Raw genomic sequence first — 57,671 nt, 5'->3', positions numbered from 1 at the left:
GGATTGGATAAATTAATCGCTTTAATTTATCCCCTTCCGAAAAAGATTCATAAGGCCTGATCTCGATATCTTTACCTGTGTACTTGTCAAAATAAACCGCACTCGACTGGTTTGGGATACTGAATTCTAAGTTTTCTTTTAATACCAAAATGCTGTTAATAGTATCGGCCGGCATTCTGATTTGTATGTTGCCTTTGTATGGAAATATACTGTCCGTTTTTCGATATAAAGTTTGAAAAAAAGCAGTTTTGTCTGATTTGGGATCAATTTTGGTTGGGTTTTCGACTTTAGGTGATGGTCTTTCTGTCGTACCGTTTACGATGAAGTACATTCCGTTTTCAAACCATTTAAAAGACCATGTCAACCCTGTTAAAGCAATAATTAGTAAGAACAGAAAGGTATAAAACCCAAAAGTCGAATGAAAATCCCAATTGACTCTTTTAAAAGAAGCTTTCCATTTCACAGTCAGACGCTGTTTAAGGTGTTTAGCTTTTTTAGGCCACCACAAAACAAGGCCGGAAATCAGCATGAATACGAATATTAAACAGGAACATCCTGTAATGATTTCGCCAATGTCATGCATTAGTAAATGCCTGTGTATATTTAAAACTATAGAGAAAAAACGACTTTCTTGTGCAACATTTCCAAGTACTTTTCCGGTGTAAGGATCTACTGAGAAAATCTGGCTATCTCCTTCGCTGTCTTTTCCTATGATTGTCATAGTACGTTTAGGATCGTTATAGACTACGATTCGGTTTATTTTTTCGATAGCATAATTCTTTTTAATGGCTACTATACAATCATCAATTCTTTTTTTGCTGCTGCCAGCAGTAGATACAGTATAAAACTCGGGATTAATAAACTGATCAATTTCTTTTTCAAAAACCAAAAGGCTTCCTGTCAAAGCCACTGTAAATAGTATTAAACCTGAAGCAAGCCCCAGCCAAAGGTGTAACTGACCAATTTTTTTCTTTATTTTTTTCTTCATGAACTATTTGAATTATTACTGCAAATCTATACTTATTTAGACTAAATTTTAAATATTTTGTTATGAATCTAAATAAATCAAGATATTTACTTGTTAAACAACTATTAATTTTTACTTTTGCGCAGTTTTTATTTAGAATGAATAAAGACAGATACTAACCAAATTTAAAAATCAATGAAATATCTTAGTTTAAGAACATCACAATTTTTATTTATTATTAGCTTTTTATTTATAGTCACTTCATCTTTCGCACAACAAAATCACGGAAAGATTAAGGGACAAATCACAACTTCTGATGGACAACCTGCGGGTGATGTCAACATCATTCTTAAAAATTCAAAATATGGGACTTTTACTAATGACGATGGAAGTTTTGAAATAAACAGGGTAAAAGCTAATGCTTATACATTACAGATATCTTTTGCAGGTTATGAAACTTCTGAACAGGAAGTTATTGTTGAAGAAAATAAAACAGCAACAGTTAATCTACAGTTAAAAGTTTCTAACAAAGAATTGCAGGAAGTTGTCATTAGTGGCAGAAAAAGTTTATTATCGAAAAAAACAGAAACAGTGGCGAGAATGCCGCTAAAAAACCTTGAAAACCCGCAGGTATATAATGTAATTCATAAAGAGCTTTTTCAGGAGCAGGTAGCAATTGATATCACAACTGCAATGCGAAATGCACCAGGAGTAGTGCCGCTTAATTATCCTTCAGGAGGTTTTGCACTTATTTTTAGAGGTTTTACTGTTGGTATTAATGCAAGAAACGGAATGGAAACGTTGTCAGGGCGTTCTTCAGTAGGTATTGCAAATATTGAACGCATTGAAATATTAAAAGGCCCTTCAGGAACTTTATTTGGTTCTTCGGCATCTTCTTTTGGTGGTGTAGTCAATTTAGTTACTAAAAAACCTTTTGAAACTACAGCTACCGAGGTAGGATATACTGCCGGAAGTTATGGTACACATCAGCTTACTGCAGATGTTAATACACCGCTTACCAAAGATAAAAAAGTGCTTTTCAGACTTAACGTAGGGGTAAATAAAGCAAAAAGTTTCCTTGATTATGGGTATTCCAATACTTTATCTTTTACTCCAAGTCTTACTTTTAAAGCTACGGATAAACTTACTTTTAATATTGATGCGGAGTTATATAATGCTAAAAGTACTAAACCTTTATATCCGGGAGCATCTGCAACATCTGGAATAACAAACCCGGAGGATATTAAATTAGATTATAAAAAATCGTTGGTACATGATGATGCCGATGCTAAATCAACTTCTTCAAAAGCTTTCGTTCAGTCAGATTATCAAATTTCAGAGAACTGGAAATCTACGACCTTATTTTCTTATGTGAGTGAAAATGTAGAATACAGTTATCAGGTTTTGCCAACCTGGACTTCCCCAACTACAGCTACTATTCGTGCTACTTTATTTGGACCTATATCCAGTAATTATACCAATATTCAGGAAAATATTAATGGAGAATTCAAAACGGGTATTTTGAGTCATAAAATTGTTGCCGGAGTGAATTATAGAAACTATTCAGATACTTTTTCATCTACGCCAACGCCAACAGCTCCATTTAGAACTATTGATGTGACAACTAATTTTATTCCGGTTAGAAAAAAAGATATTGATGCAGTATTGTTAGCTCCTGTTATACGTGCCGGAAGAGATGAAAATACCTATAGTGCCTATGCTTCTTATGTGTTTGGAATTAGCGACAGACTTTTCCTTATGGAAAGTTTACGTTTTGACAGATTTGAACGCAAACAAAGCGGTACAGTAGCGGGGTATAATCAAACATCATTATCACCTAAATTAGGATTGGTATTTCAGGTAGTAAAAGATCAGGTTTCTCTATTCGGAAATTATATGAATGGCTTCCAGAATATTGCTCCCGTAAATCAGCCTGATGGTTCACAATTTGTGCCGGATCCTCTTTATGCTAATCAGTGGGAGTCAGGGATAAAAGCTGAATTATTCAATAAAAAATTAAGTACAACAGTTAGTTATTATGAAATTACTAATGATAATGCGTTAATAAGACAAGCTGATTTAGTTTATCAGCAGGATGGAAGACAAGTTAGTAAAGGGGTTGAATTTGAATTTCTGGCTAATCCTGTTCCAGGTTTAGATATTACAGCAGGTTATGCGTATAATGATAACCGCATCGAAAGAACAAGTGACGCTAACAAAGCTATTGAAGGAAATAAAACGGCAGATGCTCCTGAACATGTTATAAATTTCTGGGCTTCTTATAAACTTCAGAATAAGTTAAAGGGTTTAGGTGCAGGAGTTGGAGCAAATTATGTAGATGAAAGTTATATGAGTACAGCGAATACCTTTTACATTCCGTCTTATACCATTTGTAGTGCTACAGTATTTTACGAGCAGCCAACATGGAGAGTAGGAGTTAAGGTTGATAACTTAACTAATGAAAAATACTGGAGTACATGGGCAGCACCACAGGCACCAACAACTATTTTGGGAAGTTTAACTTTTAAATTCTAATTGTTTTATCCCCAATAAAAAAGACCTCTATTTGTAAGGATAGAGGTCTTTTTGTTTTAGGATTTATAGTTTTACACAGCTATTTCAGATTCGAGAGATTCTTTAATAACAGGATAATTTACTTTTCCGTTAGCGGTAAGCGGTACAATATCTAAGTAAATTACTTTTAATGAGCTAGAATGAAGACTCAGTTTTGCTTTTAAAACATTTACAATTACTTCCTTATTTACGGTTTCATCTGTGTATAATACAGCTAAATGTTTGTCATGAATATTAAGGCAAATAAACGTTTGTCCTCCAAGAGTGTTTTTTAGGAGCAATTCTATTTCGTCCAGATTGATGCGGGTACCAAATAGCTTTACGATTCTTTTTAAGCGGCCTGTAATATAATAATAGCCTTCAGAATCTACTCTTGCCTGATCACCTGTATGCAGTTTTTCTTCCTGGTCATAAAATTGAAGATCAGCTCTTCTTTCGGCATAACCGCCAAAAATATTTGGACCGTAATAAATAAGTTCAGAAGTTTCATTATCAATTTCAAAACGCCCATTTTTAATAGCGCGTCCGATAGAAGTTGCTTTTCTCAACAAGTCTTTTGGAGGTAAAAAAGCCATACGTCCGCTGGCTTCAGTCTGACCGTATTGTGCAAAGAATTGTTTGTCAAATCTTTCATTATATTCTGAAATGATTTCGATGAGTTTATGGCTTAACATTCCGCCGCCATGTGTAAAATAACGTAATGAAGGATGATCTTTTCTAAAGAAACCGATGCTATGAAGCATTTCGTAAAAATAAGGAACACCTCCCAATGTAGCATACCCATAATGCTTCAAATCTGACCAGAATTCTTTTTGAAAAACATCTTTGTCCGTACATACAATTTGATGTGCTTTCATACAATTGGTATTAAAAATTGACATTCCGTAAACCGAATGAACCGGAACATTCAAAGGCACTACATCATCACTTTTAATTGGCAGATATTCCAAAATAGATTTGGCATTTTGTACGAGGTTTTCAACAGAAAGTCTCACGAATTTGGGAGATCCCGTTGTCCCGGAAGTACTCAGGAGCAATTTAATTTTAGGATGAATCGGATAAATCGAATTTTCATTGCGTCTGAAAAGCGTAATGCTGTCAGAAGTATTTATGGCAGTATAACCTTCAATACTATTTCGTGAAGGGTCATAAATGTAATAAGGTGTATATTTGGCTTCTAAATTTTCCTTAAAATCGGTATTGGTTCCCTGTCCGAGTAGTGCAATTGTAAATCGGCTTTGATAAAAATTTAATAAAGTCTCTATGGCCGGTAACTGATTGTCATTATATATAAAAACAACAGATCTCAAGTCCTCAATTTCGAGAGACTGATGCATTTCTTTTATTGATTTAGAAGCACCCGAAGCAGCATCCGTAAAGATTAAATTTTCGTTTTTTGAGATTAATTCATATAATTCCATGTTTCTAATGTTGGTTGCTAATTAATTTCAAATCCGTGTTTTTTAAGAAGGTTTTTTATTTTTTCAACGCTTCCCATATCCAGAATATCTTCCATGTCTATTGAAATGTTATAGGTTCTTTCCAGTTCCTCAACTAATACCAGATGGCTCATCGAATCCCATTCGGCTATTCCCTGATATTCTAACTGATCGTTTATGGTTTCAACCGGTATTTCAAAAGCTCTTGAAAATACGCTGTGTAATTGTTCTGTTGTATTCATAATTTTTTAATTGATTTTTAAAATTCATTAAACTTTGGTAGTTTTCCATTTTCCTTTTCGAAAGATTATAATACAGGCTACTGCTAGTACGATTTCTGAAAGCAGTATAGCTGTAAAAACGCCGTTGGTACCCAAATCAAAAGCAATTCCCAAAAGATAGGCTAGTGGAATCTGTACGATGTAAAACATCAAAATATAAAGGCAGGTAACTACTTTTACTTCTCCGGCAGCATTAAGTGCCCTTGAAATAACCATGGTGTAGCCCAATAAAACGTATGCCATAGAAATAAGATGGATATACATTGTACTTTGAGAAATCACTTCCGGTATATCAGTAAAGATTTTTACCACGGGAACTGCCAGGAATATCCAGCACACGGCAATAAACACCAGAAATCCCATATTCAGCATTCCGGCTCTCCAAACCGATTTTTCTGCGCGTTCGGGCTGTCTGGCGCCCAGATTTTGTCCGGTTAATATTCCGGCAGCATTGCCAAGTCCCCAGGCAGGCATTGTAGCAATTGAAGTTACTCTTTGTGCCAATATGTATCCGGCCAGGGCGTTTTCTCCAAAATGAGACATAATTTTTATCATGAATACCCAGCTGGAAGCAGGAATAATAAACTGAACGGTCCCGCTAAAAGCCAATTTGAGAATTCTTTTGAAAATCTCTAAATGGAATACCAATTGTGCCAAACCGATTTTCATTACGGTTTTGCCCCTGATCAGGTACCACGTCTGATAAAGGACTCCGATCAATCGGGCGATTAAGGTTGCGATTCCGACTCCGAGCAGACCAAAAGCAGGAATAACGCCCCATCCGAAGATAAAAATAGGACATAAAATGATATTCAGTGCATTCGATACCCATAACACCCGCATGGCTGTAGAAGCATCACCGGCTCCACGAAATATTCCGTTGATTACGATTCTCAGAATTAAAAATCCGCTGGAAGCAAACATGACTACTCCATAACTATATCCTTCCTGAACCATGGCAGGGGAGAGTCCCATAAGACTCATTATTTCTGCAGTCCACACAGAGCAGACGATACTAATAATTACGGCTATTGGTGTTGTGATGTAAATAACCTGCATAGCAGTTTGTCCTGCTGCTTTAAACTTTTTCTCTCCGATTCTTCTGGAAATCATAGCCGAAGCTGCAATTCCCAATCCTATAGAAACAGAATAGCAAAAAGTAATAAAAGTAGTAGTGGCACCAGCAATAGAAATGGCATTGGTTCCTAATCTGCTGACAAAAAACAAGTTCGAACAGACAAATAATGATTCCATCAGTAATTCAGCAACCATTGGGACAGACAATAAAATAATCGTTCTGTTGATACTGCCTGAGGTAAAATTACTTTCCTTTCCGGAAATGGAATGCCTTAAAAGGCTAAAAAAGGAACGTGTTTTCAATAGGGCTTCTTTCATGAATTTTCTTTTGAAGTTGCCAATTCAGATGTGACCAGCTGATACAACGGATTAGGTATAAAACCGCTTTTTTTCATATGAGGAAAACCGGAAGTTTCTTCATAACCATTAAACAAACGTCGGCTGTTAAAAATGAGGCGTTTAAATTCAGGAATCAGCAAGTCATATTTTTCAAACATACCCTGTAGTTCCGGATGCTCTTCCTGATACTCTGTAATGATTTCGTAAACACAATTCCAAAATGAAACTTCAGAATAGTCTGCCGTTGTGATTAAAACATCGCTCAGGTATCTGAAAAAAGCATCAAAAACCGCTATCAGAATAACCAACGGAGCATTTTCAGGATTTGGAGAAGCATTGAACATATTATCAATGAATTCCTGAGGCAGTTTTTTCTTCCCTTCTTCATTAATTAAAATATCGCCCACAAAGTCCTGCAAAGCAATACGTGTAGGAACATAATCTTTTAGAATAAGGATTACATTCTGTCCGTGTGGATCAATGCATAATGAATGCTGGTAATAAATCTGCAATACCGGTTTAAGATAAGCAGTGAAATAAGCTTTTAACCAAGCTTCTGTAGAAAGTCCTGATTTTTCAATCAGTTCCTGAATAAGGCTTTTTCCCTGATTATCTACGTATAACAATGCTGCCATCGTCATCAGATTTTCTCCCGGCTTTAAAAAGTTAACCGGACTTTCTCTCCACATCGCACCCAAAAACTCATTGTACTGATAAGGTGGATTTACAATTTTGCTGTAACTCGAATGTGTGTAACTTACCGAAACGACTTCGCCTAAGAGCACAACACCCATGTTTTGCAAATGGAGATCTTTTTCAAGTATATCTTTAATCCAGCCTGTTAATTTTGGAGCGATTGATAATTGCCTGGCACATAATCCTCTGATATGGCTAGTGTTTAATATTGACATTGATGTTTTTACGTAATATCTGTGCGGCTGACTTTGATTGAAAAAGGTACGAATGCTTTGCTGAGGACTGTACAAATCATCTGAAAGTCCCAGGGGAATCAGGAATTTAGCTGCGATATCATGGGCAAACTGCATCACAAGTTTGTTCTGCCATTGCCAGGAATGTACCGGAATAAAAATATAATCGTCCGGATTTACTTCTGCCTGACTCAACAGAGTCCTAAACGAAGCTATTTTTTCTTTTCCAAGTTCATCTTCAAAAAACCGCTGTTGATCCATACTGTCTAATAAGCGAAATGTAGCACGACTTTTATGGGCTGCAATCCATACCAAATGGGTATTTTGTCCCGATTCCGGTGTGAAGTTTTGATAATCCTGCGAATCAAAGCCAATGCGGCCTTTATTTACAATTACCCACGGATGTCCATCAAGACTGTGTTCAATAGTTTGAAAATCAGCATCAGCAAGTTCTGAAGCAGATAAACGCTTGTTAAACTGGATATAAGCGTCGGCGTATAAAGTATGCAGCAATTCTTCTGCATAGTGAGCCAGTGTAAAAGAATTTATGCCAAAAGTTTCCTGAAGTTCTATAAAGAAATTAGGAACATCAATTACATTTGATTCCTTTCCGTCTTCGTTTCTTTGAATACTTTCTTTGACAATATGCCAATAATTAATAAATCTTTGGTAACCTGAAAAAGTATAATAAAGTTTTTGCTTATCGGTTGCCAGTTTAAAATGCGTAAGGCCGTCTTCTTCTGTCCTTATGATTTCAGGTTTTGCCAAATCTTCGCGCATTAATTCTGAAATACTTTTAGCGAGCAGGTTTCGATTTACTTTATTCCAAATGTTTCCGTTAAGATGTTGTGCATCTTTGAATGTGTTATCAGAAGTACTCATCTTAGTTTGTTTTTATTAATGCTTCAATATCCAGCGATTCATTTATTAATTCCATAGCTTTGGTTCCTGAAGAATCTGTTGATTTCATTACACCAAATTCCTGGAAAGCAATCCGTTTTTCAACTTTATATACTTCACGGTCGGCTATCTGATTGATAATACATGAATTTCGGTAAGGTCCCATACCTAGATCCGGAGTCGAAAGCCCGTGTGTGTGCAGTTCCGCATTCTGGACGAAGATTTCGTTGCCATCCTTATCAATCGTATAATTGCGATTGACATTGAATAAGCCGTTTTCAAGACGGTTAATTTTGTTTTCGATTCCTTTAATGATTTCTGGTTCTTTGTAAGTATAACCAGTCGCAAGAATAATGCAGTCACTTTCGTCCTGATATGGTTTTTCAAGTTCAGTGTGAATGAAATCCATTTGGTAAGAACCGTCTGAATCTTCGTTTACGGCAGTAAGACGCAGATTAGAGCGTAATTCTACATTCAGAGACTTATTTTCTAAGCTCATTTCATACAGGCTGTCGAAAATTTCATTAATCAGTTCCTGATCAATGCCTTTGTAAAGTCCGTGTTGTCTGGCAAGAAGCTGTTTGCGTTTTTCATAAGTCAGACTATGAAAATGATCTACATATTCAGGAGAAGTCAGTTCCAGAGTCAGTTTCGATTTATTATCCAACGGAAAGAAGTGAGAGGAACGGGTAAACCATTTCAGTTTTAAACCATTTTCAGTTTCCGGCAGAAGGTCTTTAAAAACTTCTGCAGCACTTTGTCCCGAACCTATAATTGTAACCGAATTGTTATTTTGTATTCTTGATTTAGCGTACAAATACTTTGATGCATGAATTACATTTGGCAATTCCTGTTTTTCAATAAAGTCAGGAACATAAGGAGAAGTACCTGTGCCTAAAACAATTTTTTTTGCATAATAAGTTGAGGTAATGCAGGTTTCTGTATTCATGACGATTACTTTGTATAAACCATCTGCATAATCTAAAGAAACTACTTTGTGTGAGAATTTTAAATTATTAAGTTTAGAAACTACCCATTTGCAATATTCATTGTATTCCCTTCTGAAAATAAAGAAGTTTTCACGTATGTAAAACTTATACAAACGCCCGGTTTCTTTGATGAAATTTAGGAATGTGTATTTACTTGTAGGGTCAGCCATCGTAACCAGATCGCCTAAAAAAGGAACCTGAAGGTTTGCATTGTTTAACATTAATCCCGGATGCCAGTCAAAACTGGCTGACTGATCAAAAAAAAGTGATGAAAGTTCGTCTACCGGCTCCATAAGGGCGGCAAGACCAAGGTTAAAAGGACCAATCCCGATACCTATGACCGAGTATATTTTTTCTGTGCTCATTGTTATTTTTTTTATTGATTAAACCTGTGGTGCTGAAACCGGGCTGTTCTGAAAGTTTTTGGCAGCCGGAAATTTTTCCCAATACCATTCTCTGTAGCAATAATTGAGGTTGGCTTTTTTATGCGGCATTTCAATTACTTTTTCAATTTTGAATCCAACATGTGCTTTATTCAGCATTGATGCTATTGAATCTACAGCGCCTTCGCCCACCATTTTGCCGACTTTTGATTCCGCAAAAACAAAATCCATCATTGATTGTGTTACGGCAGAAGTGAATTTTAGTTTGGAATCTGTTGGCGCGATAAACAGATGCGTTCCATAATCAGATGGGAGGGAGTCATAATAACCTCCAACAATGTCACGGTTCGCCCAATATACTTCCATGTTGAAGGTAGGTTCGCCATTAACTTGGCCGATATAACTGTGTGAAATATCTCCGGGAAGGAGCGTTCGGTAAAACAATTCCAACTCTTTAACAGGCCAGTTCATTTTCCAGATTTTTAAAGCATGTTCACGATGAAACCATTCGTGAAGCATTTCCAAATCACGTTCAGGATTAACAGGACGCAATGTTATGGTTACATTTTCCTTTTCGAAGTATCGGCTAAAAACCACATCTTCTCCTTTAGGCTTTATTAGTTTTTGAGAAAAAAAGGATTTGTTTAAAGGATTTGGATAATTTAAATATACCGCCGGATTGGTTCTTGGTGCACTTGCTTCATCCATATTGTTGAGGCTTGTCAGTAGGTTGCATTTTGCATACAATTGAATACTGTTTATAAAATGAGAAGCCAGACCTGTGGTATCCGTTGCTTCTTCTGTTTTGAACGCTTCATATATAATGTTCAGAAGAGATGATTCATTGGCCAGTTTGTTTTTGCCTAAAACATTTACGATTCCAAAAAGGTGATTCACTAAAAAATAATAGCCCCAAAGGTTAATAATTCGGCTTTCGGCTATAAAATTTCGGCTTTCGTCACCAAAACCTGTAATTAGATTCTGTAATTCCTCCGCTTTTCCCTGACGAAAGAAATAGCCCTGATTGTCCCTGAAATACATTTTAGACGGAAAAAGATTGTCATCAAATTCAATAAGGATGTTTTGCTGATGGAATTCTGCTCCAAATCCGTATTTATTGAATATGCCAACTAACGGATGTAAAGTAATTTTAAGATATTGCTTAAACCATTCGATGGCTGTTTGATTAACTTCTTTATCCAGTCTTTTTGCCGATTCGTTAATGATATTTAGTATTCTGGCTGATTCACCAAGCACACCATCCTGACATAAAGAGGCAACCATACTTATATTTTTTCGGGCATTTGCCCCATGGAAAGGATTTTGGCGTACACTGGTGCTAAAGCCATCAATGACCTTATCTTCATAAACCACCGCAATAAAAGCCGGATCGCAAATGAGCTGTACTTCAGGATACTCTTTTTCAATTCCTTTTCCCCATTCTGTTTTCATGAGTTTGCCGGCATCATAACCACGGTTTAATTCATGAATATAATTGACACGATATGAGTTGGTGATTTTTACATGAAGTGAAAATTTATACATCCATTCACTTTCGGCATTGTATACCGTACGAACTGATGAGGTAGCCGTATACGATGGTCCGAATTGTCCCAGACTGAAAAGCAGCTTTTTTGACTGCATTTCTTTCACTTCAGCCTGATTTAATAAATACTCAGCTTCCCATGGATGTGTTGGAACTACTTTCCATTCGGGATATAAAGTCAGTAATTCTTTAGTGCTGTTATCTGCATATTTTGAAATTTCATTTCTGAGATAATCCGTCATCAGATACTCTTCAGCACTTTTTTCGAGCACATTATCCGGGTGGATAAGGAAAAAATGCAAAGGAAATTGTCCCGCCGTTTCCGGAGAATATTTTTTCAGTTCTTCATGAGTAAAACCTTCCCTGCTTTTAGGAAGAGGATGCACACTATGTCCTAAAATCAGTGATTGTTCTGATTCAATAAACGATTGCTCAGGATTATTGGCTACAAGATTATTCTCTTTGTATTGAGCGAGATAAAAAGCCAGATTATCAATACTGTTTTGCATGCGTTTTTGAGTAGGAAGCGAATCCAGTTCAGGATATTCTTTTTTAGCAAATGCAGCAACAAATTCTACAAAATCCAAAGGACTGATTTCTTTGATTTGATCAGAAGCAGTATTGCGTGCAATAACTGGAAATCCAAAAGAATGAACTCCGCTTTCTGAGAAATAAGTCAAAGGCGCAAAAACTTCCTGGCCGATATCAGTAAAATCAAAACGCAGAAATGATTTATGATTGATGGTCTGCATATAATCAGCCAAAGCCGGATCGTATTTCGGAATACCTTCATAACGGCTCCAGTTCCTGAATTCCCTGCAATAACAATTCAGCAGGGATTTAAAATTAACCTGCTCTGCCAGCTGTTGAAAATTAGTTGAGTTGTTGGTATTCATTTCCGGTTTTTTTAATGAGGTTAAGAATGTTTTTGATGTCATTAAGCGTAGTCAAAGGATTGAAAATGGTGAATTTGAGATAGAAATTTCCATTTACTTTTGTGCTGGCAACCAAAACTTCTCCACTAAAAAATAATTTTTCTTTGATGTACTGATTGATGTTACAATAATTAGCCGGATCAAGCCCATTGATGTAGCGGAAGACCAATACGCCCATATCAGAATGGCATAAAAGCTCAAAATTTTCATTATTTTCTAAGTAATTTGCCGTTTGCTGAGCTGTTTCTATGATGGTGTCCGTGTATTGCCCAAGCTTTTCTTTACCCATATAACGAAGCGTAAACCAAAGTTTAAGCGCATCAAAGCGACGGGTACTCTGAATAATGGATTTGTTGATTTGCGCCGGAAGTGCGTCATAATCCTGCTCTTTTGGGTTCAGATAATCGGCGTGGTGCTTGATAATGTTAAGATGGAGTTTGTTTTTTACGATGAATGCACTGCTGCTAATCGGCTGAAAGAAAGATTTATGGTAGTCGATGCTTACCGAATCTGCAAGTTCAATTCCGTTTAAGAGATATCTGTATTTTTCTGTCAGCAATAATCCGCATCCATAAGCGGCGTCAACATGAAGCCATAAATTGTGACGGTTGGCAATATGGGCTATTTCAGTTAATGGATCGACATTTCCAAAATCTGTAGTTCCCGCTGTGGCTGTAATAGCAATCGGAATATTGCCTTTTTCTATTTCTGCAGCAATTGCTTTATCAAGCTGCTTAGGATCCATTCGGTATCTCGAATCTACACCAACGTGAACAATAGACTGTTCACCAAGACCTAAAATCCATGCATTTTTATGATTGCTAAAATGTGCTTTATCCGAAACAAAAATTCTAAACTTACTCGCATCAGGCGGAAGGCCGTCAAGTTTGATGTTCCATTTTTGATATTCAAGAGAAAAATAATCTCTTGCCAGTAATAATCCCATTAAATTACTTTGGGAACCTCCGGCAGTAAAAATACCATCCGCATTTTCAGAATAACCAATTTGTTTGCTGGTCCAGTCGATTAATTTTCGTTCGATAAAAGTACCTCCGGCGCTCTGATCATAAGTATCCTGAGATGAATTTATGGCGCTGATCAATACTTCGGCTGCCAGTGCCGGAATTACCACAGGGCAATTTAAATGCGCAATATATTCAGGTAAATGATAGGCTGTAGCATGTTTTACATACAGTTCATCTGCTTCATTAAGCAGGCTTTCATAATCTGGAAGGGGAGTGTCTAAATCTACATTTTCTACTTTCGCTTTCATTTCATCAGGTCTGATTCCGCTGAAAGGTTTTCGGTTGTTTTGTAGAAAGTCCGAAACACGGTTTTGCGCTAATTGTATGGCTTCAGCATATTCAGTATTAGCATTTTGATGAAAAATATCTTTAAAATAATCCTGGTCAGGAATAAGCACTGAATTTTTTGGTGCCTCATTATTCAATAGCATGTTGTTCATAATGGATTTTATTTACGGTTTGTTAATATTTATTGCAGATAAATCACTTTTTTTGATAAAGGAGTTCTCTTTTTTTTTGATATTTTTAAATCATCAGCATAATATCCCAGATATAGAAGTCCTAAAGACTTTTCGTTTTCAGCAAGACCGAATTCACTCACGTAATCAATAGCCACATTTTTAGTACTCCAGTAACTTCCAATAGTATTAGCAGTACACGTTAACGCCATATTTTGTACAGCTGATGATACAGCGGCAATTTCTTCCCATTCAGGAAGATTGATTTTAGTGTTTCGAACCAGAATTATTCCAATCATGCAAACAGCGTTCAAAGGATAGTTCCGCAGATAATCCAGTTTTTTTACTAATGCATCGGGTGCGAGTTCTTTTGCATAAGAGTCTTTGTAATAATCGGCCATGTATTCGCCATATTCTTCAAGATATTTTCCTCTTAAAACAATAAATCTCCAGGGTTCAGTCATTTTGTGATTGGGTGCCCACGTAGCGTTTATTAGAATTTCATCGAGCAGGTCATCAGGCAATTCCCCTTTGACAAATTGATCACCAAAAATGCTTCTTCTGTTCCGAATGTTTTCTGAAATTTTCTTTGGTTTATCAGAATAATCTGAGGCTCTGGTTTTACTGGGATTGTCTTTAATTTTCATGTTTTTTTTAAATTTTTCTAAGAAAATTATTGTTATTTAGATTAATTAAAAATATATTTGTAAGTAAATCTTATTTAGACTAAGTAAAAACAAATGTATAAATTAAAATGAATAAAAAAAATAAATATGAAAAATTTTATACGAATGCCCGTACATAAACAAATTGTTGTTTCAAATTTAATTTTATATAATGCTTATTTTTAGTGCATTGTGTTTAATTTTTCAATTGTATTTTAATAACCTAAAAACGGATTAATAATGAAATCACAATCAATTCTTTCTGTTGAAAGACCTACTAATGAACCATTGTCTTTTGATATTCCTACAAAGCCTTTAATAATAGAGATAACACCTCAGGAGAGAAATATTTTATCAAATGTGGGAAGCCTTTTGGTGAAAGCATTTAGCAATTACGAAAACCCTGAATATATATCGTCTCTTCATCTCCATGCTTTTCAATTATTGCCCGAACGAATTACCCGAATTTTGAGTCGGTTTGGAACCGATTTTTCAGCTGAACAATATGGTGCGATTGTCTTTAAAGGGCTTTTAGAAGTCGATCAGGAAGATTTGGGACCTACGCCTCCAAACTGGCAGGGAGCAGATTTCGGAAAGTTAAATAAATATGGTTTTATCTGTTCGTTGCTTCATGGTGCAGTACCTTCAAAACCTGTTCAGTATTATGCACAGAGAAAAGGCGGAGGTCTTTTGCATGCCGTAATTCCAGATGAAAATATGGCTATGACGCAGACAGGATCCGGCTCTAAAACCGATTTATTTGTACATACTGAAGATGCTTTTTTGTCACATCAGGCCGATTTTTTAAGTTTTCTTTATCTGAGAAATGAAGAAAGAGTGCCATCAACATTATATTCTATTCGTTCACATGGAGAGGTTAATGCTGTAATGGAAAAGTTATTTGAACCTATTTATCAGTGTCCCAAAGATGCTAATTATGAAGATGAAGACACTTCAGATTCAGGACCGTTAGCGTGTGTTTTGTATGGAAACAGAGAACTTCCTTTTATTCGTTTTGATGCTGCTGAGCAAATCTTTAATGAAAATGCGGGACAGACATCCGAAGCCCTTAACAACTTAATGGATTTTTGGGATGAAGCCAAAACACTAATCAACAGTGATTATATCCCAAATTCCGGAGATCTTATTTTTGTAAACAATCATTTGTGTGCACATGGGCGAAGTGCTTTTATTGCCGGTCAACGTATAGAAAATGGCGAAATTATAAAATGTGAACGCAGGCAGATGCTCAGGATGATGAGTAAAACAAGTCTAATACATATCAGATCTGTTACAAAGACCAATGATCCTTATTTTATTATGGAAGAACATTTAGGGAAGGTATTTAATTTTGATTAAATTTTAAACTTAAGTATTTAAAAACATCAGTCCAGTTTAATAAGCGCTTTTCAGAATTATACTATTTAATATCAAAACAATGATAATCAATTATTTGTTGTTATAAAAGAAAACGATAATTATGTAAGAAATTGAGTAGTCCATCATTTAAATTTGAAAAACAACTTTAAAATTATATTATGGAAACGCTATTCAAATCAAAGATTATATTTCTGCTTATTATAATTGGTATTGTATTCTCCTGTAAAAATAACCAGGATGGGTACAGTGATGAAATTGATACTGAAAAGTCTACTATTGATTCTGCCGGAGCAACCTCAGATACCATCAATGCAAATAATTCTAACGGAGATAATTCGACAGGAAGTAATGCCCCTAAACCAAGCCCGGGAACAAATTCTGCTGCAAGTAATGCAGGTGAGGGCAGTGGCCCGGGCGAAAGTGCTAATGATGCTTCTACATACACAAGTTCTTCAGGACTACAACGGGATAGTGTTGATTCTAAAAGGAAAAGTAATAAAAGTAAATGATGTGAAGTTAGATTCTTTACATTTTAAAAGCCTGTAAAATGAATTTTTTACAGGCTTTTATAATGTATGTTACGTATGAAAAAAGCTGACTATAATACTTTAATCAAAGTTCGGTAATAAGAGCTGATAAAATCTCTTCAATGGAGAAATATGCACCGCAGACAAATTCATCAGCAGCCCCATAATACATTATTAGTTTGTCTCCTTCAACTACGTGGCCATTTGTAAATACAACATATCCAAAAAATCCACTCAGTTCATAATTTTCCTGAGGCATCATGATAGGTTCTAAAGTCCTTGCAATTACTTTTGAAGGATCATTTAAATCCATTAAAAAAGCACCCAGACAATATTTATGCTCAGCATTTGCTCCATGATATATTTCGAGCCAGCCTTTATCTGTTTTGATCGGCGCTGCACCTGCACCAACTCTGGCACTGTCCCAAAGTCCTTTTCTGGTTCCAACAAGAAATTGATGGTTTCCCCAATGTACTCCGTCTGGAGATTCGGCTAACCAAATAAAATTACCCCCAATCTGCGGACTTGAAGGGCGATGCAGAGCGTAGAACTTGCCATTTATTTTTTCTTCAAAAATGGCACAATCTTTATTATGCGGAGGAAATATCATACCTTTTGTTTCAAAATTTTTCCAGTCCCTGGTAGTGCGCAATCCAACCCCCACACCATTTGAAGAAACCGCTGTATAGGTAATGTAATAAGTATCATCGAGCTTGCTTACCCTTGCATCTTCTATGCCAAATTGTTCTAATATACCTGAACCAAAAAGAGAATTAAAACTTTCAGGAGCATAAAAGTGAACTCCATCATCACTGCATAAAATTCTCAAATGCGAAAGTGTAGTAAGGTAATCAAGACCTTTGTACTGAATTACACGCGGATCGGTAGCAACCAGATCCGGATCATTTAGTGGAATCTCAATAATTTCTACTTTTCCTAATTCATTAATCACAGGAAAAAAAATCACACCTTCCTTTTGCGCAATACTTTCTGCCACCCGTACCAAAAGCCATGTTTTGTTTTCAAATACAAAAACACCCGGATTTAAAAGGCTGATAATTTGCAAATCAGGACTGCTGGGTTTTAGGTCTTTAGGTATTAATATAGGATTTTCCGGAAATCGTTGCGCTATATCACTCATAGTTAAAACGGTTTTTAATGACTATATCAAAAATCATAATAAATTACTTATTGTAAATAACTTAATTTAATGTATAAATATCTTACATAATGGGAATAAGAAATTATAAAATTTAAATCTAGAAAATATTTTTGTACCTTTTCAATAGCCTTTTCATGATTAATTTATATTTAGATAGTTAATTTGAGTTGTTTTTTTGTGTTTTAATAGATTTTATCTATGAAAGTAAATGTATATAGTATAGTTTATGACTAAAGTTTTTTTATTGTGTATGTAACTTAGTATTCCGGTTAAAATAATAAAAATCAAAAAAAATAAGTATGGAAAATCAATCAAATGACATTAGTAAGTGCCCTTTTCATAATGGCAATATGGACAAAGCGGCTGCATCAGGAACAAAAAATCGTGACTGGTGGCCGAAGCAGTTAAAAGTAAACATTCTAAGGCAGAATTCCCCTTTATCAGATCCCATGGGAAATAAATTTGATTATGCTGAAGCTTTTAAAACCCTTGATCTTGAAGCTGTAAAAAAGGACTTAAATGATCTTATGACAGATTCTCAGGACTGGTGGCCTGCTGATTTTGGTCATTATGGAGGTTTGTTTATTCGAATGGCATGGCATAGTGCAGGAACGTATCGTGTACATGATGGGCGTGGAGGTGCCGGTGCAGGACAGCAGCGTTTTGCGCCACTTAACAGTTGGCCTGACAATGTAAGTCTTGACAAAGCCAGAAGACTTTTATGGCCAATCAAACAAAAATACGGACAAAAAATCTCATGGGCAGATTTAATGATATTAACCGGAAATGTTGCCCTGGAATCTATGGGCTTTAAAACATTTGGTTTTGCCGGAGGCCGTGCAGATGTATGGGAACCGGATGAATCAGTTTATTGGGGTTCTGAAACTACATGGCTCGGAGGAGACGAACGTTATGCTGATGGTTCAGATGGAGTACCAAAAGATCATGGAGTAGTATCATCTGATGACAATGCAGATGGACAAGTTCATGCCAGAAATCTGGAAAAACCGCTTGCAGCAGTACAAATGGGACTTATATATGTAAATCCTGAGGGACCTGATGGCAACCCGGATCCTATTCTGGCTGCCAAAGATATACGGGATACTTTTGGCCGTATGGCAATGGATGATGAAGAAACCGTAGCCTTAATTGCTGGTGGGCATACTTTCGGAAAAACACATGGAGCAGCTTCATCAGATCATGTTGATAAAGAGCCTGAAGCGTCAGGAATAGAACTTCAGGGCTTTGGATGGCAAAATAGCTTCGGTTCCGGTAAAGGTCCCGATACTATTACAAGCGGACTGGAGGTAACCTGGACAAAAACACCAACGCAATGGAGCAATAATTTCTTTGAAAATTTATTTGGTTTTGAATGGGAACTATCAAAAAGTCCTGGGGGAGCGCACCAATGGGTAGCCAAAAATGCAGAACCTGTTATTCCGGACGCATTTGATAGTTCAAAAAAACATTTACCAACAATGCTTACAACTGACTTGTCACTAAGATTTGATCCTGCTTATGAGAAGATATCACGCAGGTTTCTTGAAAATCCGGATGCTTTTGCTGATGCTTTTGCACGTGCATGGTTTAAACTGACACACAGGGATATGGGACCGCGTTCGCGTTATCTTGGGACCGATGTCCCTCAGGAAGAATTATTGTGGCAGGATCCTATTCCTAAGGTAAATCATCCTTTGATTAATGAGAATGATGTAATTCAATTGAAAGAAAAAATACTGAATTCAGGTTTAAGTATTTCACAATTAGTAGGAACTTCATGGGCATCGGCTTCAACTTTTAGAGGATCAGATAAGCGTGGCGGAGCAAATGGGGCACGCATCAGACTGGCACCTCAAAAAGACTGGCAGGTAAATAATCCGGCACAACTTAAACAGGTTTTAAACAAACTTGAAAGTATACAAACAGAATTTAATGCTGCTCAAGGAAATGGAAAAGAAGTTTCATTAGCAGATTTAATCGTTTTAGCCGGTAATACAGGGGTGGAGAAAGCTGTTAAGAATGCTGGATATTCAGTAAATATTTCATTTATTCCTGGCAGAATGGATGCTTCTTCTGAACAGACAGATGTTGAATCTTTTGGTTATCTTGAGCCTAAGGCAGATGGATTTCGTAATTACAGAAGTACCAAATCACCTGTTTCTACAGAGGAACTTCTAATCGATAAAGCAAATTTATTAACACTTACAGCTCCGGAATTAACTGTTCTTTTAGGAGGATTGCGTGTGTTGGATATCAATACTGACGGAAGTAAAAATGGTGTTTTTACAAATCGTCCTGGTCACCTTACCAATGATTTCTTTATAAATTTACTGGATATGAATACAAAATGGAAGGCTTTGTCAGATGATAAGGAACTTTACGCAGGAAATGATCGCAATACCGGGCAGCCAAAATGGATTGGTACCCGTGCAGATCTTGTTTTTGGATCTAATTCAGAATTAAGAGCTATTGCCGAAGTTTATGCAAGTAGTGATGCGCAGGAAAAATTCATCAACGATTTTGTTGCTGTATGGAATAAAGTAATGAATCTGGATCGATTTGATTTAGTTTAGTCGTTTGATTCATAATAAGAGTTAATACTAAAAAGGAGCCATATTGTGGTTCCTTTTTTTTATTAAATAAGATTGTTTTTTTCTAAACTTAAGATACGAATTATTCGTACATTAGTAAGAGAAGGGATGTATCATTCAGATAAATAGTATTAAACGCTATAATTTGCATAGTAAGATAAGTACTAATATTGTTTTTTTATTATAATTTAACTGTTGTATTTTTTTTATATTCAGAATTATAGGGAAATATAATTATGTTTTTTATGATTATTCAAAGAAATTCAATACATATTTGCTGAAAAATTAAAAATACATAGATTTGTTTTTTGTAGCATATTTACTTTTTTTAATATTGCGTTGGAAATAGATATCGTCTTAAAAGAACTTCAAAATCAAAATAAATCCGTTTATAAAAATGTATTTAACCATTTTTATAAAGGGCTGGTTATCTATGCCAACAATTTTTTATTTGATCAGGAAGCAAGTGAAGATATAGTACAGGAAGTATTTATTTCCTTATGGGAAAATGCAAAAAATATAGAAATAAAAACTTCTCTTAAAGCTTACTTGTATGCAATGGTACGCAACAAATGCTTAAATTACCTGAAATCACTAAAAGTAACTGATGATTTAAATGTAATTGATTTAAATTCGATACTGGTTTTAGATGAAGATTTAGATTTAATTTCCGAAGAAGAAAAAACAATTCTTTACAATCATATTTTAAAGATTATTGAAACTTTTCCGGAAAGTATGCAGCAGGTTTTCAAACTTAAATTTATTGAAAATTATAAATACGAAGAAATTGCCGATGAAATGGGAATTTCTGTAAACACAGTCAAAACGCAGCTCAAAAGAGCAAAAGTAAAAATCAGCCAATCGTTGGTTATTATATTAGCTTTATTATCCATCCATTCGTAAGAAAGTTACCTGACTTTGTGAGTAATTTAATTTTTTCTTCACTTTTTCTTAAACTTTTGTCACCCATTCTTCAGTTTCGATTGTCTTAGTTATAAATTACATCAGGTAATTGTTAATTTAAAGAGATTCTGAAAATGGAATTTAAACTGATTATAAAAAAAATAAACGATACGCTTAGCCCTGAAGAGGAATCAGTTTTTGATTTATGGTACAGCCAATCTGCAGAGAATAGAGATTATTTTGCTAAAGTTCAAAATAACTATCAAAGCGATATTGAAGATATAAATACTGAAAAAGCATGGAAAGTTATTGACAGCAGAATCAATCCTGGAAAAAATCAAAATCAGTTTTACAAATATGCTGTTGCCGCATCAGTAGTTGTATTGTTAGGTACTGGAATATTTTACTTTACAAAACCAAAAGAACAAATTATTGAGGTTGCTGAAAAACCAAAAGAAATTGCTCCGGGAGGTAACAGAGGAATTTTGACCCTTTCGAACGGAAAGCAAATTGTATTGTCTGACATTTCGGCAAAAGATACAATTGCCAGAGAAGGAGAAAAAGAAGAAGTTACTATCAGGATGGATGCTAACGGAGTTATTACCTATACCATAAATCCGGATGCAGCTGTCTCAGAAGCAGATGCTAATTCATTCAATACACTTTCAACACCAACAGGAGGACAATACAATATTATTTTGGCAGATGGAACTAAAGTTTATCTAAACACTGTTTCTTCTATTAAATACCCAGCCCGTTTTGATGGTAAAGAAAGAATCGTAGAGTTAGAAGGGGAGGCTTACTTTGAAGTAGCTAAAAATAAAAATAAACCTTTTATCGTAAAATCAGATACTCAGTCTATAGAGGTTTTGGGAACTCATTTTAATGTTCATGCTTACGATAATGAACCATCTGTAAAAACAACATTACTGGAAGGAAGTGTGGCAGTTACTTCTAAAAATCAGAAAGCAATTTTAAAACCAGGACAACAAGCTAATGTATCTGATAATCTTAACAGGATTACCATTCGAAAAGTGGATACCGAAGCTGCTATTGCCTGGAAAAATGGCCGTTTTAAATTTGATAATGCCGACCTGAAAACGGTAATGAAACAATTGGAGCGCTGGTACGGAATAAAAGTGGAATACCGTGGCGATGTATCTGATGTGAGGTTTAACGGAGGTACGTTTATGAATAAAAATTTGTCTGAAGTATTAAAAGTACTTGAGCTTAGTAATATAAAATTTAGGGTCGAAGGAAAAACGATTATTGTGTATCCGTGATTTTAAATTTACCCGATTATATTGGGTGTGAAACTAAAAAACCAGAGGCAGTTGCGATGCTTCTGGTTGTTAATAGGTTTATAGCCAATATAAGTTGTCCACTATTGTTTAACTATAACTAAATGTAAATGTATGAAATTTAATTTACAACCAAAAAAACCTTACAAAGAACTGAGGAAAATTATTCCGGGTCTTCATTTCTCTAATTGTACATGGATGTGGAGTGTGCTTCTTATGCTGTTATGCAGTTATACGGCGCAGGCACAGAATGTAAGCATTAATTTTAAGGATGCGCCGCTTGAGACAGTTTTGAAAGAAGTCGCAAAACAGGCCAATTACGAAGTTTTTTATACACAAAAAATACTTAAAGATTCTAAACCGGTAACTATCAATGTTAAGAATTCCGGTTTAAAAGAAACACTGAATCAAATTTTCAGTTCCCAAAATTTGAAATACTCGCTTACCAATCAAACAATAGTTGTAACTGTTGCCAAAGAAAAAGAGGAGAAATCGGGAAACGGATCAGGAAGAATACAAGGAAAAGTATTAAACAGTAAAAATGAGCCATTTCCGGGTGTAAATGTTACAATTTCAGGAACGAACAAACATAGCATAACCGATTTTGACGGTAGCTTTTCTTTTGATAATGCGCCGCTGGACGGTATATTGGAATGTACAGGCTTAACCATAGAAAAAAAATCTTTTGGTATTAACGGACGTACTCAATTAACACTTGTTGTTGAGGATAAAGTATCCGCAATGAAAGAAGTTGTGGTAACAGGTTTTCAAACCCTTACCAGAACTCATTCTACGGGTGCAATTACTAAAGTTGACGGGGAAACCTTAAATGAGAATATCAATGCAAATTTAGCAACAGCTCTGGAGGGTCGTGTTGCAGGACTGATGTTTCAGAAAAATCCAACCGGAGCTTCAGCAGATACGCCTATATTACGTGGAATGGGCACATTTTCTTCTTTGGAAGTAGGGTATAGTCCGCTTTTGGTAATAGATGGTTTGCCAACCGAATTGACTCTGGAAGATATTAATCCATACGATATTGAAAGTGTAAACGTTCTTAAGGATGCTGCAGCAGGTTCTATTTATGGTTCAAGAGCCGCAAATGGGATTATTGTATTAACTACAAAAAAAGGAAATGGTAAGTTAAAAGTAAGTGTAAATTCTGATTTCTTTATTTCTACGAAACCAAATATAAGGGATATGAATTATGCTTCTACCAGTGATATCGTTGATTTTGAACAGTCCGTATACAACAAAGAAAGATCCAGATTTGCCAATACAGCTACAATGTTCAATGGTTATGGAGATATTGGAAGCAGTAGTCCAAAGTATTATAGCCCACTTTATCAGCTAAACAGGGATTTGGAGGATGGAAAAATCAGCAATTTAGATTACAGTAGTACTATAGCACAATGGAAGAAGAACGATTACATCAAAGATTATCGTGACAATGTCTGGCAAAATGAATTTAGACAACGTTATAATGTTTCTTTTTCAGGAAGTACTTCTAAGCAAAATACTTATGTATCATTGAATTATGACGATGCAAAAAACAGAATCAAAAATAACACAAGCCGTGAGTTTAATCTTTATGCAAAAAGCAGTTTTCAGGTAAATAACTGGTTAAATGCAACTTTCGGATTAAATGCAACGTACAGTAACGATGATGTTACTGATTTTGATTTAGGGAATTATAATATCCAAAAAAGATACGAACGTATTACTGATGATAATGGGGAACTTGTAATATCTCCATTTGTAGGTATTAAAGATGGTTTTACTGGCAGTAGTGTTATTAACCCGGCTATGGCTGCAAGAATAAACAGTTTAAGTGGTTTCAAATCAGTAAATTTTAATGTGCTGGATGCGCTTCAGGAAGGTATCACACATGAAAATTCATTAAGCTTGAGAGCTTTTACAAACCTTCGTGCCAAAATATGGAAAGGTTTAAGTTTGAATACACAATTTCAATATGAACTACGAAAAAATGATAACGACCAGTATTATGCTGTAGACTCGTATAGAATGCGTTATGCTATCAATGCAATGACAGGATATAATCCAAATACAAATGCCTATACTTACGTAGATGGTTTTTCTACAGGAGGACGCTACAAACAATGGAGTACTCAGGCGAGTAACTATTCTTTTAGAAACCAGTTAGATTTTAGTCAGGATTTTAGTGAAGGCAAACATTCTGTTAACGCTATAGCTGGTTTTGAAATGCGCGAAACATTTGTCCCAAGAGGTATGGAACAAATACGATATGGTTATGACCCTGTTACACTTACTTCTGCAGTATTGAATAATCTGGCACTTAGTCAAACCGGAGTTCCAAGTTATATCTATGGCAATAATGCCACTTTAGCGGCAGGATCAAGAAAACAAGATGAAGTTTTACATCATTATTTTTCGGTTTTTAGCACGGCAGGTTATACCTTTTTATCAAAATATAATGTGACAGGCAGCTACCGTGTTGACAGAGCAGATTTATTTGGTGTGGATTCTAAATATAAAAACCGTCCATTGTGGTCTGCAGGTTTAGGATGGAATGTTAGCAACGAAGATTTTATGAAAGATGTAAAATGGGTCAACATGCTTAAATTGAGAGCTACCTATGGTGTAAGTGGAAATATTGATCAAACTACAACGCCATATGTTACCGCAACAAGAAGAAATGACAATTTATATCAGTCTTTGCAATACATAAATATTACTTCTCAGCCCAATCCAATGTTAAGATGGGAAAAAACACAAACCACCAATTTAGGCTTAGATTACACCTTGTTTCAAAATAAAATAACAGGTAGTATTGATGCCTATCGTAAATATAGTAATGATTTATTGGCAACAACCGATTTAGATCCGACTGTTGGTGCAACGACCAGAAGAATTAATGCCGGAGCCTTGCTAAATAAAGGAATCGAATTAAGTGTTGGTTCTCAATGGTATAACAATGGTAATTTCCGTATTAATTCTAATGTAGTTTTTGGTTTTAATAAAACCACAGTTGACAAAGTTACCAGAGCGCAATCATCTGCTTCAGTATATGTTGGAAACCCGTCAAATTACTTTTTTGAAGGTGAAGTATATAATAGTTTGTATGCATACAAATATGGAGGTACGGTTAATGGATACCCTTATGTTCTGGATGAAAACGGAAATCCGTCGATTACTTTTGATGCCAATGGTAATCCAATTTCAACAACTATTAAAACAATTACCAATCCGAAGGCTTTGGTTAATATGGGAAGTTTGACTCCAACTTACACAGGATCTTTATCTCAGCGATTTTCTTACAGACAATTTGATTTGAACATGCTGTTTGTTTTTTCAGGAGGAAATGTAATGCGCAGGGAAACTATTGATATGAGTACAGATGACGTAAATCTTTCAGGTATTACAGATCGTTACACAGATGCACAACCAAATGGAAATACACGTTTACTTGTAGATTTTGCTGACAATCTCAGAACTTATGCGGGAGCAATCAGCAGCCAGTGGAGAAATTCTGATGCAAATGTTGTAGACGGTGATTACATCAAACTTAGAAATATCTCATTAGGATATAACCTGCCGAAAACTTTTGCAAATAAGATAAAAATGGAATCAGCTAAATTTACTTTTCAGGTAAATAATATCTGGTATTGGAGCGCTGCTGGTAATCGTATCGATCCTGAAGTTTATTCAGCTAACTCAGGTATACGTAATTTACCATTGCCTAAGACTTACTTATTTGGTTTTAATTTAACCCTTTAAAAAAATGAAACATTTATATATCACAATACTGTCGCTGATCATGCTTTTTGTGGCATCCTGCGAAGAATATACAGATTTGACTCCTAAAGGTGCTTTAGTAGTAGAGACTGCAGGACAATTTCACGAAATGGTATCCCTGCCGGGAAGAGGCTATCCTATCAATAACTTTCAATATTTATCAGACGACCAATGGATGAAAGAATCAAATGTAATAGGGATAACTCCTAATATCAATACTATTAATTTTACTTTTGATGAAACTGTGGACAGGGTTTCTTTGATGACGGGCTCCAGTTTTTATAATCAGGCTTATACATATATCAACAGATGGAATACCATTATTTCGCTAGTTGATGATAGTAAGGGAGAAGCAAGTATCAAACAATTGGCAAAAGCAGAAGCCAAAATTTACAGGGCTTACGACCACTTTTTGTTAGTCAATCATTACGCAAAGGGTTATGATCCGCAAACAGCTGCTACCGATGGAGGGATTTGCATTATGGATAAATTCGATTTAGAGGCACAGCCGTCAAAATCAACAGTGGCAGAGGTGTACGATTTTATTCAAAAAGACATTGAGGATGCGCTACCGCATCTACAGGAGACACCACTAGATGTTTACCATCCTTCACTGGCATTTGCTTATGCTTTTAAAGCTAAAGTACATTTGTTTAAACGGGAAATTGTCAAAGCAAAAGAAGCTGCAGAAAAATCACTAAGCTATAATAATAAAATATTTGACATGGTTGCTTACAGTGCACAGGGAGGCCCAACTGTTGTGACTGTACCTGCTTCCAGTAATATAGAGGTATTGAGTTATATGTATATGAATGGTTTTAATGAAATGAACTTTGGACAGAGCTATATCATTAGTCCTGAACTGCGAACATTATTTGGTACCAATGATGCACGTTTTAATTTGTTTTTTAATACAACCAGTACAACTAATTTAGATCAGGGTTCTAATACCGCTTATTGGGGAACACAGTATACCAGATTTTTTTACCCTACAGTCGGAATGAAAACGACCGAAGTATATTTGATGCTTGCTGAGTGTTATGCGAGAGAAGATAAACTTACCGAAGCGGTTGGTGTTTTAAATCAATTAAGAGCAAAACGTATTTTGTCCGGTACTGTAAATTTAACTGTTCCGGCAACCAGAAAAGAAACGATGGAATTGGTTATAAACGAACGCAGAAAAGAACTGATGTTTGGTTTTAATCGTTTTTTTGATCTTAAAAGGTTAAATACTGAAACGGAATATGCAAAAACAATTACCAGAGTATTTCCGCTGGTTAACAAAACTGTTCCGCAAAAAACATATACGTTGCAGCCGAATTCCAGATTGTACATTATACCGTTTCCTTTAACGGCTTTGATGAAAAACCCAAAACTTACTTTAAACACGGACGAAAAAGTCCCATTTTAATCCTGATGAATAAATTATTTATAATTTTAATCATGCTGCTGGCCACGCAGCAGCATGGTTTTTCTCAAAACCCGACAGAAAAAAAAGCTGACAGTACCAGTACCCAGCCGAAAGGCATGCAGGCTTATAACAAAGTAATTACCGATAAAGCTAAAAGCAAGCAAGGCCTTTTTACAGTAAGTCAGGTAGATACGAAATACTATTTTCAGGTTCCGGACAGTTTGTTTAACAGGTATATGCTGGTAGTAACCCGATACCTTTCAACTCCTGAAGGAATGGGAACTTTTGGCGGGGAAAAAGCCAATGAGCAGACAATTTATTTTGAAAAAGGAGCGAATAATACTGTTTTTTTAAGATCATTGCAATACAGACAGGATGTTCGTAATGCAGATTCGATGCTGGCAAAAGCATTGGCAGGAAGCAATGAAAATCCAATCGTAGCTGCTTTCCCAATAAAAACAACTAATCCTGATAATGGATATGTTGTAATCGATGTAACAGATGCTTTTAAAAAGGATAATGCCATGTTCTCTCTGGAAAGCAAAGAGAAAACAGAAAAAAAATTAACAACTCTTGCTGACGATAAATCTTTTATTGAAAGTATAGATGTCTATCCGATTAACATTGAGGTAAAATCAACAAGGACTTATACCAGTTCTACAGTAAGCAGCGGAACCGTAACACTAAGATTGAATACCTCAATTGTATTGCTTCCTAAAACGCCAATGCGAAAACGTTTTGCGGATGAAAGGGTAGGTTATTTTGCTAATAAATATGTTTTGTTTGATGATGACCAGCAGCGTGCAGAGAAAAAATTCATTATTCAGCGTTACCGTCTGGAACCAAAAGACAAAGACATAAAAAAATACCTTAAAGGTGAATTGGTTGAACCCAAAAAACAAATCGTTTATTACATTGATCCGGCTACCCCAAAAAAATGGAGGCCTTATTTAATTGCAGGTATCAACGACTGGCAGAAAGCTTTTGAAGCAGCAGGTTTCAAAAATGCTATTGTTGGTAAAGAATGGCCGGAAGATGATAAAACAATGAGTCTGGAAGATGCGAGATACTCTGTAATAAGATATTATGCTTCAGAAACTCCTAATGCTTATGGACCACGTATAAGCGACCCGAGGAGCGGAGAAATTATGGAAAGCCATGTGGGGTGGTATCATAATGTGATGAAATTAGTACAAAGATGGTACATGATTCAGGCAGGACCTTTAGATCCAAAAGCCAGAAAAATGCATTTGGATGATGAACTGATGGGACAGTTAATCCGTTTTGTTTCTTCGCATGAAATCGGACATACAATTGGTTTACGTCATAACATGGGAGCGAGCAGCGCTACTCCGGTAGAAAAACTTCGCGATAAAAAATGGGTTGAAGCAAATGGTCATACCGTTTCTATTATGGATTATGCACGTTTTAATTATGTAGCGCAGCCGGAAGATAATATTGGTCCGGCGGGTATTTACCCACGAATCGGAATGTACGACAAATGGGCTGTTAAATGGGGGTATAGTTACCTCCCAAACGCTAAAGATGAGTTTGAAGAAGAAAAAATTCTGAGCAAAATGGCTACAGACAGTCTGACCGCTAATCCTAAATTATGGTTTGGAGGCGAAGGAAAAGACGAAGATCCGCGCAGCCAGTCAGAAGATTTAGGTGATGATGCAGTACTTGCCAGCGATTACGGAATTAAAAATTTAAAACGTGTAGTACCAAATCTTGTAGAATGGACTTCTGAGCCAAATGATGCTTATAATAATCTAGAAGACATGCATAAAGCGGTTGTAGGACAATATTCAAGATACTTGTATCATGTACTGAAATATATTGGTAATAACTATATCACTAAAAGAACTGTGGACGAAAAAGGTATTGTAAACCAGCCTGTTCCAAAAGCAAAAGTGAAAGCAGCTATCGATTATGTAGGCAGACAATTGTTTGTGGCACCTCTTTGGATGTATCCGCAGAATATTGGACAGCTTATCGAATTAAAAACAGAAGATCAGATTTCAGATCAGCAAAATCAGGTATTAAACATATTGTTAAGTTCTGGGATACTTTATAATATCAGTCTTAAATCCATGCAGTTTGAAGGTGCTTATACTGTTCCTGAATTTTTAAACGATGTACAGAAAACAGTATGGGTAAATTTTACAGGTGACACAAAACAGGATTATTACAGAAGATCTTTGCAGCGCAGCTATGTTGATAAACTAGGTCTTTTGCTATTGCCTAAAGAAGCAGAACCGGGCAAAGCCCTGAACACAGCTCAGCGCAGCGATGTAAGATTATACGGCAAGCAGCATATTCTAAAATTAAGAACTGATGTTACCAAATTGATGAATGCATCAACAGGATTTAATAAGGATCATTTCGAAAGTATTCTGATCGAAATTGACAAAATTATTTCAAAATTAAATAAAACCGATATATGAAAAAAATAGTAGTAATAGCATTTATATGCTTAAGTACTTTAGCACAGGCACAATTAACATCAAAAGAAGAAGTAACACCTGAGCTGGTAACAAAACGTGAAGCACAAAAAAAAGAAATCACAAATAATTACCTGGCATTAAAAAACAGCCTTATAATTTCAGACAGTCTTGCTGTTGTTAAAAATGCAGAAGCATTAAAAACTTCACTGAAAAATTTCAAGTTTAAAAAGCTCAGTCTGGAACAAATGAATGAGGCTACTACAAAAAGGAAGGTAATTATTGATCTTGTTACTCAGGTAACAGTAACTAAAAATATCAATAAACAGCGAAAAATTGTTCAGGAACTTTCAGTTAAATTCTGGGAGCTGGCTCCAAAGTTTAAAGCAGAAGACGCCACATTATATCTTCAGGTATGCCCTATGACCGGTGCTGTCTGGACAAGCGATAGTAAGGAAATCAAAAATCCTTACTACCCGAAAAATATGCTGACTTGCGGTGAAGTAAAAGCAAGTCTGTAAAGATTGAATTAGTTGATAAATACGGTATTCTGAATAAGAGCCGTATTTGTCTTTTTAGATAAACTGGTGTTTTTTTTAAAATAAGGATCTGAAATATTAAAAAGGCAACCTTTCTTATTTATACTAAGAGAACGTTAATCAGGCAAAAAAATAAATACAGATTTTATACTTTTATAAAAAATTGCGGGAGTGATGAGAAAGATTTTTCTTTTACTATTGTTTATTTTGGGTTTCTTACTGATGCCCAATAATGCTATGTCCTGTAATAAATCGTTAAAAACTGATTCGCATAAAGAGATGTCCTCAATGAAAGTCAAAGAACATTCTTGCTGCAAATCTTCTTATTCCAAAAACAAAAAGCACAATTGTGACGGCGGAAAATGTACACATACGAAATGTGGCTGTTCTTCCTCATGCTCAGTATTTTTGTCCTTTACTGAAGTAAATACTTCTGACTTTACAATAGAAATAGCTTTCACGATTCAAAAATTCCCTAATTTCCAAACTCTTGTATCCACAGGCTACGGATCGCTCTGGCTTATTCCTAAAATAGGCTAAAAGAATAGAGTGACAGCCAAAGCTCTGTCCATTTATGGGCTATTATTGCTCAGGATTAACTATATCAGGTCTGTTTCAATTCACCAGGGTTTTGAATAAGGCACTGTAATTTGATTTATATTATTCTTAAAAAAAACGATCATGTATTCATTCAAAAATATAATGATGGCAATGTTTCTATTGCTATCGGCTCTTTGCCACTCTCAGATTAAAAATGCTATTACTGAGAACATCCAGATATATGGAAATTGTTCCATGTGTAAGGAAAATATAGAAAAGGCAGGCAATCAAAAAAACGTGGCTGCTGTTATTTGGGATAAAAAAACAAAAACGGCTTCTGTTACCTATGATTCAAAAAAAACAAGTACCGATCAGATTCTAAAACGTATTGCTTTAGCCGGTTATGATAATAGCAGTTTTTTAGCACCGCAATCGGCTTATGACAAACTGCCTGACTGTTGCAAATATGCTAGGGAATTAAAAAATGCAGAACCAAAATCTGAAATAGCTTTGGCTCCTCATGCATTTCATAACAAGGCAGTTCAAACAGGTCCGCTTCAAAGAGTTTATGATGCTTATTTTACTCTAAATGATGCTTTTATTCAATCTGACAGTGAATCGGTGGCTGCTAATGCAAAGATACTGTCAGAAGCGATTTTGGCTGTAAAAATGGAATCGTTATCCGATCAGGAACACACAAACTGGATGAAAGTAAATACAGTATTAGCTGCTCAATCGGGCGCTATAGCAACAACAAAGGGAATAGATAAGCAAAGGGAAAGTTTTAAGGAATTATCAAAAAAACTCTATGAATTGATGAAAACTGCTAAAGGAACAGTCCCCGTGTATTATCAATATTGCCCCATGGCAGATGCTAATTGGTTAAGTAAAGAAAGTACCATAAAAAACCCTTATTATGGCTCTCAGATGCTGAGCTGTGGTAAAACGGTAGAAACCATTCAATAATTTAAATTTAAAGAATGAAATCGATCTATTTATTAATGCTCTTTGCTATAACAGCAAGTGCACAAAAGGTGGTGCGTTACGATCTTTATGTCAGGGATACGCTTGTCAATTTCACAGGCACACAAAAAAGAGCTATTGCCGTTAATGGACAAATTCCGATGCCGACCCTTACTTTCACTGAAGGTGATATTGCTGAGATTTATGTACACAATGAGATGGACAAAGAAACTTCGCTCCATTGGCATGGACTGTTTTTACCCAACAGGGAAGACGGGGTTCCGTATCTGACTCAAATGCCTATACAACCGCATTCAGTTTATAAATATACTTTCCCCATAATTCAGCATGGAACTCATTGGTACCACAGTCATAGCGGACTTCAGGAACAAATAGGGATGTATGGATCTTTTATTATTAATAAAAAAGCAGATGATCCGACTTTTAGAAAAGGTATTGATGATCTGCCCACGGTTCCCATTATTTTGAGTGAATGGACTGATATGAAACCTCATAATATTCACAGACTTCTGCACAATGCCAGTGATTGGTTTGCCATAAAAAAAGGGACGACCCAAAGTTATGGAGAAGCTATCAGGCATGGACATTTTTTTACGAAAGTGGTCAATGAATGGAAACGAATGAACGCTATGGATGTAAGTGATGTTTATTATGACCGTTTTTTAATTAATGGTAAAAATGAAAACCAGCTTTCTCAGTTTAAAGGCGGAGATAAAGTCCGTTTAAGGATTTCCAATGGCGGGGCTTCAAGTAATTTTTGGCTCAGCTACGCGGGCGGGAAAATTACGGTTGTAGCTAATGACGGCAATGATGTAGAACCTGTAGAAGTGGATCGACTGCTTATTGCAGTTTCTGAGACCTATGACGTTGTGATTAATATTCCGGCAGATCAGACCTCGTACGAGTTTTTATCAACACCCGAAGACAGGACTAAATCGGCCTCGTTATATATTGGCTCCGGTATTAAACAGCTTGCTGAGCCGCTTCCTAAATTAAAATATTTTGAAGGAATGAAGATGATGAACGGCATGATGAAAATGAATGGTGATCTGGATGATATGAGCATGAGTATGTCTCTGAATCAAATGGATATGAATGTAGTCATGTATCCGGAGATAACAGGTGAAGGAGTTAAAAAAGGAAAGCATTCTCATAAAAAGCATACTGACGGGGGAGCATCTCAATACGACAGCAATGCATTATCTGATATTGTAACCTTAAATTACAGTATGCTTAAATCGACCATTAAGACAACACTTCCCAAAGATACGCCCGCAAAAGAACTTCGGTTTGAGCTTACCGGAAACATGAACCGTTATGTATGGAGCCTGGACAATAAAGTAGTATCTGAAACGGATAAAATCCTGATTAAAAAAGGAGAGAATGTGCGTATTATATTGTACAATGGTTCTATGATGCGTCACCCTATGCATTTGCATGGCCATGATTTTCGCCTGATTAATAATCAGGGTGACTATGCACCGCTAAAAAACGTAGTAGATATTATGCCTATGGAAACCGATACTATAGAATTTGCTGCCAATACTGAAGGTGACTGGTTTTTTCATTGTCATATACTTTATCATATGATGAGTGGTATGGGAAGGATTTTTAGTTATGAAAATCAAAAACCTAACCCGGAAATTACCAACCCCAAAGTGGCCCAAAGAAAACTCTTTGCTGATGACAGGATGTTTCATTTTATGGCAGAAAATGATTTTGCTACCAACGGAAACGATGGTGAGGCGATGTATCAAAATACGCGATGGAGTATAGGAACAGAATGGAGGCTAGGTTATAACGATATGCATGGATATGAGACAGAAACCCATATTGGGAGATATATTGGCAAAATGCAGTGGCTGATGCCTTTTATTGGCTTTGACTGGCGATATCGTAAAATGGATATGGGAGAGCGTGAAGAGAATCTCTTTGGGCAAACCAATACTAAAAACGAAAGGACTGTATTTAGCGCAGGTGTCAATTATACGTTGCCAATGCTTATTGTGGCACAGGCAGAAGTTTTTACGGATGGTAATTTTCGTTTTCAGCTGGAGCGTATGGATATTCCTCTTTCCAAAAGACTTAGAATGGACCTAATGTGGAATACCGATAAAGAATATATGGCGGGGCTGAAATATATAATAGGAAAGAATTTAGGATTTACCACACATTATGACAGTGATATGGGGCTAGGATTTGGTTTGAACCTGAATTATTGAAAGACTAATAACGAATTCAATGAAAAAACTCCAAAGCTTTAATTTTGGAGTTTTTTAATAATTATCTATGTTTATGAGCTTTATGGATTTTTGATTACGATTACCATTCAAAATGCCTTTATTTACTTCCCGATGCAAAAGTTGGCGAAGATATTTCCCAGCAATTCGTCATTAGATACCTGACCTGTAATAAGTCCAAATTGATACAAGGCCTCCTTAATATCCAATGCAATTAAGTCGCTGGAAAGATTTGTTTCAAGACCAAATTTTACTTTTTGTATTTCATCTAAAGCTTTTAATAATGAATCATAATGCCTTGTATTTGTGATAATAGTTTCATTGTTTCGTAAAGCTCCCGTGTTTACAAATGATAATAATTCATTCTTTAATTCATCAATACCAATTTTGTTTTTTGCAGATATCAATAAAAGCTTAGCGTTTAAATTTTCGAGTTTGTCAGTAATATTTAAAGCTTCCTCTTCAGATAAAATATCCCTTTTATTGACAACTATGATTAAAGGTTTTAGAGGGTATTTGTTTTTAATCTGTTCAATTTCATAAACAAACTCAGAGCTTGATGCTTTGAACTTTAATCCATCAAATAAATAAATAACAACCTGTGCCTGTTCAATTTTTTCGAATGTTTTTTTGATTCCAATACTTTCTACAACATCTTTTGTTTCACGTATTCCTGCTGTATCAATAAATCTAAAACCAACCCCGCCAATCACTAGTTCGTCTTCAATGGTGTCACGGGTTGTACCGGCAATGTCAGATACTATTGCACGTTCCTCGTTAAGTAAGGCATTTAACAAGGTTGATTTTCCTACATTTGGCTCCCCAACAATAGCAACCGGAATTCCGTTTTTAATGACGTTTCCAACAGCAAATGAATCGATCAGCCTTTTTAAGACAAACTCAATTCGGTTTAATAATTCGTTAAATTGTGTCCGGTCAGCAAATTCTACATCTTCTTCCGCAAAATCCAATTCCAGTTCAATTAACGATGCAAAGTTTAAAAGTTCTTCACGCAGTTTAGCAATTTCATTACTAAAGCCGCCACGCATTTGCTGCATTGCAATTTGATGAGAAGCTTCGTTATCAGACGAAATCAAATCAGCAACAGCTTCTGCCTGTGATAAATCCAGTTTTCCATTCAGGAAGGCTCGCAGTGTAAATTCTCCCGCATCAGCCATTCGGCATCCTTTTCTTAATAACAACTGAATAATCTGCTGTTGTATATAGGCAGAACCATGACAGGAGATTTCGATAGTATCCTCGCCGGTATAAGAATTTGGTCCTTTAAAAACAGAAACCAAAACTTCATCAAGTGTTTTTTCATTGTCAACAATATGACCTAAATGCAGCGTATGTGTTCTTTGTTTCGTTAAATCTTTATTTTTTACAGATTTAAAAACTGAATTTCCAATGGAAATAGCTTCAACGCCTGAAATACGAATTACGGCAATAGCTCCTGCTCCGGAAGGCGTTGCCAAAGCGACAATAGAATCCTGATGTATCATGTTGTAAGTTTCAAGGGTGCAAAGGTACAAAGTTTTTGAAAGGCTTGTGGATTTGTGGATTTTATATTTTGCAGGAATTATTCGGTTATTAATAAGTTACTTATTAGAGATAAGGAATTAAAAAATATGTTTTATTTTTGTAAAAACAATTAAAAAAAATAAAAGCTTATGAAATTAAAAATTACTCTTATTACAGTTTTATTTCTAAATTTTTTTTGTGGACAAGCTCAGGTTACACCTACCTTGCTTCATAATAATTTAGGTGGCGGCGCTCAGTTTGGCGATGGTATGGATATGGAAATTTACAATAATGAAATATATATATCTGTTACCTCGGCTGGTAAAATTGTAAAAGTAAGTCTTTCTGCTCCAAATAGCCCGGTAGTAGATGTTGCTACAGGTCTGACTTATCCGACAGGATTAAAAGTAGTTGGTAACGAACTTTACTTTTTGCAAAGAAACAATGCCATAGTAGCTCCTGGGTCAGGTAAGCTTTCTAAAATTAATTTAGCGGTTAGTAATTCATCTGTGGTGGATCTTTATTCAGGACTTATGTATCCCGTAGAGATAGATGTAAATGGAACAAATGTTTATGTTTCTGAGGCATTCATAAATAGCAATGATGATTTAATCAATATGCAGATTTCGTTGATTAATTTATCTGGAACGCCTTCTAAAACAGTACTTAATAATCAGTTTTACAGCGTTGACGACTTTGAATTCAAAGATAATTCTTTGAACATTATTGAATGGTCTGGTATTGAAGCAGTTGGTTCAACAAGAATTTGGAAACTTGATGTAACTAATGGCACTCCCGGAACACCAGTCGCGTTTTATACAGATACACCTGGTGATGCTTTTTACAAGGGGGAAATTTATAATAATTTTATTTATTTAAATAACGACAATAGTCAGCCAAATGTAAAAAGAATTGATTTGAATTCAGGTACACCAACTACGTCTGTGGCGGTTACCGGATTTGATTTTAATGGAAACACTCCTGATGTTGGAGAGATGGTTGCTGATGGAAATAATAATTTGTATTTCTTTGCAGATTATTATAACGGGACCACTTCTACATATTTGTTATATAAAGTTAATTTGAGTACTTTGGCAACTCAGGATTTTGAAAAAGCTCCAAAAGTAACCTTATATCCTAATCCAAGCGCTGATTCTATTGGTTTTTCAAATCTGGAAGATTCTTCTGATTACCATATTTTTGGTATTGACGGGAAAGTGGTTAAGAAAGGGAGTGTAAGCAATGATGAAAGAGTGAATGTTTCTCATCTTACTACAGGAGTTTATACTGTTCTTTTAGGAAATAAATCTTTCAAGTTCATAAAACAGTAATACTTTAAAGACTTTATTTAAAAGCTTTAGAGAATTTGGAAACAAATTTTCTAAAGCTTTTTTTATTGGATTCTATTTTAAAAATAACAGATTTGGGTTAAATTTTTCTAAAATTGATAATTATCAGGTACGATCTGAGTCCGATTTAGTAACTTTATTAGGTAACTAAAAAAATGTAATAATGAAAAAGATATTATTTCCGACCAATTTTTCTGAAGCTGCTACAAACGCATTTGTTCATGCTTTAGAATTTGCCAAAGTTGTCAACGCCGAACTTATTTTACTCCATACTTTTGAAATTCCTGTATATGACAGTCAATTCTTTCCCGAAAATTATGCAGCAATTTATAGTTCTATAGAATTGGCTAATTTTGAGATGTTTAAGGATGAGATTCCAAAATTGAAAACTATTGCAATCGAAAGGAATTTAGAGGAAATTGTTATTAAGCATCGTTTGATGGACGGTGATTTACTTTACAACCTGAAAAATGCTGTAGAAGAGGATAATGCGGATTTTGTTATCATGGGTACGAACGGAATTTCTGACTGGACGACCTTTTTTACAGGTTCCAATACCAGTTCCGTAATCTCAGGAGTGGATGTCCCCGTTTTATGCGTGCCGATAGATGCTAAATTCAAAAAAATAAAAGTCATTGGTTTTACAACGCGTTATCGCGAAAAAGATAAAAAAGAATTAAGGAAAGTCCTGAAAATAGCAAAAAAAATGGGAGCCAAAGTTCGTAGCCTATACGTTAAAACTTCAGTTTCTGATGTCGCTCATGAAACCATCAAGGAATGGGAAGCTGAGTTTGCTGGCGAAAATGTAGAGTTTTTAGTACTGCCAAGTGATGATGTAAAAGAAACTATACTCGATTTTATATTGTATAAAGATGTTGATGTCCTGACCACAATTACACATAAAAGATCTTTTTTTGAAAGTCTTTTTACTTCCAGTTTTAGTGAAAAAATAACAAAAGAGGTTTCTATTCCGGTTTTGGTAATGCATGACAACTAATTTCTGAAGTAATTAAAGTATATTCTGAAGCGGTAAACTTATATTTGTGATTCATTAAATTAAGAAGATGGATTATTATCAAAACAGGGTTTCCAATTATACTGAGTCATTAAATACAACCAACAAAAAGTTTAACAGCATCAGCCTTTTAAGGCTCTTAAGTATTTTTAGTTTTTTGTTTCTAATGTTTTATTATGTTAAAACAGCTGAAAACTTATACTTAATTGGTGGGTTATTGTTTTTTGTTGGTTTTGTTTTTTTAATGCGTATTCATTCACGTTTATCTTTTCAAAAGCAACTTTTAGGGGCTCTTCTAAAAATAAATGAAAACGAAATTTCTTTCCTGAAAAGAGAAAAACTTCCTTTTGAAAATGGTTTTGAATTTAATGATTTCCATCATCCTTATGCGTACGACCTGGATATTTTTGGGGAGAATTCCTTATTTCAAAATTTAAACAGGACCGCCACTTTTATAGGGAAAAAGACATTGGCAAATCAATTGTTGAAACTAAATTCTAATCAGGACATTCTTGAAAATCAGGAAGCCATAAAAGAGCTTGTTTCAAAAACAGACTGGCGTCAGGAATTTCACGCTCTGGCAATTGTCAGTCATGACAGTAAAGATTGTTATAATTCATTAATTGATTGGAATTCAGTTAAAAATAATCATTTACCTAAAGTTTTAAATATACTTTCATTTGTGCTTCCAATTTTGTTTTTTGGATTCCTGACAGCTTATTTTATTACTTCAAAAACAACTTTGTTATCGTACCTGACTTATATTTTTATTGCAAATCTGATTATTTTAGGCAGGGCATTAAAGCGAATTCAGTCTGAAATTGCAAAAGCGGACAATATTGATAAAATCATCAAGCAATATAGTTTGTTAGTCAAGAAGATTGAAACCGAAAAGTTTGAATCTAAAAAATTAATTGAATTGCAGCAAAAACTGATTTTTAAAAATACAGCAGCAAGCTCACATTTAAAACAGTTATCTGAGTTGTTTTCACGAATGGATACTATTAACAATTTAGTAACAGCTACACTCTTTAACGGAACCTTTTTGTTTAATTTGCATGTTTTAAAAGCACTTTTAAAATGGAAAGAAGATTATACAGGAGAACTTAAACAATGGATTGATGTAATAGGTGAATTTGAAGCTTTAAACAGTTTGGCAAATCTCGCATACAACAATCCTGATTTTGTCTTTCCGGAAATCAATTCAGAATATAAAATTGGATTTAAAAATCTGAGTCATCCGTTATTAAATCCGGTAAGGAGGGTAGGGAACGACACTCATTTTTACCCGGAATCTTTTATGATTCTGACAGGCTCAAATATGTCAGGAAAAAGCACTTTTTTAAGAAGCTTGGGAATAAATATGGTTTTAGGAGGAATAGGTTCAGTAGTCTGTGCTTCAGAGGCTAAAATACATCCACTTCCTGTTTTGGTTTCAATGCGATTATCCGATTCTTTAGCAGATAGTGAATCCTACTTTTTTGCAGAAATCAAGCGATTGAAACAAATTATGGATGCTTTAGAAGAGAAACCGGCTTTCGTTTTACTGGATGAAATTTTAAGAGGAACCAACTCTGATGACAAACGCAACGGAACAATTGAAGTAGTGAAAAAGGTTATCGCTAAAAAAGCTATTGGAGCCATCGCAACACATGATATCGAAGTTTGCCTGACAACAAATGAATACCCTAATATTTTAACCAATCAGTGTTTTGAAGTCGAAATAAAAGACAATGATTTACATTTTGATTATAAACTGCGCAATGGAATCTGCCAGAATAAAAGTGCCACATTTTTAATGCAAAAAATGGGCGTTATTTAAGAGTTGTAATAAGGTTTAAAAAAAATGCTGCCAAACGTAATTAGATTAGGCAGCATTTTTTAATTTTTATTGAGTAATTATTTTTTGGCTAGTTCCTTTTCGATATTTGTTACACGCACTACCAAATCTTTTAAAGTCTCAATTTCTTTTGACTGCGATTCAATCTTTTTGTTTTGTTCAATTGAATAAAGTGTCAATTCTTCTATTTTCTTCAATAAACTCATATTCATTTCAGCCAGCATCAGGCCATTTTTTTCAATTTCCTTAGCCGATGGAATTTCCGGCAAATGACTGTTTTGTTTAATGTAAGCTTCAACTTCCTGTAAAGTTTTGAGCTTATAATCGTTGGCGAATACATAATCGGGAACTGTACCTGCATTAGCGGTGACTTTTACTTCTTGTGCATGAATATTTCCTGCTACTGTGAGTTTTGAATCAGTAGTATTTGTTCCAATTCCAACATGACCGTTAGTATTTAAATACAATTGGTTAAGGTTTTCAGCACCAGAAGTTTGAAAAGTGTGTATGTCAATATTGGCATTCCAGCCTTTACTTATTATCTTACAAAGACCATTCGTATTTAAGTCGAAAACTAAATTCGAATTCAATTTTTGCAATTCTAATATACCTGTTGGTGTTGTTGTTCCAATGCCAATATTGCCTATATTGTTAATTATCATTCGATCTTTCCAATCGCCGTTATAAGTGCCAAATTTTATAAAATTTGATCCTCTGATCCCTAACACTTGATCTACTTCACGTGAAGTTAAGTAATTAGTTTCCCCTGTATGACCGAGAAGTATATCTCCATTATTTTGTAAATCTCCTTTTACATGTAATTTAGCTTCGGGTGTAGAAGTTCCAATACCAACATTTCCATTAGCTGAAATTTTCATAGCTGGTACCATATTTGAATAAGAATTAGTAGTGCTATTATAGGATCTGGGAGTAAATGTGATTCCGGATTCAGCACCTCCTGATGTAAAAACATCTACAATATTACCTATTCGTCTAATTCCATGATTAGAATTTTCAAAAATTATTTGGCCATGATCTTCAGTGTTTCCTGGATTTTGTCCCCATACTGAAATGGTGCCTCTTACGTCTAGTTTTGTTAAGGGGATATATGTGCCAATCCCGAAATTTCCAGAGTTAATAAATGAATTTCCTCCATCCTTAAAAAAAACATCATTACCAATTTTTACACCACCAGAAAAATCGTTTCCAAAATTTAAAGAAAGGATATTCCCGTCTGCATGTACAAATGCTCTTCCTCCAGATCCTCTTGGAGGAAATTTAAAAGTAACATCAGCTGAACCATTATAATAAAATATATTATCTCCATTTGGAGAGATAATTTGTGATGAAGTATGTATAGTAAATAATATTAAGGATAAAAAATATAATTTTTGTTTCATTTTTTTTGATTTGTTAATTTTATTTTTCAATTTGTGAAGCAGTTTTTTATCTTCCAAGATTAATTCTTACTTGTTTATAGAAAATTATAAATTAGCTTTTATCTTTTCAATAATAACATTATATTCCGTATCAGACAAATAAGTTTTTTGTGGGTTCATTTCAAAAACGCTTCCAAATCCGTAACCGTCATTGTATTTCGGAACAATATGCATGTGTAAGTGGGATAAAGTGTCGCTAAATGCTCCATAATTAATTTTATCAGGATTAAAAGCTTTTGCAATTGCTTTTGCTACAGTCGCAACATCTTCCATGAATAAATTACGCTGTTCATCACTTAATTCATAAAATTCAACAGCATGGTCTTTGTAAACCACGTTTAAACGACCTGCGTAAGATTGTTCTTTAAAAAGAAAAAGCTGAGATACTTTTAAGTCTGCAACTTTTATCATTAATTGGTGTAAGGTATCATTGTTTTGGCAATAAAGGCATTCTGAAACTGGACTAGGCATATTTTGTATTTTTATAAAGGTTTTTGTAATAAAATTTATTCTGGGCAAAAATACTTTTTATTTTAAAACAAAAAACTTTTCCTGCTTTTCAAAATTGAAAGAGGCAGAAAAAGTTTTTAGAATTGCTAAAACTAATTAATGTTTTATAATTTGTATTTTAAGCTAACCATTATCTGGCGTGGTGCAATAGGGTTTACGCTATAGTTTTCATGTACGGTATAATTTAACTCATTGGTAATGTTGGATAATTTGCATAAAAGTGAAAGTTTTTTCCAGTTATAACCGGCTGAAACATCAACTGTAACATAGCCTTCTAAAGGAATTTCTCTATCTTGGATTGTAAGAGTTGTTGATTTTAAGGGTTTTGGTTTTGTTGGGTCTGTTAGATCAATAAAAGGTAAACCTGTAACAGGGTTAAAAATTGTTTCATAATAATATAAGTTATTCCATCCACCAATTCGGTCTCCAATATAATTCCCCACTGCCCCTACTGATAATCCTTTTAAAATACCTGTTGGTACTGTATAGAAAAAGCTTAAATTAGCTGTGTTTTTTGGTGTTCTTGCAAGACGATCTCCTTCAACAAAACTTCCTTCTTTTCCTGATGTTTTTGTGTAACGCATATCATTGTAGCTATATCCTGCAATAATACTTAAACCTTCAAGAGGTCTGGCAGTAACATCAATTTCTACTCCTTTACTTTTTGTTCCTCCGCTTAAAATTTTCAAGTTCTGATCAGTATTAGGAGTAATACCATCCGCTTTAAATGCGGCAGTTTGAACTAAATTGTCATTTGTAATTTGATATACAGTTATGTTTGTACTTAATACTCCTTTCCATAAATCTGTTTTAATACCAGCTTCGTATTGATCTATAATAGAAGGATCAAGAGCTTCATTATTAAATGTGTTTCCAGTATTTGGGGTAAATGAGCTAGAATAACTTGCAAATAAAGACATATCTGTTAGAGGTTGATATACCAGGCCAATTTTTGGAGAGAAAGCATTGTCTAATCTTTTTTCTGCAACTGTAGGAATAGCTTTTTCAGGAGATACTGTCTGAACTCCACTTGTTAATATTTCTTTATAAGTTGAAACTTCTGCTTCCTGCCAAGACCAGCGAAGACCTGCTAAAACTTTAATTTGGCTGGTAACTGAAATTAAATCCTGAAAATACGCTCCAAAACGATTCGTATCTGTTTTTAGAATTTGAGTAGCTCTGGCATTAGGAATATCGGTTCTTTGCGTTGAAGGATCAAAATTAAAAAGATCAATAGTATCATAAAGGCTGGCGTCATTTTTATATGTACCGTCAAACTGTCTAACTTTTACAGCTTTTTCGCTGAAAGCATAAGTGTAAGCTGTTACAAATGAATTTTCCCAGTCTACACCAGTAAATAATTGATGTTTGATTTTTCCTGTATTAAAAGTTCCTTGTAAACTCAATTGATCTCCAAGTATTTGTTCTAAGTTTTTATTTTGAACTAATCCTCTATTCCATTTACCAGAAACAGGATATATTATTGGATCGTCTAAATTAGACATTTGAGCAGTTGATTTTTGAGTTCTGTTATAAGTTTGAAATGAGCTGTTGAAGTTTAGTTTCCAGTTTTTGTTAAAATCATGGTTGAGCAATACAGATGCACTGGAAGATTTTGTATTTCCGGTTGACCAAAGTGCTCCAAAATAGGTGTTACGAGGTATATCCAAAATAGTTTTTCCAATAATTCCGGTTCCAAAATCAGGGGTCCAGTCAGCTGTTAAATAATCTCCCTGTACTGTAATTTGTGTTTTTGGATTGATGAAAAACAATAAAGACGGGTTAAAATATAAACGTTCGTTTTTTACAACATCCCTAAAACTTTCTGAATTTTCATAAGAACCATTAATTCTAAAAGCAATTGACTTACTAAGAGGTCCGTAAAAGTCAATAGATGGCTTATAGTAAGCATAGCTTCCCATTTGCATGGACACTTCTTCACCACTTTTAAATGAAGGTGTTTTGGTAACCAGATTTAGTATTCCTCCTGGTGCAACGTTTCCAAATAATAATGCTGAGCCACCTTTTAGAAATTCTACTTTTTCTAAACCAGAAACATCGGGAATTGAACCTGAATTGTAACGAAATCCGTTTTTAAACATATTATTGGCAGACATGTCATAACCTCTTGAGAAAAAAGATTCCTGAGCACCTCCACGAGCTGAACTCACATAAACACCATTTGCATTCTTAAGGACTTCGCTCAATCTGATTGCTTGTTGTTGTTCGATAACTTCTGAACCAATTACTTGTACAGTTTGTGGATTATCCATTGGTTTTAAACCAGAGCGAACAGCCGTAACAGGTTTAGGCTCCTTAGTTTTAGTAACAATTACTTCATTCAGAATCTCTCCCTTTTTATTTTTTACAGTATCATTAATTGCTGAAGCTGTATCAGTATCAGATTCTGAACGATTTTGACTTTGGCTATAAGTTGCAAAACTAATAACAGATAAGGCAAGTATTAATATATTCTTCATGTTTTTTATTTAGATTCAATAAATATAATTTTCTGCAAATATAAATACACACGAATGTTTTAACAAAATATTTAGAGTGTTATGTATATTAAAACTACATTAAAATACGCTTAAGATTTGATTAAAATTTTTATTAAACTTATTTAAATCAGTTAAAAATAACTATAAAAAAAGCCCTGCTCAAACAGCAAGGCTTATGAATTATGATAAATAAGTGAATTATTTTACGGCAATTAAGTAAGTTGCCATTTTCCAGATTTCATCATATTTTTTTCCGTTGTGATCACCAGCTGCTTTTTCTGTATAAGCGAACTCTACCATATAATTACCTGGCCAGATTGGTGTAAAAGAAATTTCTCCTTTGTCATTTGTCCATAATTCTTTTTCCCAGCCATTTGGGGCAATTACTTTTACTTTTTGCTTTTTGGCAGATGCACCCTGGTACAAAGCAAATACATTGATTTTATAGTTTTTCTTGGCTATATCAGCATTTTCACTAAATAATCCAATTACATTATTATTTGCCGTAGCATAATTTCCTGCAGTTTTGTTTCCAACCACAACCGTAGCACTTGAATTGTAATCTAAAATCATAGTTCCGTAAACATCTTTAACTTTATGGTGCATTACAATTGTGTAAACGCCATCTTCGTCAGGTGTGAAAAAAGACTGATACTTATTTTCTAATGCTTTAGTTGTTAATTTAGTTTCTTTTTTGGAAGGGGAAACCAATACTAAAGTAAAATCTTTTAAATCAGAAAACCATTTATCGGCTTTGGTAATATCGTTATCTGCGAATTCTCCAAAGTAGATGGATATTTCCTGAGCTTTGCCTTTCGTACCTGTAGCTTTAGTTTCGATCCATAAAGCGTGAGCAAACAGGGAAGGTGTTGCTACCAGCATTAGCAATACGAAAGCTAAATTTTTAAATGAATTTGATTTCATACTTAATTTATTTTGATTGTAGAATTTTATTTCTACAAACTTAAGTTTTATTTAGAATAATTAAAAACAATTACTGCTCTTTTTAGATATTTGAGTTTTGTAAAGCGTCTACTAGTTTTTATGTGTTAAAATATATTATCTAATTTATACATTTCGTACTAAAATTAAAGAGGCGTTTTCTTAAGGTATTCATCAAATGCCTTATTTGGATCTGCTGTAGCATATTCATTTTGGGGTTCCGGAATTACATGAATTTTGGAATCATTTAGTGATACAATTGCTGAACAGACATAGATTCCTATTTTTCCATCATTGTATTTGAAATCCAATAATGTCAGTTTTACAACTTCATTAATAGAGAGTTCGAAATAATTTCCGTGCCGTATTATTTTGAAATAAATTTCTTTAGTGTCTATTATTTCAAATTGATTCGTTTGAAGGTTTTCAAAAATAAAATTATTCTTAACATCTTTTTCATTAAATCCCCATGCTCTAAACTGGACATAACCATTAACAAAGTCAACTGAAACATAATAGCCTGTTCCTTCTTTATCACATTCTAGTACAAAACCGGTTTTCCCCATGCCTTCAACAGCAAGTGTTCCTTCCCAGACAAAATCTTTGGAAGGCTTATCAAAACAAAAAACTTCATAACCACTTCTGCACCCAAAGCGCCATTTATCTGCTTTTTCCTGAACAAAATTTGAAGACGGATTTCCTAAAATAGGTTCAGGGACAGGAAGATTTTTTTGTAGAATGGTTCTTTGATAGATGCTTGCCCAATGATGATATGTTTTTAATACCAGCCTGCCGGTACTATCGGTATCTAATTGTTTTGGTGGTGGTATTACACGATGGGTATTTACGTTTCCTCCAATAAAATAAAAATTATAGACAAGAAAAAAATCGCCTTCCCTGACAATTCTGGCGGCATAATTTCCTTGCGGCAGTAATACGTTATTATGGAAAGCATGGTACTCTCCTTTAAAATCCGGCGAAAACCAGTATCGTACCTTGATATCTTCGCGAATTGAACCTAAAAGATAATGCATTCCTTTGATTTCAACCACGCAAGGACATTCAACGTCATCGTATACATACGGAACATGCAAAGCTTTTTGAAGTACAAAACCTTCAGGTTCCTTTTTGGCTACACCTATGCAGCCTCTTCTATAAGTTGGACCTATAGCGCTTCTGGCGCAAATTAATAAATAATCTTCACCTTCAAACTGGTATTTGAACGGATCCCTGAAGCTGATCCATTCACGGGGATTGTTGGTTGACCCTTCATAATATGGGGCCTGGCTTTTTAATGGTAGTCCGTATTTATTGTCTTTTGTCCAATGAATCAGGTCTGGAGAAACAGCTCTTCCAATTTTTTGCATTATTCCCTTATCTTTTCTTTTTAAGCCGGTATAATACATTTCATAACCTTCTCCTGCAGAATTTTTACTAACATGCATAGTCCATAACATATCATCATCCCACTCACCGGGATCGCCTACCCATAATGCATTTTTTACTCTTTTCCACGAAAGGCCGTCCCTCGATATAGCATGTGCAATGTAATCGTGATTGGGAATAATCAAATGAAATAGATGATGAATACCCTGTTCGTCAATAAATACATCTACATCGCCAATTTCCCAATTGCTGAATCCTGAACCTGAATACATATTATTTAATTATTTTATAATGTTTTAATCCTTCTATAATACCTGAAGAAGCAGGTTCCTTTGCTACATAAATGCCTCTGGTTGTTACATAATCTGCTAATTCGGAACTTCGGTTTCCTACTATAATTCCTTTCACAGGACCACGAAACATGTCAATATCATTTCCTGAATCCCCTGCTGCAACAACATTACCCAATGGGATAGACCATTTCCGGCATAAAAATTTGATAGCATTGCCTTTAGATGCCCTTTTTGGAATAAAATCAATGTATTTTCCATGGCTCGGAATAATATTTATCTTATACCAGCCTGCCCCGAGGACATTAATCAATTCCTCCCGATTATAGTACTTTTCGTCATAATAGTATGAAATTTTGAACGGGTTTTGACCTTCTTCTTCCTGTAATCGCATCCAGGAAATGACTTTGAGGCGATTTACAATATCGTCTCTTTTCCATCGGCCAGACAAAAAAGTAGCCCAGCCCTTATCTAAGATGTATTCGTTTCCATTTGTATAATAAATTTCGGTACCAACAGAACAAATAATGAAATCCGGCAGAGGGAAATGCTCTTCTGTAATAATTTTTTTGACCAGCTCTAAATTTCTGCCGGATGCCATTGCAAATGCCATTTTCTCCGTACGATTAACCAAATGTGATTTTAATTCCTGTAATCCCGGATTGTTTAGTTTAGGTTCAATCAATGTACCATCAATATCTGAAACCAATAGATTTTCGACTTTTCTTTTTAACCTGTCAATATTAATGTTTGGATAGTACTGATTTTTTATTCCGGAACCTGATGATAGTGATAAATTCTCTTTGATCAGTTCGATATATTGATTTACGTGAGCCAGCCAGCTATAATGTTTCTGGATATTAATAGCCCCATTATTAGAATAATAGCGCCACTTATTTTCATCTGTTAAAATATTTCGAAGTGCCTTTTTAATCTGATTTTCGTCTTGTGGGTTTACTAATTCTCCGTTTTGACAAATCGGAATTATTTCTGATGGCCCACCATTTTTAGTAACTACAACCGGCAAACCGGAACTTGCCGATTCTATGACCGTTAAACCGAAATTTTCGTGTAGTGCCAGGTTTACAAACACGCCTCTTTTTTCAGCTGCATACCGGTAAATAATCGAAACCTCGTTTTCAACATCATGTTTTTTTGGAATAGCCATTTTTCCGTACAGATCATATTTATCCATTAATAACAATAAATCTGTCAAAACGTCTTTTTCTGACTCAGGCATTTTTGTGATATCTCTTCTGATTCCTGCAAAAATGACAAGATTGGCTATGCTTTGCAGTTCCTTATCTTTGCCATAGACTTCAATAAGGGTATGCAGATTTTTATGCCGATCTGGTCGTGAAAGTGCTAAAATAAAAGGTTTGTGCGGATTAATTAAAAACTTAGAAATGGTTTCAGCCACCCAGTACTTTCTTTGTTCTTCTTCCATTTGTTTATTAGAATCCTGTTCGATATGATAATAAGGAACGAATTTCCGAACATCAATTCCGGGCGAAATGGCATGATATTTACCTAAATCAAAATTTTTATAAACCTTATATGTTTCGATTTCCTGTTCTGTAGAAGTAATAATAAATTCAGAAAGTTCTAATGTTTTTTCTTCGGCAGCTATTCGCTGCGTAAACTTAAATTTTTTCTCAGCTTCTTCTTCGCTCATACCTCCCTCAATTAATTTCTTCTTTTTATAAAAGCCTAATGAGTGTCCTGTATGAGCAAATGGAATATTTAGTATGGCTGATAATTCTGCAGCGGCATATCCCGCATCTCCATAATGGGAATGGATCCAGTTTGGAAAAATATTGTGGAATTTGATATGCTGAACAACGCCATTGACAAAAGTGTCAAGACCTTCCCATAATTGCTCTTTAGACTTGTATTTTTTTCCTAAAAAAGGGATACGCCTTATATTTAGTTTTTCATTTACGGCTTCTACAGGTACGGCATATTCAGGCGAAAGATTGGGATCATCAATGAGTCTTGTAAATAAATCAACATATTCTACATCGCTATGCTGTGATAAAAATTCTGCAAGTTCAAAAACATATTTGGTTTGTCCTCCATTATCAGCGTCTTTTCCAATTTCAAGACCAGAACCTTTTAAAAGTCCATGAATATTAATTATTGCTATTCGTAATTTTCTCATTTCCTCTTTTAATGTTTAGAAATTTTAAGTTACGAAAAAAAAGCTGTTTAGCCTTAGAATATCTGGAAAAATACTGAATTCATTAATGTTTTAACTAAACAATAGGAACTGTTACTCGTTAAATTATGAAATCAACAAATTTATCTGAATATTACCACGATTTTTAATTATTTAACCCCGCTTCGAATGGAGCATGCAAAACAATTAATTATAAAGATTTACCTAATTTGTAATGTTTCGGAAGAACTGGGATCTAAAAACCCGCATCATTTTACGGTGGCTTTGAAAAAAACGTTTGGTTATTTACCAAGTAAACTAAAAAATTAAGGGAACCAATTTTGATATCAGTTCCCTTTTGGATATTTATGTGTTGTTAGAATTTATAACTAAAATTCGCTACAACATTTCTTGGTTTTTGAGGATTTACAGTTGCCCATCCGCCATTAAAATATTCCTTGTTGGCAATATTATTAAGGTTTAGCGCTATTCTGAATTTATTTGTTCCGTAAAAAACAGAGCCATTAATTACTGTATAAGAAGGTAGAATAAATTTGCCAAGTTTATCACTGTTTACGACTGCATTTTCACTCGCATAATTTCCTCCAAAACCTAACCCGAAATCTTTCAGGACTCCATGTACAAATTTATAGGTCACCCAAAGATTGGCTAAATTCTCAGGGCCTGACCACATTGGTCTTTTGCCTTGTTCCAGCCATACATTAGTATCGATATCTCCTTTTTTGATTTTACTGTCATTATAACTGTATCCTGCAATTATGTTTAAACCTTTTGCAGGAGAGGCATTCAGGTCAAATTCAAAACCTTTGCTTTGTGACTTCCCACCTTGTAGACTTCTCCCTATATTATCAGGATCGACAGTTAACAAATTTCTAACATTAATATCATAATAGCTTATAGTTGCATTTAATTTATCTGCTAAAAGATTTGCTTTAATACCAAATTCTAATTGATTGGCGTGTTCGGGCTCGAAAGTCTGGGGTTCAGATGGGGTATTGTTTGGGGCTACATTTTTAAAGCCATTCATGTAATTAGCAAATAAGGCTAGTTTGTCTTGAATTGGCTGGTATATCAATCCAAATTTTGGGGATAATGCCGTTTGGTCATAATCATCTTTATCTTTAGTAATCTCACCTTCATTGTCAAAGTAATCTACACGTAAACTTGCCATTGCAATTAATTTAGAAGATATATTAATTACATCAGATGCATAGATGCTATAGCTGCTGTTCCTTATATTGTCATTACTGGTTCCGGTTGTTGAAAGTAATTTATCAACAGATGACCGGGTTAAATAAGATGGATTACTATCATCATATTGCCTGATCTCTCCCTGAGGTGTAACTTTATAAACACCATTCCATCCGGTACCTCCGTACATTATTTTTTTTTGAAAATAATCAAGTCCGATTACAATTCTATTGCGCATCTTCCCAATTTGGAAATCCCCTATGAAATTTTGCTGAACATCAATAGTTTTAGTAAATGAATTCTCTTTAGTAATATAAATAGAAAAATCTCCCTGTCCATCCTCATTATCTGAAATATAAGAGTAATATCCGTTAGATTTGGTTGATCCTTTTGAGAATAATGTTTGTGAAGACCATTGATCCGATATTTTATAGTTCATCTGGGTCTGCAGATTGTATTTAGGATTTTTTACAGACAAATCATTATTGGTAAAAGATAACTTTGTGTTATAATTTAATTCGTCGATATTGGCAAATTGCAAGTATTTGCTTCTTCCTAAAAACAGTATGGCAGGCGTTGTTTTTTGTTCCTGCATAAATTCGGTATTAATCAGGAAAGATAATTTTTCATTAACCTTGTAGGAAAGGACAGGAGCTAAAAAATAAGAAGTACGAAAACCGGCATCCTGAAAACTGTTTTCTGTCTGATAAGCAGAATTAATCCTTACATTGACATTTTTAGCTTCATCAAGTGAAGTATTTATATCTGCTGTAGCTCTGTTAAGCCCAAAACTTCCGGCCAGATAAGATACTTCTGCACCAAAACCTGAATAGGGCGTTTTAGTTACTGTATTTATAAGACCTCCATAGCTAATAAGACTGCTTCCGAACAAAGTTCCGGACGGCCCTTTTATAACTTCAATTCTTTCAATATTAGCAGGATCTAAACTACCGTTTGTTAATCCGGGTAATCCATTTACAATGTTTGCCTGAGTTGCAAAACCACGTAAGGAATAAAAAGATCCTCCACCTCCGGCACTTCCTGTAGATTCCCATAGTTTTTGAATTCCGGGAACATTTTTCAGGGCATCTTCGAAATTAGTTATGGCTTGTTCTTTTAGTAAATCAGATGTTACTACATTGTATACCTGAGGATTTTCGATGTTTTTGAGAGGCATCTTAGAAACATGCATACTTTGCTTCGGGAAAAGTTTCGTTCTGTTATTATATATGGTTACTTCTTTTAATTCTTTATTCGAAACTTTCAATTGTAAACTAATAGTAGCCGTTTCATTATCTGAAACAGTTACTTCTTGTTCCAGAGTTTCGTACCCCGTCAGCGATACCTGTAATGTATAAATATTTGCCTTTACTTTGTTGAATTCAAAAACACCATCTTCATTTGTTATAGCACCATATTTTGTGTTTTTAAGAATAATGTTGATGCCGGATGCTGGTTCACCATCAGAGGTGATTAGAGTTCCCTTTAATTTTCCGTTATTTTGTGCAAAGGCATTGATGCCTGACATTACAAACATGTAGATTATAAAAATAAAATACTGCATTCGTAGGTTAAGGTGATTCATTTGTTTTGGTAATTTTTGCAAATCTAAAAATTTAATAATACAAAAATAAATTATTGGCATTTATCCCTATTTCTAATGGTTCCACGGGGTATTTTTATAAGAAAAAACACCTCAGGATAGAAATCCAAACTGAAGTGTATTGTGAAAAAAAGAATAGATTTAGGTGCATACATATACAGATTAAATTGTCTTTAAGTAATATCTCATTTTTAATTAATGAAAAAGTTTGGTGATATGAGCAGGTACTTTCTTTTTTTTTATTTTTTCGCTCCAACCAGATTAAAAATCCAATAACGTGTAATTAATTGTTTTCAAGTTATTATTATTTGAAATAAAATAATGCAGAAATTAATGTTTTCTTAACAAATATTATTTACACCGATTATATATAATTTGTTGGTATTTATAAAAACTAGAGGAAAATTACATGATTTATATTTTAATCTAGAAATTATTGTGCATTTAATTGTTTTGCCTTTTTGGTGTGCTTTAGAAAAGGTAAAACAGGTGAAGTTGGTTTTAAAAACTTAATTTTGCAGACAAATTAAAATTGAAATTACTAGATGAGCATTCCTTTCTTCAAAAAAATACAGAACACTCCCCAAGGATTTAGACTGGCAAATACTGTGTTTTTTTTCATTTCAGGTTTTGGATATTCTTCCTGGGTGTCCAGAATTCCACAGATACAGTCACAACTACATTTATCTGAAGCAGAGTTTGGCGCTGTTTTGTTTGCTTTTCCAATTGGCTTAATGCTGACGATGCCTTTTACAGGAAAATTGTTAAATAGATACAGCAGCCGTTATATCATGCTATTAGGAGCCGTTATGTTTAATATTGTGCTGTCTTTGCCGGGATTAGTTGCATTTATATGGCAGCTGGTTATTGTACTTTTGATTTTTGGAGCTTCACGAAATATTTTCAATTTATCAATTAACGCACAATCCCTGGAAGTACAGAAGTTATATCCAAACTCAATTATAACCCGTTTTCATGCGGTGTGGAGTGTCGCTGTTTTTTCGGGTGCAGGTCTGGGGTATGTGATGGTAACACAGCATATTGCACCTTCGCATCATTTATTGGGAGTAAGTGTTTTAATGATGGGGCTTACGGCTTGTTTTTACCCAATGAGCGTTCACAACGAACCTGTACCAGTAAAGAAGAAGTTTTTCTCAATGCCTGAAAAAAATCTGATAAAGTTTGCCGTGATTTGTTTTGTTTCGATGGCTTGTGAGAATACTATGTACGACTGGAGCGGTATTTATTTTAAAAATATATTGCATGCTTCTCCAAAATTAACCAGTGCCGCGTTTGTCTTTTTTGCAACAGCTGTAACATTAGGACGTATATTTGGAGATAGCGGAGTAACAAAATTTGGTATTAAAAAAATCCTGCTTTACAGTGGTATTCTCATTACTGCAGGTTTTGCCATTTGCTTTATTCTGCCATATCCCTATCCAACAATTTTTGGCTACGTATTAATTGGCGTAGGGGTTTCCTGTGTTGTACCATTAGTATTTAGTATTGCCGGAAGATCCTCAAAACTAAACAGTGGTACTGCTATAACTTCGATTTCTACGATTGGTTATCTTGGATTTTTACTGGTTCCGCCAATGGTTGGTTTTATTTCTGAATACCTTAGTATGAAATGGGCTTTTTTGATAATGGCACTTTTGGGTGTGCTTATGATTTTGATGGTCAATAAGATAGGGGAGAATGAGTGATTTTTCAAGGTTAAGTTGCTTAGATGCTAAGATTCTGAGTTTTTATCTTAAAACACAAAATAAATTCTGAAGGAATAAATATAATATTGTAGCAACGGATTTAATCCGTTGGAGATTTTATCTACTCCTTTTTTTTATTTCAAAAAAATTATTTCTTCTTCATAATAAATCTCTCCGTTGTCTGCTTACCATTCAATTTTCCTGAAATTTCTGCTGTCAAAGTATTGTTTGCACCTTTAGTATAAGTGATTTTTTGAGGATAATCGTGCTGCAGGTTTTCAAAAATCAATTTAGTATCGGTTTCTGATGTTGAAGGAAAGGCTACAGTTTTATTATCATTTTGACCTTTTACAGTTGCCAAATAGGTTAGTTTTTCACCTTTTTGAGCTAAAACAATGTTTTCAAAATGAATAGTGTCTTTTCCTTTGATAAAATAGGAAGCAGCGTTAAAAGTACTATCATTTACTTTTTTCCAGTTTTCAGTAAGAACACCATCAGGAGAAGTATTTTCCCAGTTTCCAATTAACCAGTCTGCTTTTTTGATTTTGTCTCTTTCAGCGGTTTCTTTTTTCTGGCAGGAAACAAAAATAACGATAAGGGCGATAAGAGTAATTTTCTGAAACATATCTGGAAGTTTTTGGATTTCTATTAGGTTACTAAAGTATGAAAAAGAATTGTTTATTTGTTTAAAAGTGAGAAGTGAAAAGTGAGAAGTGAAAAGTGAGAAGTGAAAAGTGAGAAGTGAGAAGTGAGAAGTGAGAAGTGAAAAGTGAGAAGTGAAAAGTGAAAAGTGTATTCTTTAACATCTAAAATTTTACCTTTTACTTTTCACATAAAATACAATACACTAATTCCTTCGTTGGTTTTTGATCTTTTAGTTTTGCTCTCACTTCTTCAAAAGTGACTTTGAAATCACAGCCTGATTTGTATTCAGTGCACCCATATGCTGTTTTGCCTTTTAATATTTTGCCTTTTTTACATTTCGGACAGGTTAGTGAGTCAGATGTTTCTTGTGTTGTTTTCTTTGCCTCAGTTTTTTTAGGTTCTAATTTCAGTTTATAATTTTCCTCAAATCGAATTAAACCTTCAACTGTGCCATCATCAGTTTTAAAACCTTTTATATTTACAGTTGAACCTTTTTGAACTAATCTTAAATATTGGCTTTCCGTAATTTTCTTGTCATGAAAAATGAAAGGCAGCACAAAATCACAGCCCGATTTATATTCACTGCATCCGAAAGCCAATTTTCCCTTAATCAGTTTTCCTTTTTGGCATTTTGGACATGTTTCTGCCAAAATTCCTGCTGCATTCTTTTTTTCTGCTTTAACAACTGGTTTCTGAATTGTTGTTGCATGAGAAATATTAGCATGTCTCGTTTCGCTCCGGACTTCAGTTACCAAAGCTTCCACCATGCGTTTCATGTTTCTGATAAATGCTGCTGCGGTGAAAGTCCCTTTTTCAATGTCTTTAAGCTGTTTTTCCCAGGAACCCGTAAGTTCTGCCGATTTGATTAATTCATTTTGAATTGTTTCTATAAGCTGGATTCCCGTTACGGTCGGTAAAACCTGTTTTTTGTTCCGAACAATATACTGACGTTTAAAAAGTGTTTCAATAATATTCGCCCGTGTCGATGGGCGTCCGATACCATTCTCTTTCATTAATTCACGCAAATCTTCGTCATCGACCTGTTTTCCTGCGGTTTCCATGGCACGCAATAAAGTAGCTTCTGTAAACTGATTTGGCGGTTTGGTTTCTTTTTCAAGAAATGATGGTTCATGCGGGCCTTTTTCACCTACAAGAAAATTTGGCAGTAAATCGGGTTCTTTTTCTTTGGCATTAGGATCTTCAAAAACTACCCGGAAGCCTTTTTTTAGAATCTGTTTTCCGGTTGCCTTAAAAGTTACATCGGCAGCCTTTCCTATAACTGTTGTATTAGCAACCAGACAATCATCATAAAAAACGGCAATAAAGCGTTTTACAATAATATCATAAACCTGTTGTTGATTGTAGGGCAGATTAATCTCAATTCCGGTTGGAATAATAGCATGGTGGTCTGTTACCTTTTTATCGTTAAAAACCTTAGGCGATTTTTTGATTTTCTTTTCTAAGATGGGTTGTGTAAACATTGCATAATTAGATAATTTTTGCAGTATTCCAGGCACTTTCGGATAAATATCACTTGGTAAGAAAGTTGTATCAACCCTTGGATAGGTGATTACCTTTTGCTCATATAAAGACTGTGCAATTTTAAGCGTTTCTTCTGCTGAAAAACCGAATTTTTGATTGCAGTAAACCTGTAAACCCGTTAAATCAAAAAGCTTTGGTGCATATTCGTTTCCGTTTTTTTTGTCAATGGAAACAATTTCGAATTCACTTTCTTTGACTTTTTTCGCCAGAATTTCCCCATCTTCTTTTTTCAGGAAGCGGCCGTCTTCATAACTAAAAAGTGTTTCCCGGTATAAAGTCTGTAATTCCCAGTAAGGTTGTGGTTTGAAGTTTTCAATTTCCTTAAATCGGTCCACAACCATTGCCAAAGTTGGTGTCTGCACCCGTCCAATTGACAATACTTGTTTGTATCCCCCATGTTTTACGGTATACAAGCGTGTTGCATTCATACCTAATAACCAGTCACCAATAGCTCTTGAAAATCCGGCGTAGAATAAATTATCGTAATTTTCAGAGGGTTTTAAGTTGTCAAAACCTTCTTTTATAGCTTCAGTTGTCAGAGATGAAATCCATAAGCGTTTTATTTCACCTTTGTAATGTGCTTCGTTCATCACCCAGCGCTGAATTAGTTCTCCTTCCTGCCCGGCATCCCCACAGTTAATGACTAGTTCAGCTTTATCAAAAAGGCTTTTTATGATTTTAAACTGCTTTTCGATACCTGAATTCTGAACTACTTTGGTCTCGAATTTTTCGGGTAGCATAGGCAGATTATTCAAATCCCAGCTTTTCCAGTGCGGTTTGTAATCATTAGGCTCTTTTAAGGTACATAAATGTCCAAAAGTGTAGGTCACAGCATAACCATTGCCTTCATAATAACCGTCACGTTTGGTATTGGCTCCCAAAACGGCTGCTATTTCTCGTGCGACACTTGGTTTTTCGGCAATACAGACCTTCATTTTCTCTTTTATTTGAAAGCGAAATTAAGGATTTTTTGCAAAAAAGCTGCTAAGGTTTTAAGATACTATTTGCATAGATCCGGTAAAAATCGGCAAGCGGAATTATATTTTAAAAAGATCAATTCTTTCCATCCAGAAAATTTTTGATTCTAAAAACTGAAGTTTAGTCTTAACGACTTTGTCGCTTTTATCTCTGGGATTTTTGGTTATGAATCGTGCTGTTGAATTATTAAAGTCCAAAGTATATTTATCATCGAAATCTTCTTGTTTGTTTGTCAAAAAAGAAATAAGATTATCTTTTGCGATCCATTTTCCTTTTCCGTATTTGTTTGCTTCTTGCGGGACTCCGCCTTTCACGTTTGAGTAGGAATAAAATACAAATGTTCCATCTGGATTTAAAGTGAGTTTATATTCAATTAAATGCTTCCCTTCTTCACCAAGAGTACGTGTATAATTCCCGGAAAATTGATTTGATTGTGCAAATACAGCGACGTTGAAAAGCAGTAACAATGCGGAGATTAGTAATTTCATAGATTTCTTATTTGTTGTTTTAATACTGATTTTTGATTTTTTATAAAAACATTATTCTTTATCATTTACGTTTTTTTGTAAATTAAATACTGTACCCGCAGGATCCATAATCCAATGCATATTTTCAGGTATTTGTTCGATTTCATCGCACGTTTCTACACCGTTTAATTTTAGATAGCTGGCTGCTTTTCCGACATCAGGTGTTGTTAACTGTAGCCAGATATCTGATTTTGTATA

39 protein-coding genes (2 of these 39 cut by a window edge) are annotated in these 57,671 nt (G+C 34.8%); 17 read left to right on the top strand and 22 right to left on the bottom strand.

Annotated elements, in window-relative coordinates; all coding sequences use genetic code 11:
• Nucleotides 1-988 carry the 5' portion of a PepSY-associated TM helix domain-containing protein gene (locus GXM16_RS06460; protein ID WP_163393579.1) on the bottom strand. Its footprint begins 128 nt before the window's first position, so only the first 988 of its 1,116 coding nucleotides appear in the window; its start codon is at nucleotides 986-988; its stop codon lies beyond the left edge, outside the window.
• A 174-nt stretch (nucleotides 989-1,162) separates the two neighbouring features.
• On the opposite strand from GXM16_RS06460, the gene GXM16_RS06455 reads away from it, so the two are divergent.
• Nucleotides 1,163-3,502 (top strand): TonB-dependent receptor, encoded by a 2,340-nt coding sequence (locus tag GXM16_RS06455; RefSeq protein WP_163393578.1) that lies wholly within the window; start codon nucleotides 1,163-1,165, stop codon nucleotides 3,500-3,502.
• A 71-nt stretch (nucleotides 3,503-3,573) separates the two neighbouring features.
• Here GXM16_RS06455 and GXM16_RS06450 read toward each other — a convergent pair whose 3' ends face one another.
• From GXM16_RS06450 to GXM16_RS06415, 8 genes are read right to left on the bottom strand one after another with little or no spacing between them, the layout of a single operon-like run.
• Entirely contained in the window at nucleotides 3,574-4,962 is a 1,389-nt protein-coding gene (locus GXM16_RS06450) for an AMP-binding protein (protein WP_163393577.1), read from the bottom strand.
• A gap of 17 nt (nucleotides 4,963-4,979) precedes the next feature.
• On the bottom strand, nucleotides 4,980-5,222 hold the full coding sequence (locus GXM16_RS06445) for an acyl carrier protein (protein WP_163393576.1): 243 nt from the start codon (nucleotides 5,220-5,222) through the stop codon (nucleotides 4,980-4,982).
• Between the two features lie 27 nt (nucleotides 5,223-5,249).
• Nucleotides 5,250-6,656 (bottom strand): MATE family efflux transporter, encoded by a 1,407-nt coding sequence (locus GXM16_RS06440; RefSeq protein ID WP_163393575.1) that lies wholly within the window; start codon nucleotides 6,654-6,656, stop codon nucleotides 5,250-5,252.
• Nucleotides 6,653-8,488, bottom strand: coding sequence for an IucA/IucC family protein (locus GXM16_RS06435; RefSeq protein WP_163393574.1), 1,836 nt, complete (start codon nucleotides 8,486-8,488; stop codon nucleotides 6,653-6,655). Before GXM16_RS06435 ends, GXM16_RS06440 begins: the two co-directional genes overlap by 4 nt.
• Before the next feature lies 1 nt (nucleotide 8,489).
• Nucleotides 8,490-9,860, bottom strand: coding sequence for a lysine N(6)-hydroxylase/L-ornithine N(5)-oxygenase family protein (locus GXM16_RS06430; RefSeq protein ID WP_163393573.1), 1,371 nt, complete (start codon nucleotides 9,858-9,860; stop codon nucleotides 8,490-8,492).
• 18 nt (nucleotides 9,861-9,878) lie between these two features.
• Nucleotides 9,879-12,320: a GNAT family N-acetyltransferase gene (locus GXM16_RS06425; RefSeq protein WP_163393572.1), complete on the bottom strand. Its 2,442-nt coding sequence runs from the start codon at nucleotides 12,318-12,320 to the stop codon at nucleotides 9,879-9,881.
• Complete coding sequence (locus GXM16_RS06420; protein WP_163393571.1) at nucleotides 12,298-13,824, bottom strand: pyridoxal phosphate-dependent decarboxylase family protein; 1,527 nt, start codon at nucleotides 13,822-13,824, stop codon at nucleotides 12,298-12,300. Before GXM16_RS06420 ends, GXM16_RS06425 begins: the two co-directional genes overlap by 23 nt.
• 29 nt (nucleotides 13,825-13,853) lie before the next feature.
• Complete coding sequence (locus GXM16_RS06415) at nucleotides 13,854-14,489, bottom strand: nitroreductase family protein (protein WP_163393570.1); 636 nt, start codon at nucleotides 14,487-14,489, stop codon at nucleotides 13,854-13,856.
• A gap of 258 nt (nucleotides 14,490-14,747) precedes the next feature.
• On the opposite strand from GXM16_RS06415, the gene GXM16_RS06410 reads away from it, so the two are divergent.
• Both GXM16_RS06410 and GXM16_RS06405 read left to right on the top strand, forming a co-directional pair.
• The gene (locus GXM16_RS06410; RefSeq protein ID WP_163393569.1) at nucleotides 14,748-15,866 is read left to right on the top strand and encodes a Fe(II)-2OG oxygenase family protein; all 1,119 of its coding nucleotides are present in this window, start codon (nucleotides 14,748-14,750) and stop codon (nucleotides 15,864-15,866) included.
• A gap of 179 nt (nucleotides 15,867-16,045) precedes the next feature.
• A complete protein-coding gene (locus GXM16_RS06405; protein WP_163393568.1) occupies nucleotides 16,046-16,396 on the top strand; it encodes a hypothetical protein in 351 nt (116 codons plus the stop codon).
• A 103-nt stretch (nucleotides 16,397-16,499) separates the two neighbouring features.
• On the opposite strand, the gene GXM16_RS06400 is transcribed toward GXM16_RS06405, so the two are convergent.
• A complete protein-coding gene (locus tag GXM16_RS06400) occupies nucleotides 16,500-17,555 on the bottom strand; it encodes a glycoside hydrolase family 130 protein (protein WP_163393567.1) in 1,056 nt (351 codons plus the stop codon).
• A gap of 320 nt (nucleotides 17,556-17,875) precedes the next feature.
• On the opposite strand from GXM16_RS06400, the gene katG reads away from it, so the two are divergent.
• The 10 genes from katG (at nucleotide 17,876) to GXM16_RS06350 (ending at nucleotide 34,288) form a co-directional block, all read left to right on the top strand.
• Nucleotides 17,876-20,149 carry a catalase/peroxidase HPI gene (gene katG / locus GXM16_RS06395; protein WP_163393566.1) on the top strand — a complete coding sequence of 758 codons (2,274 nt, stop codon included), beginning with the start codon at nucleotides 17,876-17,878 and terminating at the stop codon, nucleotides 20,147-20,149.
• Between the two features lie 357 nt (nucleotides 20,150-20,506).
• On the top strand, nucleotides 20,507-21,070 hold the full coding sequence (locus GXM16_RS06390; protein ID WP_163393565.1) for an RNA polymerase sigma-70 factor: 564 nt from the start codon (nucleotides 20,507-20,509) through the stop codon (nucleotides 21,068-21,070).
• A 134-nt stretch (nucleotides 21,071-21,204) separates the two neighbouring features.
• A complete protein-coding gene (locus tag GXM16_RS06385) occupies nucleotides 21,205-22,353 on the top strand; it encodes a FecR family protein (protein ID WP_229684219.1) in 1,149 nt (382 codons plus the stop codon).
• Between the two features lie 132 nt (nucleotides 22,354-22,485).
• On the top strand, nucleotides 22,486-26,130 hold the full coding sequence (locus tag GXM16_RS06380; protein WP_163393564.1) for a SusC/RagA family TonB-linked outer membrane protein: 3,645 nt from the start codon (nucleotides 22,486-22,488) through the stop codon (nucleotides 26,128-26,130).
• Nucleotides 26,131-26,134: 4 nt separating this feature from the next.
• Nucleotides 26,135-27,559 (top strand): RagB/SusD family nutrient uptake outer membrane protein, encoded by a 1,425-nt coding sequence (locus tag GXM16_RS06375; protein ID WP_163393563.1) that lies wholly within the window; start codon nucleotides 26,135-26,137, stop codon nucleotides 27,557-27,559.
• Nucleotides 27,560-27,564: 5 nt separating this feature from the next.
• Entirely contained in the window at nucleotides 27,565-30,006 is a 2,442-nt protein-coding gene (locus GXM16_RS06370; protein ID WP_163393562.1) for a zinc-dependent metalloprotease, read from the top strand.
• On the top strand, nucleotides 30,003-30,524 hold the full coding sequence (locus GXM16_RS06365; protein ID WP_163393561.1) for a DUF3347 domain-containing protein: 522 nt from the start codon (nucleotides 30,003-30,005) through the stop codon (nucleotides 30,522-30,524). The genes GXM16_RS06370 and GXM16_RS06365 overlap by 4 nt, the downstream gene beginning before the upstream one ends.
• Before the next feature lie 192 nt (nucleotides 30,525-30,716).
• The gene (locus GXM16_RS06360) at nucleotides 30,717-31,082 is read left to right on the top strand and encodes a hypothetical protein (protein WP_163393560.1); all 366 of its coding nucleotides are present in this window, start codon (nucleotides 30,717-30,719) and stop codon (nucleotides 31,080-31,082) included.
• Between the two features lie 141 nt (nucleotides 31,083-31,223).
• Nucleotides 31,224-32,048, top strand: coding sequence for a DUF3347 domain-containing protein (locus tag GXM16_RS06355; protein WP_163393559.1), 825 nt, complete (start codon nucleotides 31,224-31,226; stop codon nucleotides 32,046-32,048).
• 14 nt (nucleotides 32,049-32,062) lie between these two features.
• On the top strand, nucleotides 32,063-34,288 hold the full coding sequence (locus tag GXM16_RS06350; protein ID WP_163393558.1) for a multicopper oxidase domain-containing protein: 2,226 nt from the start codon (nucleotides 32,063-32,065) through the stop codon (nucleotides 34,286-34,288).
• 122 nt (nucleotides 34,289-34,410) lie between these two features.
• Here the strand turns inward: GXM16_RS06350 and mnmE are convergent, their stop codons facing one another.
• Nucleotides 34,411-35,811 (bottom strand): tRNA uridine-5-carboxymethylaminomethyl(34) synthesis GTPase MnmE, encoded by a 1,401-nt coding sequence (gene mnmE / locus GXM16_RS06345; protein ID WP_163393557.1) that lies wholly within the window; start codon nucleotides 35,809-35,811, stop codon nucleotides 34,411-34,413.
• A 168-nt stretch (nucleotides 35,812-35,979) separates the two neighbouring features.
• Here mnmE and GXM16_RS06340 point away from each other — a divergent pair, with 168 nt between their 5' ends.
• From GXM16_RS06340 to GXM16_RS06330, 3 genes are all read left to right on the top strand, one after another.
• A complete protein-coding gene (locus GXM16_RS06340) occupies nucleotides 35,980-37,161 on the top strand; it encodes a T9SS type A sorting domain-containing protein (RefSeq protein ID WP_163393556.1) in 1,182 nt (393 codons plus the stop codon).
• A 181-nt stretch (nucleotides 37,162-37,342) separates the two neighbouring features.
• On the top strand, nucleotides 37,343-38,176 hold the full coding sequence (locus tag GXM16_RS06335; RefSeq protein WP_163393555.1) for a universal stress protein: 834 nt from the start codon (nucleotides 37,343-37,345) through the stop codon (nucleotides 38,174-38,176).
• A gap of 67 nt (nucleotides 38,177-38,243) precedes the next feature.
• Nucleotides 38,244-40,016, top strand: coding sequence for a MutS-related protein (locus tag GXM16_RS06330; protein WP_163393554.1), 1,773 nt, complete (start codon nucleotides 38,244-38,246; stop codon nucleotides 40,014-40,016).
• A gap of 77 nt (nucleotides 40,017-40,093) precedes the next feature.
• Here GXM16_RS06330 and GXM16_RS06325 read toward each other — a convergent pair whose 3' ends face one another.
• The 7 genes from GXM16_RS06325 to GXM16_RS06295 form a co-directional block, all read right to left on the bottom strand.
• Nucleotides 40,094-41,434 carry a tail fiber protein gene (locus GXM16_RS06325; protein ID WP_163393553.1) on the bottom strand — a complete coding sequence of 447 codons (1,341 nt, stop codon included), beginning with the start codon at nucleotides 41,432-41,434 and terminating at the stop codon, nucleotides 40,094-40,096.
• Between the two features lie 84 nt (nucleotides 41,435-41,518).
• Nucleotides 41,519-41,944 carry an HIT family protein gene (locus GXM16_RS06320; protein WP_163393552.1) on the bottom strand — a complete coding sequence of 142 codons (426 nt, stop codon included), beginning with the start codon at nucleotides 41,942-41,944 and terminating at the stop codon, nucleotides 41,519-41,521.
• 143 nt (nucleotides 41,945-42,087) lie between these two features.
• Nucleotides 42,088-44,463 (bottom strand): TonB-dependent siderophore receptor, encoded by a 2,376-nt coding sequence (locus GXM16_RS06315; protein ID WP_163393551.1) that lies wholly within the window; start codon nucleotides 44,461-44,463, stop codon nucleotides 42,088-42,090.
• A gap of 219 nt (nucleotides 44,464-44,682) precedes the next feature.
• On the bottom strand, nucleotides 44,683-45,408 hold the full coding sequence (locus tag GXM16_RS06310) for a hypothetical protein (RefSeq protein WP_163393550.1): 726 nt from the start codon (nucleotides 45,406-45,408) through the stop codon (nucleotides 44,683-44,685).
• A 164-nt stretch (nucleotides 45,409-45,572) separates the two neighbouring features.
• Complete coding sequence (locus GXM16_RS06305; protein WP_163393549.1) at nucleotides 45,573-47,084, bottom strand: glycoside hydrolase family protein; 1,512 nt, start codon at nucleotides 47,082-47,084, stop codon at nucleotides 45,573-45,575.
• A gap of 1 nt (nucleotide 47,085) precedes the next feature.
• Nucleotides 47,086-49,263: an HAD-IIB family hydrolase gene (locus GXM16_RS06300; protein WP_163393548.1), complete on the bottom strand. Its 2,178-nt coding sequence runs from the start codon at nucleotides 49,261-49,263 to the stop codon at nucleotides 47,086-47,088.
• Nucleotides 49,264-49,636: 373 nt separating this feature from the next.
• Complete coding sequence (locus GXM16_RS06295; protein WP_163393547.1) at nucleotides 49,637-52,057, bottom strand: TonB-dependent receptor; 2,421 nt, start codon at nucleotides 52,055-52,057, stop codon at nucleotides 49,637-49,639.
• 563 nt (nucleotides 52,058-52,620) lie between these two features.
• Between GXM16_RS06295 and GXM16_RS06290 the strand changes: the two genes are divergently transcribed.
• Nucleotides 52,621-53,781, top strand: a complete 1,161-nt coding sequence (locus GXM16_RS06290; protein WP_163393546.1) for an MFS transporter — start codon at nucleotides 52,621-52,623, stop codon at nucleotides 53,779-53,781.
• Nucleotides 53,782-53,929: 148 nt separating this feature from the next.
• Here the strand turns inward: GXM16_RS06290 and GXM16_RS06285 are convergent, their stop codons facing one another.
• The 4 genes from GXM16_RS06285 to GXM16_RS06270 all read right to left on the bottom strand — a co-directional run.
• Entirely contained in the window at nucleotides 53,930-54,406 is a 477-nt protein-coding gene (locus GXM16_RS06285; protein ID WP_163393545.1) for a DUF6265 family protein, read from the bottom strand.
• A gap of 196 nt (nucleotides 54,407-54,602) precedes the next feature.
• Nucleotides 54,603-56,903 (bottom strand): DNA topoisomerase 3, encoded by a 2,301-nt coding sequence (locus tag GXM16_RS06280; RefSeq protein ID WP_163393544.1) that lies wholly within the window; start codon nucleotides 56,901-56,903, stop codon nucleotides 54,603-54,605.
• 102 nt (nucleotides 56,904-57,005) lie between these two features.
• Nucleotides 57,006-57,434, bottom strand: a complete 429-nt coding sequence (locus GXM16_RS06275; RefSeq protein ID WP_163393543.1) for a copper resistance protein NlpE — start codon at nucleotides 57,432-57,434, stop codon at nucleotides 57,006-57,008.
• Nucleotides 57,435-57,485: 51 nt separating this feature from the next.
• On the bottom strand, nucleotides 57,486-57,671 hold the 3' portion of the coding sequence (locus GXM16_RS06270; RefSeq protein ID WP_163393542.1) for a VOC family protein. Its footprint extends 195 nt past the window's final position; only the last 186 of its 381 coding nucleotides appear in the window; its start codon lies off the right edge, out of view; it ends in the stop codon at nucleotides 57,486-57,488.

Source organism: Flavobacterium limi (assembly GCF_010645075.1).
Lineage (GTDB): Bacteria > Bacteroidota > Bacteroidia > Flavobacteriales > Flavobacteriaceae > Flavobacterium > Flavobacterium limi.
Note: the sequence above shows the minus strand (reverse complement) of the source record. Positions and strands in the feature narration are given on the sequence as shown.

Coding starts and splice junctions, on each gene's coding strand:
- GXM16_RS06455 (WP_163393578.1), top strand. CDS start 1,163: ATGAAATATCTTAGTTTAAGAACATCACAATTTTTATTTATTATTAGC.
- GXM16_RS06450 (WP_163393577.1), bottom strand. CDS start 4,962: ATGGAATTATATGAATTAATCTCAAAAAACGAAAATTTAATCTTTACG.
- GXM16_RS06445 (WP_163393576.1), bottom strand. CDS start 5,222: ATGAATACAACAGAACAATTACACAGCGTATTTTCAAGAGCTTTTGAA.
- GXM16_RS06440 (WP_163393575.1), bottom strand. CDS start 6,656: ATGAAAGAAGCCCTATTGAAAACACGTTCCTTTTTTAGCCTTTTAAGG.
- GXM16_RS06435 (WP_163393574.1), bottom strand. CDS start 8,488: ATGAGTACTTCTGATAACACATTCAAAGATGCACAACATCTTAACGGA.
- GXM16_RS06430 (WP_163393573.1), bottom strand. CDS start 9,860: ATGAGCACAGAAAAAATATACTCGGTCATAGGTATCGGGATTGGTCCT.
- GXM16_RS06425 (WP_163393572.1), bottom strand. CDS start 12,320: ATGAATACCAACAACTCAACTAATTTTCAACAGCTGGCAGAGCAGGTT.
- GXM16_RS06420 (WP_163393571.1), bottom strand. CDS start 13,824: ATGAACAACATGCTATTGAATAATGAGGCACCAAAAAATTCAGTGCTT.
- GXM16_RS06415 (WP_163393570.1), bottom strand. CDS start 14,489: ATGAAAATTAAAGACAATCCCAGTAAAACCAGAGCCTCAGATTATTCT.
- GXM16_RS06410 (WP_163393569.1), top strand. CDS start 14,748: ATGAAATCACAATCAATTCTTTCTGTTGAAAGACCTACTAATGAACCA.
- GXM16_RS06405 (WP_163393568.1), top strand. CDS start 16,046: ATGGAAACGCTATTCAAATCAAAGATTATATTTCTGCTTATTATAATT.
- GXM16_RS06400 (WP_163393567.1), bottom strand. CDS start 17,555: ATGAGTGATATAGCGCAACGATTTCCGGAAAATCCTATATTAATACCT.
- katG (WP_163393566.1), top strand. CDS start 17,876: ATGGAAAATCAATCAAATGACATTAGTAAGTGCCCTTTTCATAATGGC.
- GXM16_RS06385 (WP_229684219.1), top strand. CDS start 21,205: ATGGAATTTAAACTGATTATAAAAAAAATAAACGATACGCTTAGCCCT.
- GXM16_RS06380 (WP_163393564.1), top strand. CDS start 22,486: ATGAAATTTAATTTACAACCAAAAAAACCTTACAAAGAACTGAGGAAA.
- GXM16_RS06375 (WP_163393563.1), top strand. CDS start 26,135: ATGAAACATTTATATATCACAATACTGTCGCTGATCATGCTTTTTGTG.
- GXM16_RS06370 (WP_163393562.1), top strand. CDS start 27,565: ATGAATAAATTATTTATAATTTTAATCATGCTGCTGGCCACGCAGCAG.
- GXM16_RS06365 (WP_163393561.1), top strand. CDS start 30,003: ATGAAAAAAATAGTAGTAATAGCATTTATATGCTTAAGTACTTTAGCA.
- GXM16_RS06360 (WP_163393560.1), top strand. CDS start 30,717: ATGAGAAAGATTTTTCTTTTACTATTGTTTATTTTGGGTTTCTTACTG.
- GXM16_RS06355 (WP_163393559.1), top strand. CDS start 31,224: ATGTATTCATTCAAAAATATAATGATGGCAATGTTTCTATTGCTATCG.
- GXM16_RS06350 (WP_163393558.1), top strand. CDS start 32,063: ATGAAATCGATCTATTTATTAATGCTCTTTGCTATAACAGCAAGTGCA.
- mnmE (WP_163393557.1), bottom strand. CDS start 35,811: ATGATACATCAGGATTCTATTGTCGCTTTGGCAACGCCTTCCGGAGCA.
- GXM16_RS06340 (WP_163393556.1), top strand. CDS start 35,980: ATGAAATTAAAAATTACTCTTATTACAGTTTTATTTCTAAATTTTTTT.
- GXM16_RS06335 (WP_163393555.1), top strand. CDS start 37,343: ATGAAAAAGATATTATTTCCGACCAATTTTTCTGAAGCTGCTACAAAC.
- GXM16_RS06330 (WP_163393554.1), top strand. CDS start 38,244: ATGGATTATTATCAAAACAGGGTTTCCAATTATACTGAGTCATTAAAT.
- GXM16_RS06325 (WP_163393553.1), bottom strand. CDS start 41,434: ATGAAACAAAAATTATATTTTTTATCCTTAATATTATTTACTATACAT.
- GXM16_RS06320 (WP_163393552.1), bottom strand. CDS start 41,944: ATGCCTAGTCCAGTTTCAGAATGCCTTTATTGCCAAAACAATGATACC.
- GXM16_RS06315 (WP_163393551.1), bottom strand. CDS start 44,463: ATGAAGAATATATTAATACTTGCCTTATCTGTTATTAGTTTTGCAACT.
- GXM16_RS06310 (WP_163393550.1), bottom strand. CDS start 45,408: ATGAAATCAAATTCATTTAAAAATTTAGCTTTCGTATTGCTAATGCTG.
- GXM16_RS06305 (WP_163393549.1), bottom strand. CDS start 47,084: ATGTATTCAGGTTCAGGATTCAGCAATTGGGAAATTGGCGATGTAGAT.
- GXM16_RS06300 (WP_163393548.1), bottom strand. CDS start 49,263: ATGAGAAAATTACGAATAGCAATAATTAATATTCATGGACTTTTAAAA.
- GXM16_RS06295 (WP_163393547.1), bottom strand. CDS start 52,057: ATGAATCACCTTAACCTACGAATGCAGTATTTTATTTTTATAATCTAC.
- GXM16_RS06290 (WP_163393546.1), top strand. CDS start 52,621: ATGAGCATTCCTTTCTTCAAAAAAATACAGAACACTCCCCAAGGATTT.
- GXM16_RS06285 (WP_163393545.1), bottom strand. CDS start 54,406: ATGTTTCAGAAAATTACTCTTATCGCCCTTATCGTTATTTTTGTTTCC.
- GXM16_RS06280 (WP_163393544.1), bottom strand. CDS start 56,903: ATGAAGGTCTGTATTGCCGAAAAACCAAGTGTCGCACGAGAAATAGCA.
- GXM16_RS06275 (WP_163393543.1), bottom strand. CDS start 57,434: ATGAAATTACTAATCTCCGCATTGTTACTGCTTTTCAACGTCGCTGTA.